This is a genomic window from Delftia sp. UME58, from assembly GCF_014170385.1.
Taxonomy (GTDB): Bacteria; Pseudomonadota; Gammaproteobacteria; order Burkholderiales; family Burkholderiaceae_C; genus Comamonas; species Comamonas acidovorans.
The window spans coordinates 1-56,421 of sequence record NZ_LZZV01000032.1; the positions used below are offsets into that span (position 1 = coordinate 1).

A 56,421-nucleotide genomic window follows, 5' to 3' on the forward strand; every position below is an offset into this window, starting at 1 on the left:
ATTCGCGGATTTTCAGCGGCGGCAACTGGAGCGTGGTGGCCGATTCCGCCGTCAATGCCCTGGTGCTGAACCAGCAAGATGGCGCCTGTGTGGCGATGGCCCAAGGCCGGGCGGGAGGCGATGGCGCTGCGGGGTCCGACGGAAGCGGCGGTGGTGGTGGCGGCGGCGGCTACCCGGGCCATGCGGGCGCGGGCGGCGTCAACGGGCTTGACGGACGCACGGGTCGCAATAGCGGGGCTGGTGGCAGCGGCGATTCATGCACCCTGGATGCGGGCCCGTACAAAGTCACCAGGGCCAGCATCTCAGCGGGCAATGCCACCTTGGCCGATCGTGTGGAAAAGATGGTCGCCCAGGCCTCGGGAGAAAACGGCAGCATCACCATCACAGCGGTCGCCGCAGCAGCCCCGAGTCCCGCTCCGTCCGGCGCACAGGCCGTTCCCGTATTCGATGGCATGGGGTGGCTGCTGATGGCCTGCTCCCTGGGCGGATTGGGGGCTGCGCTTGCACGGCACCGCAAGCGGCAAACGCCCTGAGAGGATCAGGAAACCGGCTTCATGCGGCACGCCCAGCCCTTCGGCCAGCTTGCGGGTGCTGAGCGCGTCGATGCAGGCTTCGTTGAGCCGCTCCAGCGCGGCGCGCAGTGCCGTGTCGCGGCTCAGGCGCGGAGTGGTGGTGTCGTTCAATGGTCTATCCCTGAAAGAGAAGCCTGATGCGCAAACCTCTGTACGTTCTGTTCGCCATTTTGCTGATCGATGCGATCGGCCCGGGCCTGATCACGCCGACCCTGCCGGGACTGCTGCGAGGCACGGCCGGCGGCGGCGACGGCAACAGCTTTCACTATGGTGCGCTGCTGGCAGCGTATGCATTGGCGCAGTTCCTTTGTGCACCGCCGCCGCGTGCTGCCGGTTTCGCTGGTTGGCGCCGCTCTCGACTATCTGCTGATGGCCCTGGCTCCCGGCCTGGGGGGGCTCCACCTGGGCCGTGTGCTGGCCGGCATCACGGGCGCCGACATGGCCATGGCTTCGGCCAGATGGGCTCGGCCATCGGTGTCGGATTCATCGCCGGGCCCGTGCTGGGCGGCCTGCCGGGCGAACGGATGCTGAGTGCGCCTTCGCGCCAGCCGGGCCGGTCCCTGCCGTCCAGCCCGTGGCCAGGCTGGACTTGGGCTCAGGGGGCTGTCCGTGCTGCCCCATCGGCAAGGCAAGTTGTTGCAACCGATGGAAATTGCACAACGATTTTTCATCTCGATGCATAATCGCCATCAAATTGAGCTATGAATTATTCATTTTCGATTGATTTTTTGTTGTGCCAAAACACTTGCGCGACATGAAAAAAACGGTACCCACGGATGACAGGCGCCGTGCAGGCTGGGCTCTACCCAGCACCTGCGCCGTCAATGCGCCTGCGGCGGCGCAAAGACATCAGGGCTTCACCATGATCGAGTTGATGGTGGTGGTGGCCCTGGTCGCCGTTTTGGCGGCGCTGGCGGCGCCGTCCTTCACCACGCAGATAGCCAACCAGCGAGTCAATACGGCCGCGCAGGAGTTGCAATCCCTGCTGCAATTCGCGCGCTCGCAGGCCGTCCATCAGCGCACGGAAAGCAATTTCACGGGAGCCGGGCAGACATGGTCCGTCAAGACGGGCGCGCAATTGCTGCGGCAGGCGCGGGTGCCCGAGGCGATCGTCGTCTCGCCCGCCGCGAATTCAACCCAGGGGGTGCGCTTCGAGTCCACGGGTGTCGCCCGGCTGGTCTCCGGCGCCAATGCCTCCTACACGCTGGCCGTGACGGCGCCCCATGCCACACGCATGCAGTGCCTGAGCGTGACGCGGGCGGGCCTGGTGCGCCAGCAGCGGCTGGCCGCCGGTGGCGCCTGCTAGCCCCGGCAAGGAATCCTGTCCCATGAAAAGCCATCCTCATTCTTGCAGTCAGCGCGGCGCAGGCCTCATCGAGGTGCTCGTCGCCGTGTTGCTGGTGACGCTGGGCCTGCTGGGTGCCATCCGTATCCAGATGCGCTCCATCGAATACACGGTCGATACCGAACGGCGGCAGATGGCCTCCATGCTGGCCACCGAACTGCTGGAGACCATGCGCGGCGATACCGCCCGGATCCTGGATCCCAAGGGCCTGCCCCAGGCTGGACTGGCGGGCTACCAGAAGGCGGCGGGAGCGGCCCTGCCCGAAGCCACAGCAGCCGTATGCCAGCCCCTGCCAGCCGAACCCGCCACGCGCATGGGCTGCTGGGGACAGCGCGCCATGCGGCTGGTGCCGGAGTTGACCCCCGGGCTCGTCACCAGCGCCTTCGCCGTGAGCGCGGACGGCGCGGGCCTGGTATCGGTAACGGTTGCATGGCCGGTCAAGAAGGGCCAGTGCCTCGATGGAAACGACGATGAAATCTGCTCCTTCACGCTGCGTTCGCGCCTGTGAGCACGGCCTCTCCCTGGTGGAACTCATGGTGGCCCTGGCCATCGGGCTGTTCATCGTGCTCATTGCCACCACCATCTACGTGCAGGGGCTGTCAAACTTCAGCTTCCGCATGGGGCAGAGCGAAAACCTGGGCAACAGCCGCTATACGCTGGACACGCTGAACAGCGAGCTGTCCAAGGCGGGGTACCGGCGTGACCCCCTGCAGGAATACACGGACGCGTTCCCCGCCGATGCGCAACCGCACGCCAATGGCTGCCGGTTCGCGAACGGGCAGGCCCTTTACGCACCGGACGAGCGCACGCTGTGCATGCGCTTTCAGGCCCGCGATGCGGCAGAGACCGACTGCGCGGGTACGTCGGCCAACCTGGGCACATTGAAGCCCTACGAGGCTCCCGTCCCGGGTGCCGGCCTGCTGGTCGAGCGGTATGCGGTCCAGGACGGCGCGCTGGTCTGCCAGGCGGCAGGCCAGGGCATTGCGGTCGCGGACGGCGTGCGTGGCGTGCGTTTCGAGTTTGGCGTCGATCAGCAAGGCGACTCTTCCGCCATGCGGCGCGTCGATCAGTTCAAGACCGCCGTGCCGGAGGCCGGCGAGTCCATCCGCTCCCTGCGCTATGCCGTGTTGCTGGCCAGTTCGGGCCAGGGCCTGGCCCAGGGCATGGACAGCACCGTCTGCGGCCGCTGGGCCGAGCTCGGTGGCGCTGCCGCCGACTGCGATACCAGCCGAGGCCAGCTCTACCAATTGGTGACGGGCAGTCTGACCTTGAGGAACCTGATGCCATGACCTGTGATTGCAAAAGCTGTTCCCGTTCCTCTCGCGCGGACCAGCGGGGCAATGCCTTGCTGGTGTCCATGGTCATGCTGCTGCTGGTGCTGCTACTGGCCGTGGTCGGCATGCGTGCCGTCACGATGGAGGCACGCATCGCCGCCAACATGCTGGAAAGCCAGCGCCTGTATGAAACCGCGGATGGCACGCTGCGTGAAGGCGAGCGAAGGCTGCTGGTGCATGCCGTCGCGCTGCAGCCCTGCGGCGATGCGCAAACTCCCGTGTCCTCCACCGGCATCCCCTGCTTTGTCTCGGATGCCCGCTCGGACTCTATTGCATTGGGCACGGATTTCGCCAGGACCAAGGCCAAGGCCGAGGGCTTCGACAAGCCGGCTGGCTACTGGTACCCGCGCTACATCGCGGCCACCTGCCCCAAATCACAGAGCGCCACATCGGCCCTGGACCTGCCCGACACGGGTTGCACGGCGTTCTATGAGGTCAATGCCCAGGCCACGGAAAAGGCGCAGGCCCAGCCCTGCGGCGCGGATGCGCTGTGCCTGCGTTCCAGCATCAACATGTTCATCAAGTAGGGAGAGGGGTTCAACATGCAGGCTTGCCGCACAGGTACAAAAGCACGGCCCGGCATCCGCGCCGCGCGAACGCTGGCGTCGTGGGCTGCGCTTGCAGGGGGGCTCGTCCTGATCAGCCCGCCGGCAAACGGCCAGCCAGCGGCGACGGCGCTATCGCAGACACCCCTGTTCGTGAGCGAGTCGCTGCCCCCGCTCAACATGCTGGTGATGGGGCGCGACCACAAGCTGTACTACGAGGCCTACAACGACGCTTCCGACCTGGACGGGGACGGCGTGATCGATGTGAGGTACAAGCCGGACCAGATCGACTACTACGGCTATTTCAACAACAACGTCTGCTACAACTATGCAGGCGGCGTCTTCACGCCGGCTCGGGCGGGCACCGGCGACAGGAAGAAAAAGTGCTCAGGCAACTGGAGCGGGGACTTCCTGAACTACCTGGCTACCTCGCGCATGGACGCCATCCGACGCGTGCTCTATGGAGGTACGCGCGTGGTGGACTCTGCCGATAAAACCGTGCTGCAGGCTGCCTACATCCCGCGCGATGCCCATACCTGGGGAAAGGCCTATGACTTCGCGCGCGATGGCGCAGTCTATGACATCGCCGACTATGCTCCGCTCAGTCGGCCCGCGAGCAAGACACGCCACCTGTTTGCCGTGACCACGCTGGGCGAGGACAGTGCTGCCATTACGCAGTTGCGGGTGCTCAATGACTCGTCATTCGAGATCTGGGATTGGGTCTCCCAGGAGGCGGGAAAACGCGGCCTGGGCCAGAGCAACTGCAGTAACGAGATTGTCAACTCATGTATCCGGGGCAGCAGCAAGATAGTCGGCTACAACCTGCGCGTCGAAGTCTGTCCCGCCAGCAATGCCGCACTGCGTGAAGCCAGTTGCAAGGCGTACGGCACCGGAACGAAGACCGTCTACAAGCCCACGGGCCTGCTGCACGATTTTGGCGAGAATGAAAAGATGTACTTCGGCCTGCTCACGGGCTCGTACCAGAAGAATATCGCCGGCGGTGTCCTGCGCCGCAATATCGGAAAATTCGCCGATGAAATAGATCCCCAGACCGGCCAGTTCAAGAGGGATGTCAACGGGATCGTGTCCAACATCGACCGCCTGAGACTGATCGATTACAAGGACTTCAAATATGCCGCCTGCGGTTGGATTGCAGACGGACCGATCAGCCAGCGTCCCGATCCCTCGATTTGTTCGATGTGGGGAAACCCCATTGGAGAAATGATGTTCGAGACGTTGCGTTACTTCAGTGGCGCGGGCAGCGGACACCCCCTCTTCGATCAGGGCGACCGGGGCAAGGATGCCAGCGTCCTTGGCTTTTCCAAGGTGGATTGGAAGGCTCCCTACAATACATCGGCCGAGGGTGGGGCGGGTTATCAGCATTGCGCCCGCCCTGTGATGACGGTAATCAGTGACATCAATCCCTCATACGACAGCAAGCTGCCCGGCAGCCGCTATGCAAATGTCACCGCCGGCGCCAGTGCGCTCAACGGCTTCAATGTCTCCAGCGAGGTGGCGGCCATCGGTTCGGCGGAAGGCATTCATGACGGGAATTTCTTCATCGGCCAGTCGACAAAGGACAATGCCGATGGTACGCCTTCCGTGAAGACCATCGGCGATCTTTCGTGGGCGCGGGGCCTGTCACCCGAGGAGCCGAGCAAGGAGGGCACCTACTATTCAGCGGGCGTGGCCCGTTTCGGAGCCAGGAATGCAATTTTCGGCAATGGCCAGGGCAAGAGCGCACTGAGCACTTATACGGTGGCCATCGCCTCGCCGTTGCCCGAGATTCGATTTCCGGTGGGTGGTGGCCGGTATGTGACCATTGTTCCATTTGCCAAATCTGTCACGGGTGGTGGAGTGAAGAATGAAGTCTTCGCTCCCACCAACCAGATTGTTGACTACTATGTTTATAGCATCGTGAACACGGGCAACTCGGACACGGACAGCACGGTCAATGGCGGGCGGCCGTATGCGCAGTTCGGCATCAACTATGAGGATGTGGAGCAAGGCGCGGACCATGATATGGATGCCTTTGCCATCTATACCGTTGCGATGCAGGCGGACGGCAAGATCCGAGTCAATATGGACTCGGGGTATGCGAAGAGCAATTTCGGCCAGCACATGGGCTATGTGATTTCCGGCACCACAAAGGATGGCATGTATCTGGAGATAAGAGATCTGGACACCAGCTCCGTTTTTTACCGATACAACACGCCGAAGGACAGGGATCCAGGATATTGCAAGCGCAATAATCTATCCAATGAGCAGAAAAAGGAGTGCTCGACACTCCCATCGAATGCCTCCCGGGTTTTCACCCCCAGCAATGTGGCCGATTCCGGCAGTTTCCTCAAGGGCCCCTTGTGGTATGCGGCCAAGTACGGTATTCCGGGCCGGGATCCTGCCCTGGCCACCAGGAATCCCGACGGGTCCCCCAAAGACCCCGATAACTATTTTCTGGTGACCAATGCCGGCACACTGAAGGAGCAGTTGACCAAGGCCTTCAACGACATTCTGCAAAGCACCAATTCGGTGACTGCCGCCAGCGTCGATATGCCCACCGCCAGCCTCGACAATGGCGCCAGCGTGTTTCGCACCTCGTTCGAAGCCGACGGCTGGAGCGGCGATGTGATCCGCGAAACCATCGCGGCGGTCCTCCCAGGCGCGGGCAGCTCCGCTGGGGCTCGGACCACCGTCTGGAGCGCTGCCGACCTGCTGTCACAGCGCTCGCCAGGCGACCGCAAGATCTACTTTGCCGACCAGGCCACGAGCGGCATGACCTTGCGTCCTTTCGATTTCGCCTCCATCGGCAGGGCGATGGACACCACCTGGCTGGCGGCGCTCAATACGGACCCCGTCACGGGCACCGTGGATGGCAAGGCGCAAAAGCGCATCGGCTTCCTGCGCGGGGAAGCACACGACGACTTGCGCAAGCGCAAGTTGCTGGAGACGGGCCGGCCCAATGTGCTGGGCGATATCGTCAACTCGTCCCTGGTGCGCACCAAGGCAGGCCTGTACAACGCCGCCATGGCGGACCAGTTGGAGGGCCGCGCCGGATATGCGGACTTTGCGGCAAGCCAGGCCGAGAAAGACATGCTTTATGTGGGGGCCAACGACGGCATGCTGCATGCATTCAACGCCGTCACGGGACAGGAGGCATTTGCCTTCATCCCTTCGGCGGTGAAGAATTCGCTGGGCATCCTGACCTCGCCCACCTACGGTAAAAGCGGTGGCGAGGAGCACCGTTATTTTGTCGATGGAACACCCGTCGTCTCTGATGTCTATTTTGGAAATGCATGGCACCGGATCCTGATCGGCAGCCTGGGTGCGGGCGGTCGGCAGATCTTCGCCCTGGATGTGACGGACCCTGCCTCGCCCCGGATTCTCTGGGAGTTCGGCTTCGCGCAGAGGCAAGACATGGGGTATTCGGTACCCACGCCCACGGTGGCCCGGCTCAACGACTCCGGGGAGAACAAGGGGAAGTGGGTGGTCTTTGTGCCCAATGGCTACCAGGGGGCGAGCAGCGCATCGGGTGTAGCCAGTCTGTTCGTGCTGGATGCGGCCAATGGCAGCGTCATCCGCAGCATCGATCTGGCTGGAGGAATGACCGAGGTGGAGTTGAGAACTTCCCTGCCCCTGGGCAACGGGCTGTCGCGCATGGCCGTGGTGGACAACAACAGGGATGGAAAGGTGGACATGGCCTATGCGGGAGACCTTGCAGGCAATGTATGGCGTGTGGACCTGTCAGACGGCAGCGCCAGCGCCTGGGAGGCGCAGCGATTTTTCACGGCACGCGATGACCAGGGCCGGCGCCAGGCCATCACGGCCGCGCCCTATGTGGTCCGGCATCCGTCCGGCAAGGGGGATGTGGTGATCGTCGCAACCGGGCGCTTCCTGACCAAGGCCGACAAGGAGAGTGCGCAGCGCCAGACTGTGTTCGGTATCTGGGACCGCTACAGCACGCCGACGGTCACTGCACCGCAGATGCTGCCCACGGCCAGCAAGGGCAGGGCGGATTTTCAGGCCCAGGCCTTCACCGAAACCTCGGCAGGCTCAGGCCTGTTCTCGCTGTCCGCCAATGCATTTGACTGGTATGCAAATGCCCGGGGCACGGAGGACGCAGACGTCGCGAAATGGGGATGGTATGTCGACTTGCCTCGCAGCCGGGAAAGAGTCATCTACGACATGATGCTTTATGGGGAGGGCTTGGTGCTCACGTCTGTCCGTACGACGGAAGACGCCTGTTCCTCGGATATTTCCAATACCCTCTATGCCATTGACGCAAGAAGTGGCGGCAAAACCAAGTACGTGGTGTTCGACGTGGATGGGGATGGGCGCTTCACGAGTACGGACAATGTGGGCGGAAAACAGGTCAACGGCATCGACAAGGCCGTGGGCCGGCCGAGCATTGGCGCAGGGTCGATCTATGGCTCGGACGGAAAAAAGGCCCTGGGAATCAACAGCGGCGTCGATACAGGGCGCCAAAGCTGGCGCCGCCAGCCGCCCAACGCGTCCCCTGCGCCATGACAGCGAGCCGATACCAACACAGGGGCCTCACCCGTTCCCCACGGACCAAGGAGCATTGCGTGCTTAAAAAGGCAGCCGGATTCACGCTGATCGAGTTGATGATCACGGTGGCGATCGTGGCGATTCTTTCGGCGATCGCCTATCCGTCCTACCAGGAGTACGTGCTTCGCACGCGGCGCGTGGAGGCCATGGATCTGCTGGGAGAGGCCGCTGCCCGACAGGAGCGCTGGCGCGCGCAAAATGGCGGCTACACCACCACCATCGCCAATCTCAAGCTTGCGCATGGGGACAAGTCGGAGCATGGCTACTACACCTTGAGCATTGCCGCTGCCGCCGGTGATGGCGGCTACACGCTCAAGGCCACGCGCACGGGAAGCCAGGTAGCGGACGGAAAATGCGGCGATTTCACCTTGAATGCCCTCGGGGTGAAAGGCGTTTCCGTGGGCACGGTGGCGGTCTGCTGGCTCTGACCGCCTGCGTTCTTCGCCCCGGCTGCCTTGCCGTCAGGTGCCCACCCGCCGGCGCAGCCAGTCCTGCAACTGCTCCGTGTCCATGGGCCTGGCGATGTGGTAGCCCATGACCCTCATGGCAGCCCATGTCTGTATTGACCCAGCAGAACCTGCACAGGTCAGGCCGCCAATGCGAATGCTTCAGCGGGAGTCTTCATAGCCAGCGCCTGGCGGGGCCGGCGGTTGTTGTAGAAGCCAATCCAGTCACCGATGACACGGCTGGCGTGCTGCAGCGTCTCGATGCGGTGGTGGTGAGCGCATTGCTCCTTGAGCGTGCGGATGACACGCTCGACCATGCCGTTTTGTTGTGGGCAGTGCGGCGGGATGAACTCCTGGCGCAGCCCGTAGCTCCTCACCAAGGCTGTGTAGTCCCGGCTGGTAAACACCAGGTCGTTGTCTGATCTCAGCAGGAACGGCTGTGGCACCCGTCCCAGCGCACTCGACGCGGTGCTCGGCTTGCCGCTGCGCGAGAGGTGCCAGCCCAGCAGTTCACGGGTATGGCAATCGATGACCAGTGCCAGCCCAGCCGTCGCGGCCCGCCCAGATCCGGCACAGATCGGTCGACCAGCGCTTGATCTCTTCGTCGTTCTTCATGCTCAGGTCTCTTTTTTCTCAGTTTAAGACCTGTGCAGGTTTTTACTGGGTCAATACCGTAGTGCTGGCTGGCTGGCTGGCTGGCTAGGCGGGACTTGTCTACCGAACCACGGGCAGTCCATTCGGCATCAAAACCTGCTCAGACCGCAATCGCTGAACGGACGCCTTACGACCGAGCCAGTGTCGCGAGCGATCCCCATGTCCATCTGCCTGCTTTTGTTCATCGGGCTATGTGTTGCACTGGGCATCGCCATACTTTGGGTCTTACTGAAAATCTTGGCTTAGTGCATCACACTCGATTGAGTATGCGTCTCCCGGCCTTCCGAAGGCCCTGGCCTTGGACGCGTCCTCCCGCCATAGAAAAAGCCGATGTTTGATGTCCATCAAATCGTACTCCTTGGCGCGTCTGATACTGGACTTCTCTCAATGGAACGCGCAGGAGACAACCATGTACCAACATATTCTTGTTCCTGTTGATGGAAGCGCTACGTCCACAAAAGGCCTGGACGAAGCCATCCGCCTTGCCAAGCTCAGTGGGGGGCGTTTGCGGCTGATCCACGTCATCGACGACCTGTCGCTCGCGCTGCTCATGGACGCCTATTCGGGCTCTGCAGGCAACTGGCGCAATGAACTGCGTACCAACGCCTTGGCTGTACTGGATGCGGCGCGAGCCCGAGCCACCGCCCATGGCGTATCGGCCGAGGTGGTGCTGCGCGACACCAAAAAAAGTACCGTGCATGAGCAGGTACTGGAGGAGGCAGCCGATTGCCATGCGGATTTGATCATCATCGGCACCCACGGTCGCCGGGGCGTGGGCCGTTGGGTGCTGGGCAGCAGCGCAGAACAGATTCTGCGGATGGCACCAGTGCCGGTGCTGCTCGTAAGAGCCCCCGAGATATGAGACACCGATCAAGGCCGTGAGCCTGGGGTCGGCACAAGGGCAAGCCAGCCGTCAGTGCAAACCACTGCGAAGTCATGATGGCTTTGGGAGCGGAGATGACCACAGCGCGCCTGTCACGCAGCAGGTTGCTCTAGGCCTTGGAAGCCGGCAGCTCGTCAGCCTGCCAAGTGCTGTATGGGCTGCTGCCGATTCGGTTGACAAAAAACTAAGTTTCTCGAGCTTGCAACAGCTGTACGCGGCTGCAATGGCCCGACGTGCAGTGCGTTAGATAGTAGAACTGCTCGATGTAATCGCAAATGTTCGCGCGCTTGCTGACGGCTGCTGCACACGTTCCTGGCTTTGCGCTCACTCATGCACGCAGTCATGACCCTGCTGTAGGCGAATAGGCGGAAAAAGGGCAGTAACCAGTGCATGCCTTATCTGCATCCGCAAATGCAAAAAAGCCCGCCAAGCAGGAGTTTCGAGCTTCCCTGGGCAAGGGCAGGGGTGCTGAATAGCCCATGGCGAAGAGCTCCTGCTTGTACGGCGGGAAAACCATACCGACAAGCCGCGATGTGGTGCGGCCCGCCGTAACGGGGTCAGTGCTGGTGCGAGTGTTCTGATGGCATGCGCTTGGGTTGCTGTACCCAGGCCTTGACCTTGTATTCGCCAGCCTTTTCGAACTGCAGCGTCAGATCGAAGCGATCACCATCGCGCAAGGGCTGCGTGAGTCCGAGCAGCATGAGGTGGTGTGACTGTCCATGGCGCAACTGCACCTCCTGGCCCGCCGGCAGTTCGATAAATGGCACTTCGCGCATGCGCATGATGTCGCCATCCATCTTCATCTCATGCAGCTCGACTCTTGCGGCCATCGGCGTGCTGGCCCCGATGAGCCGATCGGCGTTCTTGCCTTTGTTACTGATCCCCCGCAAATAGGCTGCCCCATTGCTGGAGCCGGCGATGGAGGGGGTGGCGTAGGGATGGTCTATGACCAGGTCTCCTACCCGGAAGTCATGGGCCTGTGCCGTCGGCGGCAACGCCAAGGCACAGCCCATGCCCAGCAGCATTCCAAGCGCCTTGCGGCGAAACATTCTGGTCATTTCCAGTTCCTTTCAAACAGGGCATCGGGGGTCCAGATCAGCCGCAGGCCTGCCACCGTATTGCCTTTGCCAGCGATGTGCTCGCGCCCGGCTTCGAGCGCAATCAGAACGCTCTTGACGGGGCGCCAGCCGGCCATGGCGGTAAAGCGGCGCGATGGGTTGTTGGGCAGCAGGTTGGCGTCCGTGGCCACCAGCAGGGCGCCCGGCCCGCTGACGCGATTGGTGCTCCTGAGCCACTCCTGGCGGGCACCGAATTCCCAGCGCGCGTGCGGCTGCCAGAGCACTTCCAGCCAGCCGCCCAGCGTCCTGCCCTGGTAGCGGGTGTCGCCGTTCTGGGAATAGAGGTTTCCGCTTTCGCGCCGCCAGATGCCTGCTCCGCTGAGCTTGACTCCCTGCAGCGGCGTGGTCCAGGTGGCACTGGCTCCGGCCAGGTCCACGGTGCCGTCGAAGCAGGTGATGTCGCGCAGGCTGGCGTTGCACTGTGGCGCCGTGTGGATGTGGCCGCTGTTGGAGCGCTGTACATAGGCGCCGCGGCCCTTGGGCTGCATCCGGCTGTAGAAGACGTCTGCCTCCACCGAGGTCCAGGCGGCGCTGGCATGCACGACGGGCGCCCAGGCGGCGTTGTCGCTGCCGGGAAAGCGCCGGGCGCGCCAAAGCCCCAGGTCAATGCCCTGCAGCCAGGACATGGCGCCTTGCAGGTGGGGACGCCAGGCGGCGTTGATGCCATCCTCGATCCAGTCGCCGTTGAAGGCCGCCCGCTTGGCCAGCGGCATCTGGCCGTAGCGGTCGAAGTGCCCGGCGCGCGTGAGCACCTGCCCCATGGGCACGCGGTTGCGGCCTGCGCCCAGGGTCAGTTCGGCGTCTGAGCCGCTGCGCGCCTCCATCCAGGCGGCCTCCACGTGGGCTGGGTCGCTGTCGTGCCAGCCCATCGCGATGTTGGCCCCCAGTTGGGGAGATACGCGCAGGCCGGCGCCCAGGGTGCCATGCTCCAGCCGCCAGCCGCGCTGGTCGTCAGGCGTGTCGCCCAGGCCCAGCGTGCCGGCCAGCTTGGGCGCCGGCAAGGTGGAGTCGCCATGGAGATAGGCGGCCACCGCCGCCATGTCGATGCGCAGGCCGTTGGTCTGCGGGATGCCTTCATCCAGGGTGTGCGCGGCGGCGCTGCCTGCCGCCAAGGCGATGGCGATGGCTGCTGCCAGCGGTGTGCGTTGCGCGAGGAAGGTGCGTTGCATGCTATTGGCCTGCCTGCTGTGCAAAGGGATCGGCGAGCCTGGGGTTGGTGAGCAGCTCATGGTCCGTGAGGGTTTTGAGAAAGGCCAGCAGGTCGGCGCGGTCGTCGGCCGTCAGGGCGATCTGGTTGATGAAGTCGTTCTTGTTGGGGTTGGCGCGTCCGTCGCCGGCATGCGGGCCGGAGGTGATGTTGCGGCCCCCGGCCGCATAGAACTCCAGCACTTCCTCCAGCGTCGCGATGCTGCCGTCATGCATGTAGGGGCCGGTGACTTCCACATTGCGCAGGCTGGGCGCGCGGAACTTGCCCATGTCCTTGAAGAGCTGGGTCAGTTCGTAGACGCCCCGGTTGGGCTCGGGGAAGGCGCCGGTGCCGCCGATGTTGTAGAGCCCCGTGTTGTGGAACGGGGTCTCGACCATGCGGCTGCCCGCGTGCACGATCTGGTCGTTGAAGTTGAAGCTGCTGTGGCAGTGGAAGCATTCGGCCTTTTCGCCGAAGAACAGGTTCATGCCACGCTGCTCGGCCGGGCTCAGTGCCGTGCTGCTCTTGAGGTACTGGTCATATTTGCTGTTGCCCGAAAGAATGGTGCGCTGGAACGCCGAGATGGCGTGGATCACATTGCCCCAGGTGATGGGCGATGCCTGTCCCGGGTAGGCCTTGGCGAAGCGCGGGCCATAGCCCGTGTCGGCAGCCAGCCGCGCGAGGATTTCCTCCTTGTTGTTGTCGTTGACGCCCATCTCCACCGGGTCCGTGCCGAACAGCGGCGTCTCCATCTGCTTTTCAAGCGTGACCAGCGAGGGGTTGGCCCAGGTCAGCGTGGCGTTGTAGACCACGTTGGCCAGACTCTGGGCGTTGCGCGGATGTGCGTGCCCCGTGGAGCCCAGTGATGTCGTCAGGCCATCGGTGAAGGCCTTTGACTGTATGTGGCAGCTCGCGCAAGCCTGTGTGCCGTTACCCGACAGGCGCCTGTCGTAGAACAGAAAGCGGCCGAGCTCGACCTTCTCTGCGGTCATGGGGTTGGAGTCGGGCACCTTGGGGGTGGGGAAAAAGGAGGGCAGCGCCCAGGACCAGCCCGTGCTGCTGCCGGAGTCATCGTGGACGGCGGTGTCGCCGCCCCCGCAGCCCGCCAGGGCGATGGCCCCGGCAAGGCCGCACAGGGCGGCGGTCCATGCCGCCACCCGCCGAAGCGAATGGGGCTTGTGCATTACTTGGCCTCGGTACGGAACACGGTCTGGCCGCTGCCTTCATTGATGGAGCGGCCTGTGGTCAGATCGATCTTGAGCGCGCTGAAGATGGGCACGCATTCCGGATCGGTGGCCCCGGACATGCAGCCGGCGGCGCCGCCCAGGTCTTCCTTGACGTTCGAGCCCTGCAGCAGTTGCGCAATGTCCAGCACCACCTTCTGAGTGCCGGCATTGAAATCGCCGAGCCGGAAATCCATGCGGTCCGGACGCGCGCAGCTGACCGTCTCGCCTGTCACGGGGTTGCCCGTGCAGCCGGTGGAGCCCAGGTGCACGTAGAAGGTCTTGCCGGGGGCGGCCGGCGCGGGGCGGGCCACGCCGCCCACGGGGTTGACCTCGATCTGGGCGAACTTGCGGCCGGCCTGCCACGACCAGGCCAGGGCCTGCACATCGAGCGGCTTGGGCGCGACGGCATAGTCGGTGTGGTTGACCGAGGAGGGCACTCCCACGGTCATCCTGATGCCCTTGTACGTGCCTGCGGGCACCGTGCCCTTGATTTGGGTGTTCTGTGCCTGCGTGCCTGCGTCGGCGCATGCGCCGGTGCCGTCCTCCAGGTCGATCAGCGTCACCTCCTTGGTCTGCCAGTCGTTGACGTCCAGGGTGACGGCCACGGCCTCGCCCTTGTCATTGATCAGCGAGACGCCGCTCACGTAAAAGCGCAGGTCATGCAGGTCCACCGTGGCCTGGCTGGTTCCCATGCCGGCGATGGGCGTGCCGCATTTGGCGGGCAGGTTGCCGGCCTTGGCGGCGAACTCGATGGCCACGGCCTGGGGTCCTGTGGGGGTGGTGGGCTGGCTGTTGTCACCGCCTCCGCCGCCACCGCAGGCGGCCAGCAGCAGCGGCAGCGCGGTGGCGATCAGGGCGAGGGGAAAGCGGGAGTTGTCAAAGTAAGTGGTACGCATGGGGAAACGGTTTCTTGGTGCCTGCGCTGCCATGGCGGCGCGCAGGCGTGGGTAACCCTGCAGGCTGCGACACGGGTCGCGGCTTGGCATGGGAGAGGAATTCGGGAATGGGCGACGGCATGCCGCCCGTGCGGCCCTTTCGGGCTTCAGGGAAGGGGGGGCGCCCTGGGGGGAGTGCTCAGCACCACGCGCAGCACGGTGTCCCGCGGGCGCAGGGCCTGGGGCGGCAGCGGGGTGGGAGGCGGCGGCGCGGCAAAGCGCAGGTCCGCGCGGGACAAATCAGGAGGGGCATCGCCCACGACCCGGCACAGGGGGCAATGCGCCTGGCCGGCTGCCGTGGTCTGCTCCTTGGCTTCGGGCTCCCCCGCAGCAGATGCCGGTTGCGCCTGCTGCAGGCCCAGGGGCGTGCAGACTTCCATGGCCAGCCGCGCCAGCGGGTCGCCACCGCCCTGGCCCGATGCCAGCACCATCGCCAGGGCAGGGTGCACAAAGGCGAACAGCAGCACCGCAGCCATCCAGGCGGCAAAGCGCCGTCCCTGGTCGCGCCGCTGTCGTGCGCCCGGCAACGCCCACGGCCAGGCGGGTGGCCCGAAGGCCACCAGGCGCTTGATGCGGAGGCTGCTGCAGCGCATGGGCCCTGTGTCAGTGCTTGTGATCGTGGCCCGAGGGCGCCGCCTTGGTGGCCAGCGGGCGGACGGGCGCCTGCACCTGCACGGATTCACGCTTGCCGTCCTTGCCTTCGATGATGAGGGTCAGCGGCACGGTCTGGCCTTCCTGCACCTGCTGCTTGAGGTCCAGCAGCATCACGTGGTAGCCGCCGGGCTTGAGCTCCACGGTCTTGCCCGCCGGCAGGGCGATGGACGGCACCTGGCGCATCTTCATCACGTTGTCCTGCATGGCCATCTCATGGACCTCGACGACCGGCGTCAGGGGCGAAGTCGCTGCGACGAGCTTGCTGTCCTGTGCGGCCTGCAGTTTCAGGAACGCGCCGGTGGCCTTTTGCTGCGGCACGGTGGCGCGCACCCAGGCATCACTGACGCTGACCTGGGCATTGGCGAATCCGCTGATCATGGCGGCGGCGAGGGCAAGCAAACGGACGTGGCGTTTCAAGGGGTTCTCCTTCGTTGGCAAAAATGTCGTGTGTGTCGGGTGCGTGCCTGGTGCGGTGGACAGCTGGAGGATGTCCATCAGAAGCGCAGGTTCATGCTGGCATAGACGCCGCGCCCGTCGGCGGGCGAGTAGCCCGAGGAGCCGCTGTCATACCAGGCGTAGACGTACTTGCGATTGGTGACGTTCTTGACCTGCAGGCCCAGGTCCATGGTTTCCGAGAGGCGGTAGCTGGCGCCCAGGTTCAGCACGGCGAACTTGCCTGCTCGGCCCTGGGTATTGGTGCGCTCCAGGTAGTGGTCGCCCTGGGCATTGCCCCAGGCCGACAGCTTCAGCCGGTCCGTGGCCTGCCAGTCCACGCCGGCCGAGACCAGGTAGTGCGGCACGTTCTCGATTTCCTTGCCCAGGGTGGCGGGTGCGCTGGGGTCGGGCGCGGTGATGCGCGCCACCTGGTGGGAGTAGGCGATCCAGGCCGTGGTGCGGGCATGGGGCTTCATGTTGAGCTGGATGTCGTAGCCCTTGCGCAGCGTCTTGCCCACGTTGCCCAGGCCGCCCGGGTCGGGCAGGCCGTCCACGCCCAGCACCCGGGCCACCTCGCCCGAGGCGCGCTGCTCCCAGTAGGCCACGCGGCCGTTGAGCCAGGGCAGGGGAGAGAACTTGACGCCCGTTTCCCAGCCATCATTGATGGAGGGCCTGAGGTTGCGATCCTGCGTGCGGTAGGCGTCGATGCCCGAGCCGATCTGGAAGGTCCGGCCCCAGTTCGCGTAGACGCTGGCCTGCTGGCTCAGGGTGTAGGCGATGCTGATCTTGGGCTGCTTGATCAGGCCATAGTCATGCACGGGGGCGCGCGTGCCGGCCAGGCGGTCGATGAAGTGGCCATCGACATTGTCGACGCGCAGCGCCGGGATGATCCGCAGGGCTTCGATGGGGCGGATCACGGCCTGCACATAGGCGCCCTGCGTATTGAGGTCGAAGTCCCAGTCGCGGAACTGCGAGGTCCGCACGCGCTCCGTGGTCCGGTAGCGCTGGCCCAGGTTGCTCTGCCGCTGGGCGTCCAGTCCGCCTTCGAGCGTGAATTCATGCGCCCAGGCCACCTTGGGGCGCCAGGTCAGGGTGGTGATGGCGCCTTGCTGCTGCTCGTCGTTGTAGCGCTCCTGCTGCGATCCCGCTGCCGAGAAGCGCACCCAGCGCTGGTTCTCGTACTGGTTGGCGTAGACCTTGGCAGACATCGACAGCTCGGGCGTCAGTTCGCCATCCAGGTGGGCGCTGAGCTGGCCGGTTTCCCGCTCGCCACGGTCGGCCGCCGCATAGGCCGGGGAACTGCGCGGCGCCTTGATGGCTTCTTCGTAGCTGAGGTAGCCCGACTCCAGCGCCTTGTTGCGGTAGTAGCGCGCGATCACGCCGGTGCGCCAGCGGCCATCGTCCGAGGTGTAGAACCATTTGCCGGACAGGGACAGCTTGCGGGCATCGGCATGGTCCCGGTAGCCGTCCGAATCGCGCCAGGCCAGGAAATAGTTCTGGCTCCAGTTGCCGCTCTCTATGCCCTTGGACACCTGAAACTCCTGGGTCCCGAAGCTGCCTACGGTCACGCTGGCACGGCCCTCGTTGCCGCCCGTGCGGGTGATCACGTTGGCATTGCCGGCGATGTTGTTGAGGCCGTAGCGCGCGTCATTGGTGCCGCGCACGATCTCGATGGCCTCGATGTCCAGCGGAAAGACCGCGTCCAGAAAGGGCATGCCCCCGGCGTTGTCATTGCTGGGGATGCCATCGATCAGCAGCTTGACCGCATTGATCCGGCCTTCGCCGTTGAAGCCCCGGAAGGAGAAGCGCCCGGCATCCGTGCCCTGCTTGAACTGCGTGACCTGCACGCCGGGCGCCTTGGACAGCAGCTCCCAGCTGTAGTCCACATGCTCGTTCTCTAGGATGTCCGCGCCCACGATGTCCACGGAGCTGAACACGCTGCGCGTGGACAGCGGGCCGGAGGCCTTGGAGGTGATGCTGATGGTGCCCAGCGTCAGGGCGGAGTCGTCCTGGCTCAACGGTTGGGGGGCGACCAGGCCCTGGGCATGGGCCGCCGAGGCCAGTGCCAGGGCGATGGACAGGGCCAGGGGGCTGCGCGAGAAGGAGAGGGAGACAGACATCACGTGGGGCGGACGGTGGATGGTGTGGAGGATGCGATCAGCTCAATGGGCCGTATGTGCGGATGGGGGATGCTGACCCTGCGCGTCCATATGGACCATGCCGTCGAACAGGGACAGCAGGGCGCGGCGCGGGGCGGGCATGGCGGACTCGGCCTGCACGACCTCGCTGGCCAGGCTGCGCGCGGCCGATGCAGACAGGCCAGCCATTGCCAGCATCTTGGGGTCCGCCCATCGCCGCCACAGACGGCCTGGTCACAGGCGGGCGCAATGGGGGCTTGGGGCAGGCCAGGAAATGACCTCGCAACTGGCGTGGCGCAAGGCCTTGCCATGGTGTCGCTGCCAAGGCAGCCGCGCTATCGATGCGAGGGAATCAGGCCTGTGCGGGAGGCCCGCGGGGCGGAAGCGGCGCGCCGACCAGGGCTGCGATATGGGCCGCTGCAAACGGATGCAGGGCTGCTGCCAGAGGATGGGGTTGTGCCACCGCCAGGCTGGCGGGAGGCAGAGGCAATGCAGGGGCCAGGCACATCGAGCAATCGAGCGTGTGCTGACCTGGCGCCTGGGCCTGGCCATCGTCGTCAAGAACCACCATGGTGATGGCTCCGCCGCTGGAGCAGATGAGCTCCATGGTCTTGGGGTTCACGAAGGGCGAAGCCCCTGCAACACCCAGCGTCAGCAGGAACCACGCCAGGGCGAGGCGCTTCCAGAATGACGATGTGCGAAGGGTGTGCATAGCCCGTGATTATGGCGGCGATATCGGACCGACAGCAACCTTCTTGCGCAATGGCGGATGCAGATCCGGCCATCGGCGCGGGCGACGCGTGATGGATCCATCGCTACGGCCTGCAGATCGAGCAGCTGCAGCACCAACAGACCAGCGCTGCGCTGGCCAGCACGCAACAGGCCGTCACGGACATGGCCGGATTCCAGAAAGGACTGACCGATGCACTCGCAACCTTCCAGGCCACGGGCCAGCGCAACGCGGCCGCGCAGCAGGATCTGGACCGCAGCCTGCGCGAGCTGCGCACTGCTACTGCAGGCATGCGGGGCGACTTTGCAGGCCTCCCCGAGCGCATCGTTGGAGCTGCCCAGCCCGCTCTCGCTCAGTACGCTTCAGCCTGCACAGCCGTACTCCAAGAGCTGGCAGATCGAGGTGGACGCATGGCAGAGCGCGGTGCAGACAGCGCGCGAGCGGCTGATGGCCACGCCGCTGACGCCGCGCTGATGCGGGATTCCTGGCCGACCGTCTCGCGCTGACCGGCGTTTGTTCCGGCTGCGCGTGCGGTAATGGACTGCGGACGGCCATGAGCCGCCGCTGGTGGGATCGAGAAGCAGACATTCAACAAATAAGGTAAGACGACCGCCGTAGGCGGATCGGCTTGACCGCCCAGTTAGGCTGGGGAGAGAAGGCACGATGCTGCTTAACCACAAAGGCCCTTACTTTGAGTTCGACTCTCGATCAGCGCAACTTCTTTGCTTGCAAGATCGGTCAAGAGTTGCTCATGAAATGGCGCCTGAATCAGGACGCTGTTGTTGTTGTCCGATGATGCACACAACTGTATTCGACTGGGGGCGCCATTGGACTCAAAGAGAACCCGAAATACACGCGTGCTTTGTTGAGGATGCCATTCGATACGCTGGTGAAAGTAAGTGCGAGACACAGCGTTCTCGTTCATCTCAGGAACAAGGCCGAGAGACCCCGTGAGAATCTCATGCAACTCTTGTCTATTCATCTATGCACCTTTTCGATGGCCTAACGTAATGTGGACCGCACCAAGCCGCAGGCCATATCTGGCGCATGCGGTCTAAATTGGCACGAAAGAAATGTGGAGAGGGGCTTGTAGCCTAGCTTGACGGCGGATGTACTCCCCGAAAAAAAACAGTGCTAAATTCAGTCATGAAACCCGCCGCCCCTCCTGTGTTGCGCACCACACGGTTGCTGGATGGCCGCGCTGATGGCGTGCACGCGGCCAGTGGACCCGTCTCTACGCCCGGAATCTCGAGGATCGCACGAACCGGAATAGAACATCGCCCTGTGGTGATATGGCCCTGTCTCCCTCAATGTCCGCCACGTATGCGGCCGGCACTTCTGTCGAATAGATCGCCAAATCTTTGATGCTGTAGAGAATTCTTGTCGGCCCAACGATGAATTCATCACCATCCACCCTACCAAGGCACCTTCCTCGCTTGTCGTGGATCGTCCACCACTCACCTTCGACGAAATTGGTTTTCGGGAATCTCAGTTCTTTTAGCGCTCTCGCCACGATAGGAGACTTTGTTGTGCAAGCAACAATCAGTGTACCTTCGATGAAGTTGTGTCTTGTATGAGACACTCGGTCAGTCGGCTCAATGAGGCGTTGTCCTACACATAGCCAAATGCCAATTGTGTGCCCTGCGCACTCCAATGCACCACTGCTATCGATGCAATGAAAGGCATAGAGGTTAATTCTGGCCTGCACTGGATTTCATTCCTCTGGGCATCTCTATAGCCCAATCCATCGCCGTGCAGTTGGGAAGGGGAGGTGGCCGTAGTCCACCACGACCGCATACAAGCCGGGCTCCGTGGGCGCTCCACCCAGGTGAGGCTGTCAGGCATGGCGCGCTGGCCGACGCGCTGATGAAGCTGCCACCGCTGGGCGTGCTGAGGAGCGGAGCGGAGAAACCAGACGAGGAGGCACTGCTACCAGCCCAGCAACTGGCCGAGCTGAAGGCCGAGGGGTAGGGTGCAGGCCTGCCCTGAGCGATGTTGATTTTTCCCAGGGCGGATGTAGGCACCCCAGAACGCAAAAAAGCCCCTCGGCGCCAATGACGGTGCCGAGGGGCTTGGTGTTTGGTGGCTCGATGTGCCGGGAAAGAAGGATAGGTGAGAAATCTTGGGATGTTGGCCGGCGGCGCCTCATGACGAGGGCATCGTGTCAGCGGATCGTGACACGGCGGCAAAGACGAAAAACGAGAAATGTTCCCTGGATGTTCCCCAGGATTTGGCTGGTGCACTGCTTTCAGAGGGGAAAGACTGGCCTGCCCGGAGGGACTCGAACCCCCGACCTATTGCTTAGAAGGCAATTGCTCTATCCGGTTGAGCTACGGGCAGGTAAGGCCGCCGACGGGCCAGCGCGGATCATACCCGCAATGGGCGGGCGCGCAGGGCTTGGCGGCGTGCCCTGGCGCCCTTGCCGTCATTCGGCGTCGTCTTCTTCCTCGAACACCACGGAAGGAGGCGCCATGACGCGCGCCATGTCGCTCATCGTGGGCACCAGGCCGCGGGCGAGGTAGCTGTAGGGCGTGTCGGGCTCCAGCGCCGCAGCGGCAAGATTGGCCATGGGCTGGTTCATCGTCAGGTAGTAGCTGCCCACGGGCGCTTCGACGGCGCCGCGCGTGAGCGCATAGGCGCCGCTGGCGGGCGTGGCCGAGCGGGCTTCGTTGTACGAGTCGGCCAGCAGCTGGCCGGGCTCGGCCACCTTGAGCACCTGCAGGCCCAACAGGCGCAGCCTGTCCACGGCGGGCTGGGCGCTGGCGGACAGCCAGTAGCCGCAGGAGCGCGGGCGCGACAGCGTGGTGCGCGGCTGTAGCGACGCGTTCCAGTCCACGCGCACCTGCTGGTCGGCGCCCGTGTCGGGCTGGATCATGGTGAGGGTGCGCTGCTCGGGTGTCTGCTCGGCCAGCACGGCAAGTTGCTGGTGGCAGGCGAGGGAGGCGGTCTCGCGGGCCACGAAGGCCTGCACCTGGGTGAGGTCCTTGGCGCGCTCGGCGCTGGAATGCAGCATGCGTGTGGCCGCGGTGACCAGGGTGTGCACGCGCCGCTGGATGTGGGCGCGGCCCAGGTCCGAGCCACGGCTGCTGACCAGGTAGCCCACCGAGTTCTTGAGCCCGCTGATGTTGCGCAGCGAATCGGGCGCGAGGCTGCCCATGGAGATGGACTTGTCCTGCAGATCCTGGCTGGTGGTGTAGTACCAGTCGCTGCTCAGTCCGGCCTGCGACAGCGCGGTACGCAGCGGCGCCGTGTACCACTCGCGCGCAGCCTTGGTCACGAATTCATTCTGGTTGGCCGTGGCCGAGTACTGCAGCAGGGCGTCGTAGCGCTGTATGGCCTGGTACTTCTGCAGGAAGATGCTGGCGGCGGGGAACTCCTGCAGGTCCACCACGGCGACGGGGCGGTAGTCGCGCGCCAGCGTGGCCAGGGCCTTGGCCTCGGGCGTGTTCAGGAGCAGATGGTCATGGGCGATGTCGGTGCCGTCGGCCGCATTGCGCGTGCCGGCTTCCACGGCGTCGGGGTTGGCGCGCGGCACGAGGATCACGTTGATCTGCTGCAGCAGCGGCTCCAGCAGGCCGCCGGGAGCGAGCTCGCGGGCGATGATGAGCAAGGCCTCCGTGCCCGCAGGTTCGTCGCCGTGCTGGCCGGCCACGAGCATGACCGTGGGGCGGCGGCTGTCATAGAGCGCCGACGGCTGAATGCCGGGTGCGCGCGTGGCCACCAGGGCCTGGATGGGGCTGCCGCGCTGCGAGCTTGCGGGCTGCACGATACCCAGGCGCGTGTCGCGGCCCAGGGATTTGTTGGCCTGGCTGTTCAGCCAGGAAGACAGTTCGCTGGCCGTGGTGAACTGGTTGCGCTGCGGCGCCAGGCCCGGTGTGTCGTAGCGGGTGGCTGGATCGGGAAAGCGCGCAGCCACGGCCGCGTTGTAGGGCAGCGGGACCAGGTTGTTGGCCGGCGCGATGGGCTGCGTGGTCGCCTGGGGCACCACCGTGGTGGGCCATGGCGGCAGCGGGGTGCTGGCGCAGGCGGAAAGCAGGGCTGCGCACGCCAGGGCCGACCACCGCAACCTGTCCTGTGGCAGCTCCGAATCGGGGCGCTGGCTGGAGGGGGTGGCGTGTGGGGTCTGCAGTGTCATGGCGTGGCCTTGAGGAACCAGTCGGGGGAGTCTTTGAAATCCGGGAAAAGGGCGCGGCCTTCAATCGCCGCAGGCCGCAATGCTATCGGGATGATAGCCATGCAGGCTTGCGGCGCGCTGTCGGCTGAATGCGCAATCTGCGCCATGTGAAAAGGGCTGCAGCCCCGGGGAGATGCAGCCCTTTTTTGCTGGCGGATTCCTCGGCTTGCCGCAGGGCGGGCCGAGTAGCCGTGGTGCAGATCAGCGACCGTAGCCGCCGCGCGAGGGGCCGCCACGGCCACCGCCGCCGAAGCCGCCGCCACCGCCGCCATTGCCGCCGCGGTTGAAGCCGCCACGGCGGCCGCGTTCGGCCATGGTGTCCACGCTGGTGCGCATCGGATCGGGCTGGCCGCCACCTGCTGCGCTGCCACGGGGGCCGCTGCTGCGTGCATGGCCCAGCTGCGTGCCCAGGTGGGCATCAGCGCGCGGGGGTTGGTCATCGAAGCGACGGGCACCGCCGCCGCCTTCGCCGTCAGGGCGCGGGCCGCGCCTGGGGGCGTTCTGGGGTGCTGCCTTGGGGCGGTGGGCGGCGCCGGAGCCATTGCCCGGACCATCGAAGCGATCGCGGCGCGGCTTGTTGCTGGCGCTGGCACCGGCGTGGTTGCGGCCACGGCCCTGGCCGCCGGCATTGCCTTCGGAGCGGCCTTCGTCCGAGCCGGCCTTGGGAGCCTGGCCACGGCCGCCTGCGCGGCCGCCACGGTCGGGCTGGGTGGCCTTGGTGGTGCGGATGCGGTCCATCATTTCCTGGCGCGCAGCCTTGGCGGCGGCCTGCATGACGTCGCGGCTGGGCGGCTTGCCTGCACCGCCCCAGATGGTCTGGCGGCCCATGGCGATGGGTTCGGCCACTTCGTCCTCTTCAGGGCCGAAGCCTTCGAGCACCTGCACAGGGATTTCCTGCTTGGTGAAGCGCTCGATGTCCATCATGAAGCCTTCTTCGTCCATGCAGACCAGGCTGACGGCGTGGCCTTCGCGACCGGCACGGCCCGTGCGGCCGATGCGGTGCACGTAGTCCTCGGACACGTTGGGGATCTCGTAGTTCACGACGTGAGGCAACTCGTCGATATCGATGCCGCGTGCAGCGATGTCGGTGGCGACCAGGGCGCGCAGCTCGCCGGTCTTGAAGCCGGCCAGGGCCTGGGTGCGGGCGCTCTGGCTCTTGTTGCCGTGCAGCGCCATGGCGCTGATGTTGTTCTTGGTCAGGAATTCGGCAACGTTGTTGGCGCCGAACTTGGTGCGCGTGAACACCAGAACCTGGCTCCAGTTGTTCTCGTTGATGATGTGCAGCAGCACCTGTTTTTTCTTGCCGCGGCCCACGGGGTGGATCACCTGGGTGATGCGCTGGACCGTGGTGTTGCTGGGCGTGACCTGGATGGACTGCGGGTTGCGCAGCAGGCCGTTGGCCAGGTCGCGGATCTCGTCGCTGAAGGTGGCCGAGAACAGCAGGCTTTGCTTGTCCTTGGGCACCAGGGCCAGCACCTTCTTGACGTCATGGATGAAGCCCATGTCCAGCATGCGGTCGGCTTCGTCGAGCACCAGGACTTCGACGGTGGACAGGTCCATGAAACCTTGCTGCTGCAGATCCAGCAGGCGGCCCGGCGTGGCGACCAGGATGTCCACGCCCTTTTTGATGCGGTCGATCTGGGGCTTCATGCCCACGCCGCCGAAGATGACGGTGGAGTTGATGTCCAGGTACTTGGCGTAGCTGCGCACCGATTCCTCGACCTGTGCGGCGAGTTCACGCGTGGGCGTCAGCACCAGGGCGCGAATTCCCTTGCCGCCGAACTTGTTGCGCGGCACCTGGCCTTGCGAGAGGCGGTGCAGCATGGGCAGGGTGAAGGCAGCGGTCTTGCCAGTGCCGGTCTGTGCGCCTGCCAGCAGGTCGTGGCCGGCGAGCACCGCGGGGATGGCCTGTGCCTGGATGGGAGTCGGGTTCTCGTAACCCTCCTCAAGCACGGCCTTCAGAATGGCGGGAGCCAGATTCAGTTCTTCAAATGTCATGTGATCAAAGATGCGCCCGTCCGGGGCGCTGGGTATCAGCCTGTCGAGGCAACCAGGGCGGTTGCCGGACCAGTCGTAGGCGGATGAGGTTCAATGTCGGGAGCCTGGAAAACAGCGTCCATCGTCCCCAGCTGGAATGCTGATGTCACGGGCAACTGGAACCCGTGACGCAGGGTATTGTCGCATGCGCGGATAATCACGGCTGGCGTGCAACCGATTTGTTGCCCGGTTTTTGCAGAAATCAACGATTCAAGTACTCGGACCAGAATGGCTCAATACGTTTTTTCGATGAACCACCTCACCAAGACCGTGCCGCCCAAGCGGCAGATCTTGAAGGACATCTCTCTCAGCTTTTTCCCGGGCGCCAAGATCGGCGTGCTGGGACTGAACGGCTCTGGCAAGTCCTCGCTGCTCAAGATCATGGCCGGGGTGGACAAGGAATTCGAAGGCGAGGCGCTGCCCATGCAGGGCCTGTCCATCGGCTACCTGCCGCAGGAGCCTCAGCTCAATGCGGAGCACACGGTGCGTCAGGCAGTGGAAGAGGCCATGGCCGAAGTCAACGCGGCCCGTGCGCGCCTCGATGAAATCTACGCCGCCTATGCCGAGCCCGACGCCGACTTCGACGCGCTGGCTGCCGAGCAAGGCGAGCTGGAAGCCAAGATCGCCGCTGCCGGCACCGACTCCGAGCACCAGCTGGAGATTGCTGCCGACGCCCTGCGCCTGCCGGCCTGGGACGCCGTGATCGGCAAGCTGTCCGGTGGCGAAAAGCGCCGCGTGGCCTTGTGCAAGCTGCTGCTGTCCAAGCCCGACATGCTGCTGCTTGACGAACCCACCAACCACTTGGACGCCGAGTCCGTGGAATGGCTGGAGCAGTTCCTGCACCGCTTCACCGGCACCGTGGTGGCCATCACCCACGATCGCTACTTCCTGGACAACGCTGCCGAGTGGATCCTGGAACTGGACCGTGGCCACGGCATTCCCTACAAGGGCAACTACTCCGAATGGCTGTTCCAGAAGCAAAGCCGCCTGGAGTCCGAACAAAAGGGCGAGGAAGCCCGCGCCAAGGCCCTGAAGAAGGAACTGGAGTGGGTTCGCCAGAACGCCAAGGGCCGCCAGACCAAGTCCAAGGCCCGTATCGCGCGCTTTGAGGAACTGAGCGATTTCGAATACCAAAAGCGCAACGAAACCCAGGAAATCTTCATTCCTGTGGCCGAGCGACTGGGCACCCAGGTCATCGAGTTCAACAACGTCACCAAGAGCTTCGGTGACCGCGTGCTCATCGACAACCTGACCATGAACATCCCCGCTGGCGCCATCGTCGGCATCATCGGCCCCAACGGCGCCGGCAAGTCCACGCTGTTCAAGCTGATCGCGGGACGCGAGCAGGCCGATTCCGGCGAAGTCATCGTGGGCCAGACCGTGAAGATGGCCTACGTGGAGCAGACGCGTGACGCGCTGGCCAACGACAAGACGGTGTGGGAAGACATCTCGGGCGGGCTGGACATCATCAACGTCGGCAAGTTCCAGATGGCTTCGCGCGCCTATGCGGGCCGCTTCAACTTCAACGGCCAGGACCAGCAAAAGAAGGTCGGCAACCTCTCCGGTGGTGAGCGCGGCCGCCTGCACCTGGCCAAGACGCTGATCCAGGGCGGCAACGTGCTGCTGCTGGACGAGCCCTCCAACGACCTGGACGTGGAAACCCTGCGCGCGCTGGAAGATGCGCTGCTGGAGTACGCGGGCACGGTGCTGGTGATCTCCCACGATCGCTGGTTCCTCGACCGTATCGCCACGCACATCCTGGCGGCCGAAGGCGATTCGCAATGGGTGTACTTCGACGGCAACTACCAGGAGTACGAAGCCGACAAGAAGAAGCGCCTGGGCGAAGAGGGCGCCAAGCCCAAGCGCATGCGCTACAAGGCACTGAAGTAAGCATCAAAGGCAAGCCTCAAAGCGCCTCCGGCACGGGCTGGAGCCTGTATTCTTCGGGCCATGAATCCTCCACCCGTTTCTGTTGCCGCGTTGCAAGCCTGCCTGGTGCAGGCCGTGCGTGGCTCGGAGGCGCTGATCCTGCGGCTGCTGCAGCGAACGGCCCATGCCATGGAGCAGGCCGACCAGCCCGGCTCCGGCCTGCCGCGCCGCGCTGAAATCCCCGAGGCGCTGGAACTGCTTGCCCGCCACCGGGCACCCATGCTCAAGGGCTATGGGCGGGCGCTGCTGGAATGCTTTGGTCAATCCGGTGGCGCTGCTGCATGGCCGCCCGTGCCTGGCATGTCCGGTGTGCCCGGTGTGCCCGGCGCCACCGATTTCGCCTCCCTCTCCCTCCTGGACGACTCCGTGCTGCAGTCGCAGCTGGCCCACCAGCGCCTGCTGCAGCATGTGGCGCCGCAGGTGGAGATCGCGCTGGCCGAGCTCGATGCCCTGGTCAGCGCCGTCCAGGGCCTGGACCGTGTCCAGCCCGAACGCAATCCGCTGCGGCCCCACAGCTATGTGCAGGCGCTGCAGCGCGTGATCGACGACACCGGGGTGGACCCCGGCTGCGCCGCCTGCTGGCTGGGCTTCATGCGCGAGCACCTGGGTGCGCTGCTGGTGTCCGAGTACGGTCATATCGCCCAATCCCTGCGTGACCAGGGGGTTCAGCCTGCGGCCTATGGCCTGGCGCCGGTACAGGCCCCATCGCCCGACGCGGGCCGTCGCCATTCCGACCTGCCGGGGCAAAGCCGCTGGCGGGCACCTTCCCACTATGGCGATGCCGTGGCCCAGAGCCGCGCCTATGGCTCCTTTGGCCAGCAGGCCCAGGAAGATGAGCTGACGCGGCGCCTGGTGGCCGCCCTGCTGTCCGATCCACGCTGGATGGATTCGCACCGCGAGGCGCCCGCTTCGGCGCCTTCTTCCATGTTGGCGCTGGCCCACCCATCCGCCTATTCCGTGCCCGGGCAGTTCGCGTCGGCCATGGACGGCACAAGCCGCCTGCAGACCACCGCCTGGCAGGGCAGCGAGACGGCACCCACCGTGCTGGCGGCGCTGCCCGAAGGCTGGACTTCGCTGAGCTGCATGGCGCTGGAGTCCGTGCAGCACCACTCGGCCCAGCTGGAGCAACTGATGCAGGCGCTGCAGCCGCCCGAGCAGCAGGAGCCCGCACCCGGCGTGCGTGCCGACGACGGCGCCGCGCTGCACACCCTGCAGCGCATGATGCGTTTCATGGCGGCCGACACGCGCCTGCTGCCTTCCGTGCAGCGCACCGTGGGCCGTCTGGAGCCGCTGCTGCAGCAACTGGTGGTCCAGGACCCGCGATTTTTCGAGGACCGCAGCCACCCTGCGCGCCAACTGCTCGATGAGCTGACGGCACGCAGCCTGTGGTTCGACAGTGAATCCGCGCCGGGCTACGGTCAATTCCTGCAGGTGGCCGATTCCGCCGCCATGCGGCTGGCGGCCCTGCAGCGTGCCGATGCGTCGGCCTTTGCCACGGTGCTGCAGCAGCTGCGCGACGGTTGGGGCGGCAGCGGCATGCAGCCCGTGGGCCCTGGCGAAGTGCCGGAAGGCGGTACGGTGACCGGGCCTGTCTCGGCTGCGCTCAGGCATGTGGAAAGGCGTGGCGTGGACCCGCGCTGGCCCGAAACCGCCATGCCCAGGGCCGAGCAGATCGCAGCCGCCATCCGGCGCCTGCCCAGCGCCCAGGGCGTGCCCGATGACATTCTGGAATTCGCCACGGGGCCCTGGGCCGAAGTGATCGCCAGCGTGCAGGAACCCGTGGACGGCAGCGAGGCCCGGGACCCTGGCGGCTATCTGGCCCTGGTGCCCAGCCTGCTGTGGAGCGTGTCGGCCCACGCGGGCCGCGATACCGACCGCCTGGTGGCGCTGGCGCCGCGCCTGCAGGCCCGGCTGCGCGCCGGCCTGCGCAGCGTGGGGCGTACGGAAGAGGAAATCCAGGCCTTTGCCGCGCGCCTGGCCGGCCTGCACCAGGATGCGCTGGATGCCGGTGTGGTCCGCCAGCCCATTGAGAGCGTGGATATTTATCTGGACTCCGTACCGCCCACCATCTACGGGTCGGACTCGGTGCTCGCGTCCTTGTCTTCCTCGACTGGCGCGGCAACGCTTGGCCAGACAACGCCCGGCTCCCTGGCGGCCCGCCTGCCGCAGTCGTTGTTTGGTGTGGCGGCCTCCATGCCGGTGCCGCTCGATGCGCAGCAGCCGATGGCGGACGATATCGGCGCGCTGACCGCGCAGGACCTGGAATTGCCCGAGGCGCTGCAGGATGAGCTGCCTGCCACCCGGGCTGCAGAGGCACCGCAGGCCTTTGCGGGGCTTGCCGCGCAGGCTGCGTTGGCTGGTGGCGACACGGCCCCGACGCCCACCGAGCCCGCACGGCCCCTGGAGCCACCGCAGCCGGTGGCTCCAGGGGTGTCCGAAGACTGGGCGCTGGGCACCTGGGTGGAACTGTCCAACGCCCGGCAGTGCATCCGCACCCAGCTGACCTGGGTCAGCCCGCAGCAGACGCTGTTCCTGTTCACCGCAACCGATGGCAGCACCCAGTCCATGACGCGCCGCATGCGCGACAAGCTGCTGGCGCAAGGGCAGCTGCGGCGCGTGGACTGAGGCGCTGCTGCCTGCTGACTGGTGCCGGATTGCGGCGCTTGCGGGTCTGCAATGAATCCCAAGCCTGAACTTGCCGTCGACGCGCAAGCGTCGATGGGGACGAATCGTGCCCAATTCGGGCCTTGTGGAGGTTGAGGCCTGGGGCCTGTCAAAAAGACAATGTCCTGCATCGGTGCGCTCCGGATCACGGGGCGCATCACCGAATAGACCCCACCAGCAGGAGACAGGAACCATGGCGCGTTTGAGGATAGGCATCGTCGGAGCAGGCATTGGCGGACTGGCGGCAGCCAATGCGCTGCACCAGGCAGGGCATGAAGTATGGGTGTTCGAGCAAAGCCGGCAGTTCCTGCGCGTGGGCGCGGACATCAACCTCACGCCCAATGCCGTGCGCGCCCTCGATGGCCTGGGCTCCGACATTGCCGCCGCCGTGCGCGCCAGCGCCGCCCGGCCCACGCACCGCATCAGCCGCAACTGGGACACGGGCGAGGAAACCTCGCGCCTGACCATGGGTGACGAGGCCGAGCGCAAGTACGGCGCCCCGCAGTTGACCATCCACCGCGCCGATCTGCTGGCCGCGCTGGCCGATGCCTTTCCGCTGGACCAGGTGCAGCTGGGCAAGCGTGCCAGCCAGATCACGCAGACGGGGCAAGGCGTGGACATCGCCTTCACCGATGGCAGCGAAGTGGCCGGGCTGGACGCACTCATTGGGGCGGACGGCATCCACTCCGTGGTGCGCGCGGCCCTGTTCGGGGCCGAGAGCCCGCGCTTCACGGGTGTGGTGGCCTTCCGCGCGGTGGTGCCCACCGAGCGCGTGCGCCATGTGCCCGACATCCAGGCCTTCACCAAATGGTGGGGCGCCACGCCGCAAAGCCAGATCGTGACCTTTCCGCTGAACCAGGGCCGCGACACCTTCATCTTCGCCACCACGGCCCAGGATTCCTGGCACGAGGAATCGTGGACCACGCCCGGCAGCGTCGAGGAGTTGCGCGGCTTCTACGCCGATTTCCATCCCGACGCCCGGGCGCTGCTCGACGCCTGCGATGGCGTGCTCAAGACCGCGCTGTACGAGCGCGATCCCCTGCCTGCCTGGTCGCAGGACCGCATCACGCTGCTGGGCGATGCCTGCCACCCGATGATGCCCTTCATGGCCCAGGGCGCAGGCATGGCCATCGAAGACGCCGTGGTGCTGGCCCGCAACCTGGATGCCGCCCCGGGTCCGCAGCAGGTGCCCGAGGTCCTGGCGCGCTACCAGGCCATGCGCATGCAGCGCACCAGCGAGATCCAGATCGGCTCGCGCGGCAACAACTGGCTGCGCGCCGGTGGCAATGCCGATGGCGTCTACGGCTACGACGCCTGGGCGGTTGCGCTGCAGGCCTGAGCCCGGTCAGGGCCGGCAGGCGGCCAGCTCCCTGGCACAGGGCAGCTCCAGCCCTTCGGCCGTGGTCAGCGACTGCGCGGCCAGCACGGCGCGCACCGTGGCCAGGGCCACGGCCTCGGCGGCCATGGCGGACAGGGTCAGCATGCCCAGCGAGTGCTCGGCCAGGCCGGTGCCCAGGGCGAACAGCGTGTCGCCATCGCTCATGGTGTGCACGGGGCGTATGGCGCGTGCCAGGCCGTCATGGGACACCACGGCCAGGCGCTGGGCCTGGACCTTGGTGATGCGTGCATCGGTGGCAATCACGCCGATGGTGGTGTTGGTGCCTGCCAGCAGCGGCCGCGGCTCTTCGCCGCGCAGCAGGGCGCGGCAGGTGTCGTGCAGCTGGCGGCCATCGGGGCTGCGCGCGCCGGCCAGCAGCGCGCCGCTGTGGGGGTCGACCACATCGCCCACGGCGTTGCAGGCGATCAGCGCGCCCACGGTGACGCCGTGCACGGTGAGCGAGGCCGTGCCAATGCCGCCCTTCATGGCACGCTCCATGCCGAAGACCTTGCCCACGCAGGCGCCCATGCCGGCGCCCACATTGCCCTCGGCTGGCCGCGCGGCGCTGGCGGCCTGGCAGGCCGCATGGCCGGCATCGGCACCCGGGCGGATGCGGCTGTCGCCCACCGCCAGGTCGAACAGCACGGCGGCCGGCACGATGGGCACGCGGCCGACGCCCACATCCAGCCCTATGCCCTGCTCATCGAGCCAGCGCATGGCGCCGCTGGCCGCGTCCAGCCCCCAGGCACTGCCTCCCGACAGCATGACCGCATGCACCTGCTGCACCAGGTTGGAGGGATGCAGCAGGTCGGTCTCGCGCGTGCCGGGGGCGGCGCCACGCACATCGCAGCCGCCCACGGCGCCGCCGCGCGCCAGCACGACGGTGCAGCCCGTGGGGCGGCGGGCATCGGTATGGTGGCCCACCTCGATGCCCCGTACGCGGGTGATGGAGCCGGTGTCTGAGCCGGTGTCGGAGTCGGTGCTTGGCATGCCTTGCTCTGCTCGGTGATGGAAAGGCCTTCACCTTAGCCGAAACGGCCGCCGCAGCACCCTGCCTTCAGCGCAGCACTTCCAGCTGCGTGACCACGAAGGCGCCCTGGTCCTGCTCGGCGCGAAAGCGCACCTTGTCGCCGGCCTTGAGGGCGGGCTCGGGCGCGGCCACGCGCAGCTGGAAGACCATGGTCATGGGCGGCATGCCCAGGTTCTTGAGTTCGCCGTGGCGCAGCGTGACCTTGTTGGTGCGTGCATCCCAGCGCGTGACCTCGCCTTCGCTGAGATCCTGGCTGGAGGCGGCGGACGCGGTTTCGGTAGATTGCGCGCCATGGCCTGCATGGTCATGGGCCGTGGCCTGTGCGGCTGTCCAGGCGGGGATCAGCGCGGCGGCCAGGGCCATGCGCACGGCAAGGGCGGTACGGGAGGCAAGGGGGACTGTGTTGTGCATGGTGTGCTCCAGGGTTCAGCGGTAGCTGGTGAAGGTTCGGGTGGAAACGTCGTTGTTCATGACGTTCTTGGTGATGAGCAGCACCTCGTAGGGGTCCTTGCGGCCGCCGTACTCGGGGCCGTCCATGCCAGGGCTGCCCACGGGCATGCCGGGCACGGCAATGCCCAGCGCCTTGGGCTTTTGCTTGATCAGCTTGTGCACGTCGGCCGCAGGCACGTGGCCTTCGAGCGCATAGCCTTCGACCAGGGCCGTGTGGCAGGAGCCCAGGCGCGCCGGAATGCCCAGCCTGGCGCGCACGGCGCTGTTGCCTGTGTCGTGCACGGTGACGACAAAGCCGTTGTGCTCCATGTGCACCACCCAGTCCTGGCAGCAGCCGCAGTTGGGGTCCTTCCAGACCTCGACGGGGATGCGGGTACTGGGTGCTTCTTTGGGCGCCGTGGGTGCAGCCGCCCACAGCGAAGGGGCGGCGAATGCCGTGCAGGCCAGGGCCATGCGGTGCAGCGCACTGCGGCGCGGGTGGGCGGATGCCATGCGTTCATGTTTCATGGTGTGCTCCTGAAGGGGGGGGGGAAGCGGGCGCGCTCATCGCGTCACCGTGATGGTTCCGCGCATGCCGGCCTGGTAGTGGCCGGGGATGAGGCAGGCGAAGTCGAAGCTGCCTTCGCGGTTGAAATTCCAGACCAGGTCGCCGGACTTGCCGGGCGAGACATGGGCCATGTAGGGCTCGCCGTGCTCCATGGTGGGGAACTTGAGCATCATCTGCGCGTGCTCGTCCAGCGAGGCCGGCGTGCCCAGCACGATCTCGTGCATGATCTGGCCCTTGTTGGCCACGCGCAGGCGCACCGTCTCGCCGCGCTTGACGCTGATGCGCTCTGGCGTGAAGCGCATGTTGTCGCTCATGTCCAGCGTGATGGTGCGCCGGGCGGCCGAGGCATCGCCGGCAATGCCCCAGGGCTTTTGCTCCTTGACCGCGGCGGCCTTCGGAGGGCCATCGTGGGTTTCGCTGCCATGGGCGAAGACGGCAGCGGGGCTGGCGAGCAGTGCGGTGGCGAGGAGCAAGGCAAAGGTGTTCATGAGGTACTCCTTGGATGGCATCAGTGGTGCTCATGGCCCGCACCGGGCTTGCGCACACTGGGTGCGCCGGGGGACTGGCCGGGCGTGGTCTGGCGCGGTGCGGAGGCCTCGGCCGCCGGCCCCTTCCATTCATGGGCCACGCTGCCCTTGGGGTGGGTGAACCAGCCCGGGTCGCCATAGTCGTTGGCGCCCAGCTGCTCGCGCACCTTGAGGGTGGTGAACATGCCTCCCATCTCGATGGGGCCGAAGGGGCCCGTGCCGGTCATCATCGGGAAGGTGTTGTCGGGCAAAGGCATCTCCATGGAGGCCATGTCGCCCATGCCGCGCTCGCCCATGACCATGTAGTCGGGCACGATCTTCTGGATCTTGCCGACCAGGCCCCGGTGGTCCACGCCGATCATGGTCGGCGTGTCATGACCCATGGCGCCCATGGTGTGGTGGCTCTTGTGGCAGTGCAGGGCCCAGTCGCCCAGCTCGTCGGCGATGAACTCCACCTGGCGCATCTGGCCTACGGCCACATCGGTGGTCACTTCGGGCCAGCGCGCGGACCGGGGCACGGGGCCGCCGTCCGTGCCCGTGACCTCGAACTCATGGCCGTGCACGTGAATGGGGTGGTTGGTCATGGTCAGGTTGCCCACGCGCAGGCGCACCCGGTCGCCGCGCCTGGCGACGACGGGGCTGATGGCGGGGAACACCCGGCTGTTGAAGGTCCAGATGTTGAAGTCCGTCATCTCGGCCACGCGCGGCGTCATGGAGCCGGGCTCCACGTCGTAGGCCGACAGCAGGAAGGCGTAGTCGCGCTGGACCTCGGCGATCTGCGGGTGGGCCGCCTTCGGATGCGTGATCCACAGCCCCATCATGCCCATGGCCATCTGCACCATCTCGTCGGCATGCGGGTGGTACATGAAGGTGCCGGGGCGGCGCGCCGTGAACTCGTAGACGAAGGTCTTGCCTGGCGGGATGTGCGGCTGGGTCAAGCCGCCCACGCCATCCATGCCGTTGGGCAGGCGCTGGCCGTGCCAGTGCACGGTGGTGTGCTCGGGCAGGCGGTTGGTCACGAAGATGCGGACCTTGTCGCCTTCCACGACCTCGATGGTGGGGCCGGGGCTCTGGCCGTTGTAGCCCCACATGTTGACGAAGAAGCCCGGTGCCACCTCGCGCACCACGGGCTCGGCCACCAGGTGGAATTCCTTGACGCCTGCGTTCATGCGCCAGGGCGTGGTCCAGCCATTGAGCGTGACCACGGGGCGGTAGGGGCGGCCGTTGGGCGGTGCCAGCGGGGCGGCGGTTTCGGCCGAGGACTGGGTCGCTGCCTCGGGCAGGGCGGCCAGGGCCACGCGGCTGACGGCGGCGCTGGAGACGGCGGCCACGGCCGCGCCGGTGAAGAAGTTGCGGCGGTTCATTTCAGTGGCTCGCTGTGTTCGTGGGAGTGGGGGCGGCGGCGCCGGATGCGGCCTCGACCGTGCCTGGCGAGGTTCCCGTCAGAGCCAGCTGCAGGTCGGTGTCGGCCAGCCAGAAGTCGCGCTGGGCGTCGGTGGCGGTGGCCACGGCCTGGGCGCTGTTGCGGGCCTCGGCCAGCAACTCCCAGACGCTGACGAACATTCCGTTGTAGCGGAGCATGGTTTCGTCCTGGATGAAGCGGCGCAGCGGAAGCACCTCGGCCTGCTGCTGGTGCGCAAGATCCCAGGCCGTGCGGTAGCGCATCCAGCTGCTGCGCGCCTCGGCCCGCGCCTGGATGGCGCCTTGCTGCAACTGGGCCGCGCTGCGCTGGACCTCGGCACGTGCGCGGCCGCTGGCGGCGCCACCCCAGTCGAACAGCGGCAGGGGCAAATCGATCTCCCAGCCGCGCGTCACATCGCTGTGGCCGGTGGCTTTGTCGGTGGCGGTGTTGCGGCTGTACCCCAGGCCGATGTCGCCGAACATGGCACCCAGGCGCGCCCAGCCACGGCGTTCGGCCAGTTGGTCCAGGTCGCGGCGCAGGGCGCGCAGGTCCAGGCGCTCGCGCAGCGCGGTGGCTTCGGCGTCGTCGCCGCTGCGCAGCGCCGTGGCGGCCTGCGGCAGGGGCGGCAACTGCTCGGGCAGGCGGAAATCGATGCGCCTGCCCCACAGGCCCATCAGGCGTGCCAGCTGTTCATGCTCGGCCGTGGCGGCCAGGCGCGCACGCGCCAGCTGGGCTGCGGTGTCCTGCTGGATGCTGAGCTCGCGTGCCTGCTGCAGCCGGCTGAAGTTGCCCACGCGGGCCATGCGCCGCGCCAGCTCGGCCCCGGCCTCGGCCGCCTCGTGCATGCGCTCGCTGGACGCCAGCTGCTGGCGCGCGGCCACGGCGCGCAGCCAGGCGCGGCGCGTGTCGGCGGCCAGCCGCAGCACATCTTGCGCGGCGGTCAGCGTGGCCTGTTCCATCTGCATGCCCTGCCAGCGGCTGCGCCAGGGCAGGGTGATCAGGCTGACCAGGCCAAAGCTCAGCTGGCGCTCGATCTCGCGCTCGTCGCTGTTGACCATGCGGCCCAGGGCCAGCGTGGGGTTGGGCAGGGTCAGGGCCTGGACGCGTTCGGCATCCTGCACGCCCAGTTGGGCCAGGCGCGCTTGCAGGCCGGGGTTGTTGAGCAGTGCGATGCGCACGGACTGGTCCATGTCCAGCGGCTGGCGCAGCCACTCGTCGATACGCTGCTGCGCCGTGTCGCGGGCCTGCGGTTCGGGTTGCGGCAGCTGGGCGCCGTCCGGCAGCCGGCTGGCGGTATGGGATTGGACCGCGCCGCGCAGGCCGTCGGGCGAGATGCTGGCGCAGCCGGCCAGGGCCAGCACGGCAGCCATGGCACCGACCAGCCGGGTGGGGGCGAAGAGGGTGCGCTTCATGGCCGGCCTCCGTGCTGCATGTGAGAGCCGTGCGGGGACGGCGCAGGCGTGGATCGGCCGCCCTGGGCGGCCTCCCAGCGCAGGATGTCCATATGGCCGTTGGGAAACTCGCCCACGGCGGCATTGGCCTGGCGCCAGTCGGTCAGTTCGGTTTCCACGGCGCCACTGGCCGGCAGCGCGGCATGGCGCAGCGGCAGGCTGGCCGCAGCCGGATCGATGGCGCCGGTCAGGCCTGCGGAGGAAGAGGCCGGGGGGTGGCTGCCGTCATGGGCTTGGGCCCAGGCAGCGGGGCTGGATGCGGCAAGGGCCGCCAGCCCGAATTGGATAAGGGGGGCGAGAAAATGCGCACGGCGCATGGTGTTCTCCTGAATGCGAAACGGACAACGCATCCGCGGCCAGACGCCCCGCCATGCCCGCAAGCGGGCTGCCCATGGAGGGGCGGCAGGGATGGCGCGGACGCACTTCGGGCGTCAGGCTTCAGGAAATGGGTGGCTTGATGGCCTGCAGCTTGGCCGCGCTGGCAAAGCGCGCGCTGCCTTGGGGGCGCAGTGCGGCGGACGGCGCTGCGCCGTCCGAACCGATCTGGCCAGGAGTGAACAGGGCTGAATGGCAGATGCCGCACAGGGTGCAGCTGGGCCCATGTTCATGTTCGCCGCAGCTGCCGCCCGGATGGCCGCCGGCCTGGGGGGCGCAGCCTGCACTGTGCTCGGCGTGTGATGCGTGATCCGGGCCGTGATCTGCGACGTGCGCCGCGTGAAGCTGCTCGGGGCTGTCCGGCGATTGCGTGATTTCCAGCGCGACTTCCCGCGCGATTGCCGACGCAATTTCCGGCGCGTGGTGGTGGAGTGCAGACGCCGGATCCAGCGCTGGCGCAGATGCGGCAGCCGGTGCCAGGGCCGACATGACGGGCGCAGCCCCCATGGCCATGGCGTCGCCCAGCAGGCCACGAAGGACCAGCAGCAAGACCAGGACAATGGACAAGGGGCGACGCATAGGCATGGATGATACCGGACGGTGCTGCGAAGTTCCTCAGGTGCGGGCCCTTCGCCCGGGCGGGCGGCGCGTGGCGCGCAGGGCCTCGGCGATCAGGGCCGATACGGCGGGCGGCATGTCCATGGGCAGGGTGGCCGGCACCGTGGCGCGGCCTGTGTTGCCGCGCGGCAGCCGGTCCAGCAGGTGGCCTGCAGGCACCAGGGCCAGGCGCAGCAACTGGCCTGCCACCTCCCCGCCATCGCGCAGCTGCAGCGCATGGCGCAGCATCCAGCAGTGGGATCGCCAGTGCAGGCCCAGCAGCTGTTGGCCCAGCACATGGCTGGCCTCCAGCAGCAGCCAGCGCTGTGCAGGCGCCTGGTCCTGGCTCGAACGGAAGCTGTGCAGCAGGTGGGCGAAGGCGGCGCGGCGCTGGGCGTCGGTCATGCCGCCTCCCTGTCGCTGCCCCAGCGGCGCAACCTCAGGCCGTTGCCGACCACCAGCAGGCTCACGCCCATGTCCGCCAGCACGGCCAGCCACATGCTGGCGTTGCCGGCCAGGGCCAGTGCGAAGAACACCAGCTTGACGCCCAGCGACAGGGCGATGTTCTGCCAGAGCACGGCGTGGGCGCTGCGCGACAGTTCCACCACCTCGGGCAGGCGGCGCAGGTCGTCGTTCATCAGCACCACGTCGGCGGTTTCCATGGCCATGCCCGTGCTGTGCATGCCGCCCATGGCAAAGCCGATGTCGGCCTGGGCCAGTGCGGGTGCGTCGTTGATGCCGTCGCCGGTCATGGCCGTGGGGCCGCGTGTGCGTTGCAGCTCGGCCAGGGCGTCGAGCTTGTCCTGGGGCAGCAGGCCGCCGCGCGCATCCTGGATGCCGGCTTCGGCAGCGATGGAGCGCACGGTGGCCGTGTTGTCGCCGCTGAGCACCACGGGCTGCACGCCCAGGGCCTGCAGGCGTGCCACGGCCTCGCGGGCCTGGGGCCGCAGCGGGTCGGCCACGGCGAACAGGGCCCGCACGCCGCTGCTGTCGGCCAGCAGGGTCACGGTGCGGCCCTGGGCTTCGTGCATGGCCAGGCCGGCGCGCAGCGCGGCGCTGTCCCAGCCTTGCTCCTGCACCCAGCGCAGGTTGGCCAGGGTCCAGAGCTGGCCGTCGATCTCGGCCTGCACGCCACGGCCGGGCAGGGCCAGCAGCTTGCTGACCGAGGCCCGTGCGGCATCGGCGGCCACGGCGGCATCGGCCTGGAGGCCGGAGGCAATGGCGCGCGAGACCGGGTGGTCCGAGCGGCCGGCCAGGGCCAGGGCATATGCGGCGGGCGGGCTGGAGTCATGGGCCGCATCCTCTTCGCTCCAGGATTTCCACTCGACCAGCTTGGGGCTGCCCGTGGTCAGCGTGCCGGTCTTGTCCAGTGCGATGGCGCGCAGCTTGCGGGCCGATTCCAGCGCCTGGCCGCCCTTGATCAGCAGGCCACGCCGTGCAGCCGCCGTGAGTGCGCTGACCACGGTGACGGGAGTGGACAGCACCAGGGCGCAGGGGCAGGAGATGACCAGCAGGGCCAGCGCCTGGTAGGCCGCGTCATGCCAGCTCCAGTCCATGACCAGCGGCGCCAGCACCGCCAGCGCAATGGCCAGCACCAGCACGATGGGCGTGTAGACGGCGGCAAAGCGATCGACGAAGCGCTGGGTGGGCGCCTTGGAGGCCTGGGCCTGCTCCACGGCATGGACGATGCGCGCAATCAGGCTGTCATTGGCCGCCGAGGTGACGCGCATCTGCAGCTCGCCATCCTGGTTGATGCTGCCGGCGTAGAGCTCGTCGCCCGGGGCCTTGTCTGCCAGTGCGCTTTCTCCGGTGATGGGCGCCTGGTTGACCGAGCTTTGGCCACGGATGACCACGCCGTCCAGCGGCACGCGCGCGCCGGGGGCCACGCGCACGGTGGCCTCCAGCGCCACGTCGGCGGCGGCCACGCGCTGCACGCTGCCGTCGGGCTGGAGGATGTCTGCCGTCTCGGGCGCCATCTGCAGCAGGCTGCGGATGGCATTGCGCGCCCGGTCCATGGCCTGGTCCTCGATGCGCTCTGCCGCGGCGTACAGGGCCATGACCATGGCGGCCTCGGGCCACTGGCCGATGGCGAAGGCACCCGTGACGGCGATGGCCATCAGCGCATGGATGCCCAGCTTCAGGCGCAGCACGTCGCGTATGCCGGCCTTGTAGACGCCCAGGCCCGACAGGGCAATGGCCAGCACGGCCACGGCCATGCCGCCGTATTGCAGGGCCGGCACGCCGCCCTGGGCGCCGCTGACCCAGTGGGCGGCTTCGGCCAGCACGGCCGCAATCAGCGCGGCCGTGATGCGCGGCCAGCCGGGCAGCACGCTGTGGTCGTGGCCGGCATGGGGGTCGCTCTCGTCGTGACCGTGTTCATGGTCATGGTCGTGGTCATTGGCGTGGGCGTGATCGTGGCCATGGCCTTCGCCGTGCGCATGCGAGTGGCCTTGGGCCTTCTTGCGGGCCGGCGTGTGCTGGGTGATGGTGAAGGGCGCGCAGCAATCGGTGCCGCAGGCGGAAGACGGCGAAGTCGAGGCGGGCTTGGAAAGGGCTGGGGAGGCTTTCAGGGCCTCGTTGCCCTGAGGGCTTGGCAGGCGATTGGAGTTCATGCGAGCATTGGAAACGGTGAAGTCACTTCAAGGTCAAGCATGTCACAGCATGAATCTGCGCGCTGGCGCATCGGCGAGGCTGCCAAACGCTCCGGCGTGGCCGCCGCCAACATCCGCTACTACGAAAAGGAAAGTCTGCTCAGTGCAGGCGTGCGCGAGGACAACCAGTACCGGCTGTACAGCGACAGCGATGTGCACCGGCTGCGCTTCATCCGCCTGTGCCGCGCCATGGACATGTCGCTGGACGAGGTCCGCACCCTGCTGGCGCTGGACGGGGCCAGCAAGGCCGACTGCGTGGCCGCCAACGAAACCCTGGATGCGCATCTGGGCCATGTGCGCGAGCGCCTGGCCGAGCTGCGCGCGCTGGAGCACGAGCTGATGCAGTTGCGCAGCCAGTGCGACGGATCGGACGGCTATTGCCACCTGATCGAAGCCCTGCACGCCCAGGCTGATGAGCCGCTGGCGGCTGCCCTGGGCAGTACGGGCACCAAGCGCCATGTGTAGGCCCCCGTGTTGCGCCGGCGTCCGACGGACCGTCCCGGTACGGCTCGCTATCATCGGCCGATGAGCCTGAGCCACGCCGCCCTGTCCCTGCCCGACCGCATCTGGGCTGCGCTGCGCGACCATGCGCTGGCGTGGTGGCGCAGCGTCTACCTGGGCGCCGTGCTGCTGGTGCTGGCCATGTCGCCTTCCAGCTACCGGCGCGGCGCGCGGCGCGCCATGGCGCACCAGATCTATGTGCAGACCGGGCCCATCCTGCTGGGTTTCACGGCGCTGGCGGCGCTGTTGTGCGCGGTGATCACGCGCATCGTCATCGTCACGGCGCTCAGCTACGGGCTGTCGCGCTATGCGCTGGAGATGGTGGTGCGGGTGCTGGTGATCGAGCTGATCCCGCTGACTGCCGCGCTGTTCGTGGCCATGCGCTGCACCATTCCCAATGGCACGCTGATTGCGCAGCTGCGCGCGCGCGGCCAGTTGAGGGCTTGGCAGGAGCGCGGGGCCGATCCGCTGCGCATGGCCCTGGTGCCGCGTGCCGCTGGCGGCGTGTTTGCCTCGGTCACGCTGGCCGTGCTCAGTTGCGTGGTGGCCCTGGTCACCGTCTACCTGAGCGTCTATGGCTTCACGCTGGCCGGGCTGCCCGGCTATACGCGCATCTTCGGCCAGATCTTCACGCCCGCCGTGACCCTGGTCTTCGTGCTCAAGACCTGGTTCTTCAGCCTCACGGTGGCCATCATGCCCATGGCCTCGGGCCTGTATGCGCCGCTGCGGCGCCACCGGCTGGGCGGCGCGGCGCTGGGCGGCTTTGCGCGCATGTTCGCCGTGCTGCTGGTGATCGAGGTGATCTCGCTCATGGGCAACTATTACTGAGCACGCCCGCTGAACTCCACGAACCCCACATGCACGGCAAGGCCGTGCCAGAACAAGGAATGCCATGACCGATACGCGGCGCACGCCGCCAGACCCCTGGGACGGCGAGGAAATCGAGGCCTTGCGGCCCGTTGCCCATCTGCGCGCCAAGGCAGCGGGGCTGCTGCTGTTCACGCTGGTGCTGATCCTCGGATCGGCCCTGTATCTGCTGTATTCGCGCGGCGTGTTCGATGCCACGCAGCGCCTGGTCCTCACGGCCGACGACTCCGAGGGCGTGAGCGTTGGCATGGACATGACCTTCTCGGGCTTTCCGATCGGGCGCGTGCGCCGCATCGAGCTGGCCCAGGACGGCAATGTGCGCATCCTGATCGACGTGCCGCGCAAGGATGCGCACTGGCTGCGCGAGTCCAGCGTCTTCACCCTGGTCAAGGGGCTGGTGGGCGGCACCACCATCAAGGCCTACAGCGGCATCCTCAGTGATCCGCCCCTGGCCGACGAGGCCGTGCGCCCCGTGCTGCGCGGCGATGCCACGGCCGAGCTGCCGCAGATCATGTCCACGGCCAAGGAAGTGCTGGGCAACATCGCCCAGCTCACGGCGCCGGACTCGGCCCTGGGCGGTTCGCTGACCGAGCTGCGCGGCCTGGCCGGCCGGGTCCAGGGGCCGGGCGGCGTGCTGGGCGTGGTCATGGGCAGCGAGCAGGAGGCGCGCAAGGTGACGGCCCTGCTGGACCGCGCCAACGCCACGCTGGCCCGCATGGAGCGCATGGTGGCGCGGGCCGACAGCCAGGTGTTCGACGCCGGCGGCGTCATGCCCGAGGTGCGTTCCACCGTGGTGCAGCTCAACGGCCTGCTGGCCGACACGCGCCGCACGCTGGGCAAGGTGGACGCCGTGCTGGCCGAGGCCCAGGCCGTGGGCTCCAATGCGCGCGAGGCCACGGCCGACCTGGGCGCCCTGCGCGCCGAGGTCGAGGGCAATCTGCGCCGCCTGGAAGGCGTACTGGCCGACCTGCAGCGCAAGTGGCCGTTTGCCCATCAACCGGAGTTGAAGCTGCCATGAGTGCTGCCGCCAAGAAACTTTCTGCCGCAACCCTCCTGGCGCGCCATGCCGTCGCCGGCGCCGTGCTGACCCTGGTGCTGGCCGGCTGCAGCAGCCGCCCGCCCGCGCCGGACTGGGCGCTGAATGCCGAATCGGCATCCCAGCGCGCATCCACCGCCTACCTGGAAGGCCGCCAGCGCGTGCAGGCCATGGAATGGGACAAGGCCCGCGCCGAGGTGGCCGCCACGGGCCGCACCGACCTGGCTGCGCGTCTGGAACTGATGCGCTGCGCGGCCCAGGTGGCCAGTCTCGAATGGGACGACTGTCCCGGCTACCAGGCGCTGGCGCTTGACGCTGCGCCGGCCGAGGCCGCTTATGCACGCTATTTGCAAGGCATGCCCCGGCCCGAAGACATGGCGCTCTTGCCAGAGGTCCAGCGCCCCGCGGCGCAGGCTTTGCCTGGGGCGCCCGCTGCGGCGCTGGCTGCCGTGCGCGCCATCCAGGAGCCGCTGCCCCGGCTGGTGGCGGCCGGCGCGGCCTTGAGGGCGGGAGTTGCAGAGCCTGGCCTGCTGGAGCTGGGGGCGCAAACCGCCTCGGCCCAAGGCTGGCGCCGCGCGGTGATGGCCTGGCTGCTGCTGCAGGCCAGGGCCCATGAGCAGGCGGGCGAGGTGGACAAGGCCCAGGCCGTCAGGCGCAGGCTGTCACTGCTGGAGAAGACAGCCAGCGGTGGGGGCACATCGGCCGGCAAATGAAAACAGCGCCAGTCCGAAAGGGATGGCGCTGGGCAGGCATTTGCAGGCGTTTGCAGGGCTTACATCGACGACAGCAGAGCGCCCGGGTCTTTTTGCAGCAAAGTGTCTGCGGCCGGGGCGGCGCTGTCCAGCCACAAGGTGGCAACGCTGGCAGCGACGGCAAGCACCACCGTGGCCGTGAAGGCGATGAAGGGATGACGTCCGAAGGGGCTGGGTCTGCGCATGGTGGACCTCCTGTCTGGCAGCGCAGGCAGAGCATGGGGCTGGGCCTGGACTCCATTGGACACCGGATTGCGCAGCGTGGCTGTCGGACAATCGCTTTCTCTCTTGACGTTTGTAGAAAAGTGCCGAGAGAAAATTTCTATCGCTCTTCAAGCGGCCAAAAAAAAGCGAGGCAGGGCCTCGCTGAAAGTTCGGGACGTGAATCCCTGGCCCGTGCTGGCAGGCCAGGCGTCGCCTTAGAAACGGTGGCGGATACCCGCGATCAGGCTGGTGCCCGACTTCAGGTCCGTGATGCGGTCATGCATCAGCACGGTGTACACATCGGTGCGCTTGGACAGGTAGTGGTCGTAGCCCAGGCTGGCCGTGGTGCGCGTGGAGTCCACGGCGCCGATCTCGGCCTTGGTGCGGGCCAGGGCCGCCTTGATGGTGCCGGCGCTGCTCACGGGCACGTCCAGGCCCAGCGAGTAGGTGCTGTTCTTGCGGTCCAGGTCCTTGACCTTGGCCTGGCCATAGGTCGCGTACAGCTTGGCCACTTCGAAGTTGTACGTGCCGCCCAGCATCCAGTCGGTCTTGGTGGGCATCACGGCCAGGCTCACGGGGTTGCTGATCTGGGCGCGCTCGTAGAAGGCCACCAGGCTCAGGGGGCCGCCGAAGTACATGGCGTTCACGCCGATGTTCTTCTTGCCGGAATCGCCGCCCTTTTCACCGAACTGGTAGTGGACGTTGGCCTGCAGGCCGCCGAACTTGGGCGTGGTGTAGACGACCTGGTTGCTCCAGCCGGTGTCGGACGGCGTGGTCAGGTTGGCCGAGCCCCAGGCTGTCGTGCCCACGTTGGCGTGCAGCACCAGCGGGGAGATGGTGAAGGAGTCGCCGAAGGGGTTGGTCAGGATGGTGGGCAGGAAGTTGGGCGCCATGCCGCGGCCCAGGCGCACCGTGCCGAAGCTGCCGGACAGGCCGACGTTGGCATCGCGCGAGAAGTATGGGTCACCATCGAAACGGCCGGGGCTGCCGGTGTCCACACGCATGAAGGCCGTCAGCTGGAAATCGACCTTCAGGCCGCCGCCCAGGTCTTCCTGGCCCTTCATGCCCCACCAGGAGGTGGTCATGCCGCCCGAACCCACGACACCCTTGCCGCTGGCGTCGCCAGCCATGCGCATGGAGCCGGCATAGGCGTCCACCAGGCCCGTCAGCTGGACCGAGCTTTGGGCCTGTGCGGCGCCGGCGCAGGCCAGTGCAGCGGCCAGTGCGATGAAGGAACGTTTCATGTTGAGGAGTCTTTCATTGTTGGAGAGTGGAAACGGGTGGCCAGTGCTGTGACCGGGGCAGACGATGAACCAATCGCCCAGGCTGGGCTACGTGGCAAACCTGGAACAGTGGCGTTTTCGCATCAGGGGCGGGCTGGCGTCGGCATGTCTTTTCGGCCTGTGTGCAAGGCGGTGTTGACTGGCTAAGCCGCGTATTACAACGCATCCGAGCCATTGCGCCGGCCAGAAAGTGGTGTGTTTGACACAGTTATGACGAAACTTAATTTGTGTTTTGCACTCTCGCGGCTTGAACACCGCCGTGCACTGGGATGGGGCCGTGGCACCAGGGCTGTGCGGCAGGTCGTTGCAAGAGGGCACATAGGTCAATTCAGGGCTCCTTGTTCGTCGGATGGAGGGCGATTTCTGCCTGTTGCCAGGCCGGTGACTGCAACTGATTGCAAACGGCGTGCCAGCCTGCAACCCGGCCATCGGCCTCCATGGGTCCATGAGCCGGGTAGGTGTCTGCAGACGTGTCAGACTCGCGCCCATGTCCGAATCCACCCTGCTCGTTGCCGATGACCACCCGCTGTTCCGCGCCGCGGTGATCCATGTGCTGCGCGAGGCCCTGCCGCAGTTCGCCGTGCTGGAGGCCGCAAGCGCTGCGACCCTGGGCGCGGCGCTGCAGCAGCATCCCGAGATCGAGCTGGTACTGCTGGACCTGGCCATGCCGGGCGCGCGCGGTTTCTCGGCGCTGCTGCATGTGCGCGGCGAGTACCCCGATGTTCCGGTGGTGGTGATCTCGTCCAACGACCACCCGCGCGTGATCCGCCGTGCCCAGCAGTTCGGTGCCGCGGGCTTCATTCCGAAATCGGCGCCGGCCGAGGCCATAGGCACGGCGCTGCAGGAGGTGCTGGACGGCGGCAGCTGGTTCCCGCCCATGGCCGCCGAGCGCTCCGAGGCCGACGCCGCGCTGGCCGCGCGGCTGGCCCAGCTCACGCCCCAGCAGTTCCGCGTGCTGCTGTGCCTGGCCGACGGCCTGCTCAACAAGCAGATCGCCCACGAGCTGGGGCTGGCCGAGAACACCGTCAAGGTGCATGTGACGGCCATTCTCAAGAAGCTGGAGTGCTACAGCCGCACGCAGGCGGCCGTGCTGGTCAAGAGCCTGGAGAACGACGGCACGGTCTGAACTCCCTGCCGCTGCATGCCGCGCCTACCGGTGGCGCAGCAGCATCTGGCTCATGAGCGCGCGCAGCGCGGGCGGGCGCACGGGCTTGGCCAGAAAGCCCCAGCCGCGCTCGGCCGCCTGGCGGCGCAGCATGCCGTCGCGCTCGGCCGTGACCAGGATCACGGGCGGCGACTGGCCCCAGCGCTGGCACAGCTGGGCGTAGACATCGGGGCCGTGCAACTGGCCCAGGCGCACATCGAGCAGCACCAGCTGCGGCGCTTCGCCGGGCGCGGCCAGCGCCAGCGCCTCGGCCGGGCCGCCGGCCAGCGGCACGCTGCAGCCCCAGCGCTGCAGCAGGGCGCGCATGGCGGTGCAGGACTGGGCATCGTCTTCCACGTACCAGGCGCTCATGCCCTGCAGTGGTGCGTCCTGGCCTGCTTCGCCGGAATGCGTGGCCGCGGCGATCTGCGGCACGGCTGCGGGATCGCCCAGCGGCACGCAGACCCAGAACACGCTGCCCCGGCCCAGGTGCGAGCGCAGGCCGATCTCGTGGCCCAGCAGGCGGCCCAGGCGCTCGACGATGGCCAGGCCCAGCCCGGCGCCACGGTCGTCGCCATGGCCTTCGTCCAGGCGGCGGAATTCCTCGAAGATCTCGTGCTGCAGGCTCTCGGGAATGCCCGGTCCCTGGTCGTGCACCTCGATGCGCAGCTGATCTGCCTGGCGCCGGCAGCCGATGACGATGCGACCCTGGCGCGTATAGCGTATGGCGTTGGACAGGAAGTTCTGCAGGATGCGGCGCAGCAGCGCCTCGTCGCTGCGCACCACGCAGCGCGTGTCCACCGCGCTCAGGCGCAGGCCCCGGCTTTCGGCCAGGATGCCGAAGTTGTGGCGCATGACCTGCAGCAGCGGGCCCAGCGCGAAGTCGCGCACGCGCACCTCCAGCTGGCCCGATTCCATGCGCGAGATGTCCAGCAGGCTGCCCAGGATGGCGTCCTGCGCGGCCAGGGCGCCGTCGATGCTGTCGGCCACATGGCGGCCCGCCTCGTCATGCAGATGGCTGCGCAGCAGGGAGCTGAACATGCGCGCGGCGTTCAGCGGCTGCAGCAGGTCGTGCACGGCAGCGGCCACGAAACGGGTCTTGTAGCGGTTGGCCTGCTCGGCCTCGCGCTTGGCTTCGGCCAGGTCGCGCGTGCGCTCGGCAATGCGCTGCTCCAGCGCATCGGCCAGCGAGCGCAGCTCGCGCGCGGCATTCTTGTAGCTGGTGATGTCGGCATAGCTGGTGACGAAGCCGCCGTCGGGCAGGGGGTTGCCGCGGATCTCCAGCACCGTGCCGTCGTCCTTGGTGCTTTCGCGCAGGTGGGGGCTGCCGCTGCGCAGATGCTGCAGCCGCCGGTGGATGGCCTCCTCGATGGGGCCGGGCCCCAGCAGGCCGCGCCGGGCGTTGTAGCGGAACAGGTTCTCTATGGGCTGGCCGGTGCGCAGCAGCTCGGAGGGAAACCGGAACAGCTCCACGTAGCGCGAGTTCCAGGCCACCAGGTTGAGGTCGGCATCGATCACCACCACGCCCTGGGGCAGGTGCTCCAGGCTGCGGCTCAGGCCCGTGTCGGCCTGGCGCGCGGCCTGGACGATGCCGTCCTGGGCCGTGCGCAGCTCCTGGGCATGCTGGCGCAGCACGGTCTCCAGCTCCAGGCGGCTGCGCAGGCGCAGCGCGGCCAGCCGCCTGCGCTGGCGCACGAACAGCACCAGCAGGCCCAGGGCCAGCCAGCCGCCCGCGGCGGCGGCCGCCGCCCAGCGGCTGGCCACGGTGCTGGCCTGCGTGTCGTGCAGCAGGTGCAACTGCCAGTCGCTGCCGGGCAGGGGCAGGGTCTGCCACAGCGTGGTGCCGGGCAGGGCGGGCTCCTGCATCTGCACCAGGCGGCTGCCTTGCTCCAGGCCCTGGCGCACGCGGTAGCGCATGGGGTGCAGTTCCTGGTCGATGTACTGGCGCGTTGCGGCCAGGTCCGCCTCGTCGGCGGGGCTCAGGGGGGACAGCAGGCGGTAGCGCCAGTCGGGCTGGCTGGCCAGGAAGACCACGCCGTGCTCGTCCGAGGCCATGACCACGTCGGGCGTCTGCAGCCATTCGCGCTCCAGCTCCAGCAGCGCGATCTTGATCACCACCAGGCCCGCGACGGCGTTCTGTTCGTCCAGGATGGCCTGCGACAGGAAGTAGCCCGGCAGGCCGGTGGTCAGGCCGATGCCGTAGAAGCGTCCGCTGCCGCGCGACAGCGCCTGCTGCACATAGGGCCTGAAGCTGTAGTCCACGCCCACGTTGCTGCGCGTCTCGCGCCAGTTGCTGGCAGCCAGGGCCGTGCCGTGGCGGTCGATCAGGGTCAGCGTGGACGATTGGCTGGCGCCGTTGGCCTGCTCCAGCTTGCGGTTCAGGGCATCGACCTCGGCGGGAGACAGCGGGTGGGTGAGGGCGGCGCGCAGCTGCGCGTCCAGCGCCAGCACCTCGGGCAGGGTGCGGTAGCGGTCTATGCGCTGGCCCAGGGCCTGGGCGTAGAGGCTGAGCTGGCGCTGCACGCTTTCGGCCTCGCCGCGCAGGGCGCGGTGGTAGACCAGCTCACCGGCCAGCAGCATGCAGGCGAGCATGCCGCCGAACAGCAGCAGCAGGGTCCAGAAGGAACGGCGTGAAGGGCGTCGAACGGGTTGGGGCATGGTGGTCTGGACCCGATTGGGCGCCAGCTTGGTGCCTTCCAGGGGCGGGAAGGGGTTGGGGATTACCCTGATTCTGCGTGCATTCTCCCTGGGAGCGTACCTGCGCCTAATACCAATAGGTTATCGGCGCCGGAGCACGCCAGCGGTACAAACTGGACCTCGCCGCACCTTGGTGGTGCGCCCACCCCCACACAGTCCCGCCGGAGCCGCACCATGCATGCCGTCCCCACCCACGCCGCCAGCCCCGAGCGGCTGCCTTTCTACCGCCAGCTGTATTTCCAGGTGGTGGTCGCCATCGTGGCAGGCGTGCTGCTCGGCCACTTCGAGCCCCAGTACGCCGAGCAGTTCAAGCCGCTGGGCGATGCCTTCATCAAGCTGGTGAAGATGATCATCGCGCCGGTGATCTTCCTGACCATCGTCACCGGCATTGCGGGCATGACGCACCTGCGCACCGTGGGCCGCGTGTTCCTCAAGGCCATGGCCTACTTCCTGTTCTTCTCCACGCTGGCCCTGGTGGTCGGCATGGTGGTGGCGCACGTGGTGCAGCCCGGCGCAGGCATGAACATCAACCCGGCCGACCTGGACCAGGCCGCCGTCAAGGGCTATGTGGCCAAGTCGCACGAGCTGACGCTCACCGGCTTTGCCATGGACATCATCCCCAAGACGCTGGTCAGCCCCTTCGTGGGCGACAACATCCTGCAGGTTCTGTTCGTGGCCGTGCTGTTCGGCATCTCGCTGGCCATGGTCGGTGATGCGGGCAAGCCCGTGCTCAACTTCCTGGAGGCGCTGACGGCCCCCGTGTTCAAGCTGGTCGGCATCCTGATGAAGGCAGCGCCGCTGGGAGCCTTTGGCGCCATTGCCTTCACCATCGGCAAGTTCGGCCTTGGGTCGCTGGTGAACCTGGCCTGGCTGGTGGGCTCGTTCTACATCACCTCGCTGCTCTTCGTGGTCGTGGTGCTGGGCTTCGTGGCGCGGCTGTGCGGCTTCTCGGTGCTCAAGCTGGCGCGCTACCTGAAGGCGGAACTGCTGCTGGTGCTGGGCACCTCGTCCTCGGAATCGGCCCTGCCTTCGCTGATGCAGAAGATGGAGCGCGCCGGCTGCGGCAAGTCCGTCGTGGGCCTGGTCGTGCCCACGGGCTACTCCTTCAACCTGGACGGCACCAACATCTACATGACGCTGGCCGCGCTGTTCATCGCCCAGGCCACCAACACCCACCTGACCCTGGGCCACGAGATCGCGCTGCTGCTGGTGGCCATGCTCAGTTCCAAGGGCGCTGCCGGCGTGACCGGCGCGGGCTTCATCACGCTGGCAGCCACGCTGGCCGTGGTGCCCGAAGTGCCCGTGGCCGGCATGGCCCTGATCCTGGGCGTGGACCGCTTCATGAGCGAGTGCCGCTCGCTGACCAACTTCATGGGCAACGCCGTGGCCACCGTGGTGGTATCGCGCTGGGAAAACGAGCTGGACTACACCAAGCTCAACGCCGCCCTGGATGGCGCGTCCGCCATGGAGGTGAGCCCGGCAGGAACTGCTGTGCCTGCCGCTGTCGGCAAGGTTTCCTGACCCATGCCGGGGCGGCGCATGGCGCGCCCCCTGCAGGCGACAACCCTCAGCCCAGCCAGGTCAAGCCTGGCTGGGCTGCTGTCTTTTGAGGCGGCTGCCGCGCCGCTTGGCTGTATTCTTGGTGCTTCGCTTCACGCAGCCTTGCGGCCGACCCAACCATGCATTTGTCCAGACGCGAATTCCTCGGCGCCGGCGCGGCCGCCGCCTGTGCCTCGCTGGTCGGTTGCGCGGCCTCGGCGCCCGTGTCGGGCAGTTTCCTGCAGCCGTGGCGCAGCCATCTGGAGATGCCGCGCGATCAATGGCGCCAGCGCCTGGCCGCCACCCAGGCGCTGGGCTGCCGGGAGCTGTTCGTGCAATGGAGCGGCCTGCAAGGCGATTCAGAGGCGGACAGCTGGATGCTGGCCGACGCGCAGATCGCCGACCTGCTGGACATCTGTACCGAACTGGGCATGGGCGTGCACCTGGGCCTGCCCTATGACGAGCGCTGGTGGAAGCAGATCAGCCTTTCCAACGCCGCAGGCCCCGCGCCCTACCTGGCGCATATTGCCGAGCAGGGCGCCAGCCACATGTACGCCAGCACCTGGCCGCGCCATGCGGCGTTTCGCGGCTGGTACATCCCCTACGAGCTGGAGCAATACCACTGGGCCGCGCCCGAGCGCATCGAGCTGCTGGTGAGCGCACTGCAGCCCCTGGCCCAGGCGGCAGCGGCCACCTCCGGCCAGGTGCCCGGCATCTCCACCTATTTCAGCCAGCTGCAGACCCTGGGCAGCCTGCCCACGCTGTGGAGCATCCTGCTGGACCGCGTGTCCCTGCGCCCCATGGTGCAGGACGGCGTGGGCGTGGCGGGACTGCGCAACTACGAGGCGCTGGCACCGCTGCAGCAGATGCTGCTGGAGCGCAGGGCGCCGTTCGACCTCATCGTGGAACTGTTCGAGCAACTGCCGCCCACGCGGCCCGATGGCTCGGACTTCCAGGCGCGCACGGCCAGCTTCGAGCGCGTGCGCCGCCAGTGGGACGTGGCCCGCGACTACGGCGCCCAGCGCGTCGTCGCCTTCGCCATCGACCCCTGGGTGCTGAACGACACGCCAGAGGCCCGGCAACTGCTGCGCGAGTGGAAGGCCGCCGCCCGCTGAGCGCGGTGGCTGCGGGGTCAGAAGCGCTTGCCGATGATCTCTCTGAGGATCTCGCTGCTGCCCCCGAAGATCCGCAGTGCCCGTGCATCGGCCCAGGCGCGGCCAATGCCGTATTCGGCCATGTAGCCGTAGCCGCCGTGCAGTTGCAGCAGCTCGTCCAGCACCTGGCCCTGCAGCTCGGTGGCGTTGAGCTTGGCCATGGCGGCGGTGACCGAGTCCAGCGAGCCTTCCATGTGCCGGGCCAGGCAGTCGTCCAGGAAGACGCGCAGCATGGTGGTCTTGGCCAGGGCGTCGGCGAACTTGAAGCGGGTGTTCTGGTAGTCGAGCACGCGGCGCCCGAAGACCTTGCGGTTGCGCACGAACTCGGCAGCCTCGTCCAGCATGCCTTCGGTGGAGGCTGCCGCACGCAGCGCGATGGCCAGCCGTTCCTGCGCCAGCTCCTGGGTCACATGCTCGAAGGCGGCGTTCTCGCGGCCCAGCAGGTGGTCGGCCGGCAGGTGCAGCTCGTCGAAGAACAGCTCGCAGGTGTCCTGGCTGTGCTGGCCTATCTTGCGCAGGGCCGGGCCCTTGCCCAGGCCCGGCATGCCTTCTTCCACCACGAACAGCGACAGGCCGCGCGCACCCAGCTCGGGCTCGGTGCTGGCCAGCACCACCATCAGTCCGGCGTTGACGCCGTTGGTGATGAAGGTTTTCTGGCCATTGAGCACGTAGCCGTCGCCCTCGCCCCCGTTCTTGCGCCGGGCGCGCGTGCGCACGGCCTTGAGGTCGCTGCCCGCGCCGGGCTCGGTCAGGGCGATGGCGCCGATCAGCTCGCCCGTGGCCATGCGCGGCAGCCAGCGGTCCTTCTGCACCTGCGTGCCGAAGTTCCAGAGATAGGGCGCCACCATGTCGGAATGGATGGAAAAGCCGATGCCCAGGCAGTTGGCGCGCGCCAGCGCCTCGATGACCACGGCCGCGTGGCCGAAGTCGCCGCCCTGGCCGTAGGGCGGGGGCAGGTCGCAGTTGAGCAGGCCGCTGTCCCCGGCCTTGCGCCACAGGGCGCGCGGCGTGATGCCCTCGGCCTCCCAGTCATTGATGTGGGGCAGGATCTCGGTGGCCACGAATCGGTCCACCTGTTCCTTGAACAGCAGGTGGTCTTCACGCAATACGGAGCGGGTGCGCATGTCGGTATCGGTCTCCTTGGGCTGGGTCAGGGGCGATAGGTGTCGGTGGCGCTGGCCTGGCCGCGCAGCACGGGTGCGGCGGCCGTACCCGTCATGAACAGGCTGTAGTGGTCGCCCGGCTGCAACTGGGGCAGCGCCAGCGGCGCGCTGGCCGCAGTGGCGCAGGTGGCGGCGAGCTGGGCGCTGACCGGGTTGATGGAGCGGCTGGCCGATGCGGCCGGCGCCACGCCCGTGAACAGGGGCGTGCCCGCGGGCGCGACCTGCAGGCCGCCCTGGGGGCAGTCGGTGCTGAGGTTGTAGAAGCGCAGCTCGGCCTTGAGCGCGTCCTGGCTGCCGCCGGAGTCGTCGATGGACGTGAAGCGCGCGGCCCCATTCTTGCCCTGGCGCTGTGGCACCAGGGTGGTGAAGCTGCCCGGTGCCACCTTCATGCTGCCGGCGCTCTTGCCGTCGAGCTGAATGGCAAAGGGCGTATCGCCCTTGACGATGGCGTAGCTGCTGGCCGGCTTGCTGCCTGACAGCGTCTGCTCGGGGCCGTCGGCGATCTTCACGCGCAGTTTGCCCGCTTCGGGGTGGACCACGCGCACGAAGGACGAGCCTGCGGGCGGGCGCGCCGCATAGAGCTGGGCCAGCGTGCCTTCGGCATGCGCGGCGGGCAGGCAGGAGAGCCCGGCCAGGCCGGCCAGGCCGGCCAGGGCGAGCGCGACGGTGCGCATCACGGGGGAGAAAGCGGAGGTCATGCCTGCGGGTCCTTGGTTTCCTTGGCGGGGCGCATGCGTGCATCGAGGTACATGCGCTCCAGTTGCTTGCGGTCGGCCTTGTCAGTCTGCGTCAGCGGGAAGCCGTGGCAGGCCAGCAGTTCCGACGGGATCATGTAGGGTGGCACCCGCTGCGACAGCAGTTCGCGCCATCCGGCCAGTGCTTCGGGCAGGGGTTGCATGCCGGGCGGGCCGCTGCGGTCCAGGTCCACGAAGCCGATCATGCGCACGATGAAGCCATCGGGCCGCTTGAGTGCCACCGCCGCGCCTGCGCGCACGCCAGGCAGGGTGGCCAGCACGGCATCGACCTCGGCCAGCTCGATGCGGTAGCCGTGCATCTTGATCTGGTCGTCGCGCCGGCCGTGGAAGGTGACCAGGCCGTCGCCGTCGATCTCGCCCAGGTCGCCCGTGCGGTAGCCGCGCTTGCCGTTGCGCATGAACATGCGTGTGGCATGCAGGTCGGGGCGGTTGAGGTAGCCGCGCATCACGTGGTCGCCGGCCACGCAGATCTCGCCTTCGTCCAGGAACACATCGGCATAGGGCTTGGCCCGGCCGATGGGAAAGGGCAGCGGCGCGCGCTGGCGCAGCGCGGGGTCGATCTCCACCCAGGTGGTGGAGCAGGTGGCCTCGGTGGGGCCGTAGGAGTTGATGATGCGCGCCTGGGGAAAGCGGCTCCACAGCGCCTCGGCCACGGTGGGCGTGAGCGATTCGGCGCCGAAGACGAAGACGCGCAGGTCGGGCAGGTGCTGCTGGTCGAAGTCGGCATCCAGCAGTTGCTGGCGCACGAAGGAGGGCGTGGATGCCCAGACGTTCACATGGGTGCCCGCCAGGTAGGCGGCAAAGGCCTGGCGGTCGGCAATGGTCTCGCGCGCGCACAGCACGCAGGCGCCGCCCGTGACCAGGGCGCCCATCCAGTTGAACAGCGAGAAATCGAAGCTGAACAGCATCTGGTCCATGAAGACCGGCGCCTCGCCCAGCGCCAGGCAGTCGCGTATCCAGCCGGCGAACAGGCCCAGGCTCTCCCGCCCGATCTGCACGCCCTTGGGATCGCCCGTGCTGCCCGAGGTGAACATGATGTAGGCCAGCGATTTTTCCTGCAGCGCCTGCGCGGCGATGCCGGTGTCCAGGAAGCTGCGGGCCTGCGCGTCGTAGTGCAGGCCGGCCTGCACCAGCGTGGCGATGCGCGCCATGCGCTCGGGCGGGTTGATCACGTCCACGGGAACAAAGGGCACGCCCAGGCGCAGGCAGCCGAGGATGGCCACGAGGAACGCGGCCTCCTTGTGCCCCGTGATCAGCAGCGGCTCGTCGCGCCGCGCGCCGCGCGCCAGCGCCCGCTGCTCCCATTGCGCCACGGCCTGGGCCAGTTGCTGCCAGTCCAGCGTGCCGGCGGCATCGATCACGGCGGGCCGCGCGGTGTCGGCGCCGGGCTCGGTGAAGTCGAAGCGGTCAAAACTGAATCGCATGCGGGCTCCTTGTTGCGCAGGGACAAAGGGACGGGGCGGCGGCGTGCAGGTGCTGCATCAGGCCTTGCGCTGCTCGGCCACGTACTGCGCCAGCGTGTGCACGGATTCCAGGTGCAGGTCGATCTCCGATGGCGGTATCTTGACGCCGAATTCCTTTTCGATGGCCAATGCCACGTCCACGGCGGACAGCGAGTCCACCAGGCCCGATTCGAGCAGCAGCGTATCGGGCTCGACCGAGGTCAGGATGATGGCGCCGATGATCTGGGCAATCTTGGTTTCGATGTCATTCAGGGACATGGTTTCTCTCCAACAGGCGTTTCAGAACTGGAAATACAGGAAGCGGGTTTCCTTGTGCAGGTTGACCAGGCACAGGAAGAGCAGGAACAGGGTCACGGCCGTCCAGCCCGCGCTGGGGCGCCAGCGCATCCAGGCGCGGGGCGCTTCCTGCACCTTGAACATGGCGGGCGAGAAGCGGCCCAGGATCTGGTGGGCATTGGGCGTGAACCAGGCGATGGCCAGCAGCAGCAGGACCAGGGCCAGCTGCATATGGTGGCCTATGGCCAGGCGGATGGCATCGCCCAGTGCCAGGCCCTGGACGTGGGACAGCGACTCCAGCGCCTCCACGCCGCGCAGGCCGGCCATGCCCTTGAGCAGCAGCATGGCGTCGCCCACGCCGTGGGCGCGGAAGAAAGTCTGGGCGATGAGCACGGCGATGAAGGTGATGACAACGTACAGCGCATGCACGCCCCGGCCCGACTTGCGGGCGGCGGCCGGCTTGCGGCTGACCACGAAGATGCGCCAGGCATGGTTGACCGACAGGTAGAAGGCATGCAGCAGGCCGAAGATCACGTACTGCAGGCCCGCCCCGTGCCAGATGCCGGCCAGCCCCATGGTGAACAGCGTGGGCACGACGATGGTGGCCGCAAAGCCGCCGGGCGTGCGCGCGGCGCTGGAGCCCACGGACAGGCCGCGCTTTTCCCGTGCGCGCGAGATGGCCATGGCCACGGGGTAGTACAGGTAGGCGGTGAGGTAGCGCGTCAGCGTCATGTGCCAGCGTGCCCAGAAGTCGATGATGCTGCCGGCCTTGTAGGGCGAGTTGAAGTTCAGCGGGAAGCGGATGCCGAACATGCGCGCCAAGCCCAGCGCCATGTCCGAATAGCCCGAGAAGTCGAAGTACAGCTGCAGCGCGTAGCTGAGGCTGGCGCCCCAGGCGGCCCAGAACTGCAGCTCGCCGGGCGCCGCGAAGCCGGCGTCTGCATAGGGCGCGATCTCGTCGGCCAGCAGCACCTTCTTGGCCAGGCCGATCACGAACAGCGTGCCGCCGATGGACAGGTTGTCCGCACGGAACCGGTAGTTATCCGGCTGCGCGAACTGCGGCATCATTTCCTTGTGGTGCAGGATGGGCCCCGCGATCAGGTGCGGGAAGAAGGTCACGAACAGCACGTAGCTGAGCAGGCTGCGTTCCTTGACGATGCCCGAGCGGCAGTCCAGCAGATAGCCGATCTGGGTGAAGGTGAAGAACGAGATGCCCAGCGGCAGGATGAGCTCGTGCATGCCGCCCTGCGTCAGCCCCCATTCGCCCAGGAAGTTGAAAAGCGTGGCGAAGTACTTGTAGTGAAAAAGTGCCGTCAGGTCGGCGCCCACGCCCAGGGCGGTGACCAGCCCCTGCAGCCGCGCACGGCCGGCAAAGCGCAGGATCAGCAGGCTCACCACGTAGTTGAAGGCGATGGACAGCGCCAGCAGGGCGACGAACTGCGGGTTCCACCAGCCGTAGAAGACAAAGGACGTCAGGCACAGCCAGAACGCGGCCAGCCGCAGGCTGATGGCGCCGGCCAGGTAGTGGCCCGCCAGCGCGATGGGCAGGAACAGCAGCAGGAAAAGATAGGAATTGAACAGCATGTAGCGGGCGGGGTCACGCAGGCG

At 67.1% G+C, this 56,421-nt stretch carries 50 protein-coding genes, 1 tRNA gene and 1 pseudogene (1 of these 52 only partly in view); 18 read left to right on the plus strand and 34 right to left on the minus strand.

What is annotated here, in order from left to right:
* Positions 1–560: 560 nt before the first annotated feature.
* Positions 561–683: pseudogene (locus A9976_RS10670) on the minus strand (TetR family transcriptional regulator); the annotation flags it as partial.
* Positions 684–1,326: 643 nt separating this feature from the next.
* Here A9976_RS10670 and A9976_RS10675 point away from each other — a divergent pair.
* The 6 genes from A9976_RS10675 to A9976_RS10700 all read left to right on the plus strand — a co-directional run bounded on the left by A9976_RS10675 (position 1,327) and on the right by A9976_RS10700 (position 8,790).
* Positions 1,327–1,878, plus strand: a complete 552-nt coding sequence (locus tag A9976_RS10675) for a GspH/FimT family pseudopilin (protein WP_183018983.1) — start codon at positions 1,327–1,329, stop codon at positions 1,876–1,878.
* Between the two features lie 22 nt (positions 1,879–1,900).
* The gene (gene pilV / locus A9976_RS10680; protein ID WP_183018984.1) at positions 1,901–2,425 is read left to right on the plus strand and encodes a type IV pilus modification protein PilV; all 525 of its coding nucleotides are present in this window, start codon (positions 1,901–1,903) and stop codon (positions 2,423–2,425) included.
* The gene (locus tag A9976_RS10685) at positions 2,388–3,206 is read left to right on the plus strand and encodes a prepilin-type N-terminal cleavage/methylation domain-containing protein (RefSeq protein ID WP_183018985.1); all 819 of its coding nucleotides are present in this window, start codon (positions 2,388–2,390) and stop codon (positions 3,204–3,206) included. Before pilV ends, A9976_RS10685 begins: the two co-directional genes overlap by 38 nt.
* Complete coding sequence (locus tag A9976_RS10690; RefSeq protein WP_183018986.1) at positions 3,203–3,778, plus strand: PilX N-terminal domain-containing pilus assembly protein; 576 nt, start codon at positions 3,203–3,205, stop codon at positions 3,776–3,778. The genes A9976_RS10685 and A9976_RS10690 overlap by 4 nt, the downstream gene beginning before the upstream one ends.
* A 171-nt stretch (positions 3,779–3,949) precedes the next feature.
* Positions 3,950–8,320 (plus strand): PilC/PilY family type IV pilus protein, encoded by a 4,371-nt coding sequence (locus A9976_RS10695; protein ID WP_310889382.1) that lies wholly within the window; start codon positions 3,950–3,952, stop codon positions 8,318–8,320.
* A gap of 59 nt (positions 8,321–8,379) precedes the next feature.
* The gene (locus A9976_RS10700) at positions 8,380–8,790 is read left to right on the plus strand and encodes a type IV pilin protein (RefSeq protein WP_310889383.1); all 411 of its coding nucleotides are present in this window, start codon (positions 8,380–8,382) and stop codon (positions 8,788–8,790) included.
* A gap of 158 nt (positions 8,791–8,948) precedes the next feature.
* Here the strand turns inward: A9976_RS10700 and A9976_RS31365 are convergent, their stop codons facing one another.
* Positions 8,949–9,185 carry an integrase core domain-containing protein gene (locus A9976_RS31365; protein ID WP_310889385.1) on the minus strand — a complete coding sequence of 79 codons (237 nt, stop codon included), beginning with the start codon at positions 9,183–9,185 and terminating at the stop codon, positions 8,949–8,951.
* Positions 9,186–9,871: 686 nt separating this feature from the next.
* Here A9976_RS31365 and A9976_RS10710 point away from each other — a divergent pair.
* Positions 9,872–10,324, plus strand: coding sequence for a universal stress protein (locus A9976_RS10710; protein WP_183018989.1), 453 nt, complete (start codon positions 9,872–9,874; stop codon positions 10,322–10,324).
* Between the two features lie 578 nt (positions 10,325–10,902).
* Here the strand turns inward: A9976_RS10710 and A9976_RS10715 are convergent.
* The 9 genes from A9976_RS10715 to A9976_RS10755 form a co-directional block, all read right to left on the minus strand.
* Positions 10,903–11,394, minus strand: coding sequence for a copper chaperone PCu(A)C (locus A9976_RS10715; protein ID WP_259649174.1), 492 nt, complete (start codon positions 11,392–11,394; stop codon positions 10,903–10,905).
* Between the two features lie 5 nt (positions 11,395–11,399).
* A complete protein-coding gene (locus tag A9976_RS10720) occupies positions 11,400–12,632 on the minus strand; it encodes a hypothetical protein (protein WP_183018991.1) in 1,233 nt (410 codons plus the stop codon).
* Between the two features lies 1 nt (position 12,633).
* Positions 12,634–13,833, minus strand: coding sequence for a methanobactin export MATE transporter MbnM (locus A9976_RS10725; RefSeq protein ID WP_183018992.1), 1,200 nt, complete (start codon positions 13,831–13,833; stop codon positions 12,634–12,636).
* Complete coding sequence (locus A9976_RS10730; protein ID WP_183018993.1) at positions 13,833–14,771, minus strand: MbnP family copper-binding protein; 939 nt, start codon at positions 14,769–14,771, stop codon at positions 13,833–13,835. Before A9976_RS10730 ends, A9976_RS10725 begins: the two co-directional genes overlap by 1 nt.
* A 146-nt stretch (positions 14,772–14,917) precedes the next feature.
* Entirely contained in the window at positions 14,918–15,403 is a 486-nt protein-coding gene (locus tag A9976_RS10735) for a DUF2946 family protein (RefSeq protein WP_183018994.1), read from the minus strand.
* A 10-nt stretch (positions 15,404–15,413) separates the two neighbouring features.
* Positions 15,414–15,881, minus strand: a complete 468-nt coding sequence (locus tag A9976_RS10740; RefSeq protein ID WP_013803107.1) for a copper chaperone PCu(A)C — start codon at positions 15,879–15,881, stop codon at positions 15,414–15,416.
* A 77-nt stretch (positions 15,882–15,958) separates the two neighbouring features.
* A complete protein-coding gene (locus A9976_RS10745; RefSeq protein WP_183018995.1) occupies positions 15,959–18,019 on the minus strand; it encodes a TonB-dependent receptor in 2,061 nt (686 codons plus the stop codon).
* 42 nt (positions 18,020–18,061) lie between these two features.
* The gene (locus A9976_RS10750; RefSeq protein WP_259649175.1) at positions 18,062–18,235 is read right to left on the minus strand and encodes a hypothetical protein; all 174 of its coding nucleotides are present in this window, start codon (positions 18,233–18,235) and stop codon (positions 18,062–18,064) included.
* Positions 18,236–18,389: 154 nt separating this feature from the next.
* Positions 18,390–18,749: a DUF2946 domain-containing protein gene (locus tag A9976_RS10755; RefSeq protein WP_183018996.1), complete on the minus strand. Its 360-nt coding sequence runs from the start codon at positions 18,747–18,749 to the stop codon at positions 18,390–18,392.
* A gap of 345 nt (positions 18,750–19,094) precedes the next feature.
* On the opposite strand from A9976_RS10755, the gene A9976_RS10760 reads away from it, so the two are divergent.
* Positions 19,095–19,241: a hypothetical protein gene (locus A9976_RS10760; RefSeq protein ID WP_183018997.1), complete on the plus strand. Its 147-nt coding sequence runs from the start codon at positions 19,095–19,097 to the stop codon at positions 19,239–19,241.
* 1,789 nt (positions 19,242–21,030) lie between these two features.
* Here A9976_RS10760 and A9976_RS10765 read toward each other — a convergent pair.
* From A9976_RS10765 to A9976_RS10780, 4 genes are all read right to left on the minus strand, one after another.
* Positions 21,031–21,107: transfer RNA gene (locus A9976_RS10765), tRNA-Arg, on the minus strand.
* A gap of 85 nt (positions 21,108–21,192) precedes the next feature.
* Positions 21,193–22,902, minus strand: a complete 1,710-nt coding sequence (locus A9976_RS10770) for a M14 family metallocarboxypeptidase (protein ID WP_183018998.1) — start codon at positions 22,900–22,902, stop codon at positions 21,193–21,195.
* Positions 22,899–23,048 carry a hypothetical protein gene (locus A9976_RS10775; protein WP_156517002.1) on the minus strand — a complete coding sequence of 50 codons (150 nt, stop codon included), beginning with the start codon at positions 23,046–23,048 and terminating at the stop codon, positions 22,899–22,901. The genes A9976_RS10770 and A9976_RS10775 overlap by 4 nt, the downstream gene beginning before the upstream one ends.
* Before the next feature lie 94 nt (positions 23,049–23,142).
* Positions 23,143–24,939, minus strand: coding sequence for a DEAD/DEAH box helicase (locus tag A9976_RS10780; RefSeq protein WP_183018999.1), 1,797 nt, complete (start codon positions 24,937–24,939; stop codon positions 23,143–23,145).
* A gap of 267 nt (positions 24,940–25,206) precedes the next feature.
* On the opposite strand from A9976_RS10780, the gene ettA reads away from it, so the two are divergent.
* The 3 genes from ettA (at position 25,207) to A9976_RS10795 (ending at position 30,910) form a co-directional block, all read left to right on the plus strand.
* Positions 25,207–26,868 carry an energy-dependent translational throttle protein EttA gene (gene ettA / locus A9976_RS10785; protein WP_183019000.1) on the plus strand — a complete coding sequence of 554 codons (1,662 nt, stop codon included), beginning with the start codon at positions 25,207–25,209 and terminating at the stop codon, positions 26,866–26,868.
* Positions 26,869–26,928: 60 nt separating this feature from the next.
* Positions 26,929–29,532: a DUF1631 family protein gene (locus A9976_RS10790; RefSeq protein WP_183019001.1), complete on the plus strand. Its 2,604-nt coding sequence runs from the start codon at positions 26,929–26,931 to the stop codon at positions 29,530–29,532.
* A 232-nt stretch (positions 29,533–29,764) separates the two neighbouring features.
* The gene (locus tag A9976_RS10795; RefSeq protein ID WP_183019002.1) at positions 29,765–30,910 is read left to right on the plus strand and encodes an FAD-dependent monooxygenase; all 1,146 of its coding nucleotides are present in this window, start codon (positions 29,765–29,767) and stop codon (positions 30,908–30,910) included.
* Between the two features lie 6 nt (positions 30,911–30,916).
* Here A9976_RS10795 and A9976_RS10800 read toward each other — a convergent pair whose 3' ends face one another.
* From A9976_RS10800 to A9976_RS10845, 10 genes are all read right to left on the minus strand, one after another.
* The gene (locus tag A9976_RS10800; protein ID WP_183019003.1) at positions 30,917–31,939 is read right to left on the minus strand and encodes a P1 family peptidase; all 1,023 of its coding nucleotides are present in this window, start codon (positions 31,937–31,939) and stop codon (positions 30,917–30,919) included.
* A gap of 67 nt (positions 31,940–32,006) precedes the next feature.
* Positions 32,007–32,390, minus strand: a complete 384-nt coding sequence (locus tag A9976_RS10805; RefSeq protein WP_183019004.1) for a copper-binding protein — start codon at positions 32,388–32,390, stop codon at positions 32,007–32,009.
* A gap of 15 nt (positions 32,391–32,405) precedes the next feature.
* Positions 32,406–32,936 (minus strand): DUF411 domain-containing protein, encoded by a 531-nt coding sequence (locus A9976_RS10810; protein WP_183019005.1) that lies wholly within the window; start codon positions 32,934–32,936, stop codon positions 32,406–32,408.
* Between the two features lie 36 nt (positions 32,937–32,972).
* Positions 32,973–33,464 (minus strand): plastocyanin/azurin family copper-binding protein, encoded by a 492-nt coding sequence (locus A9976_RS10815; RefSeq protein WP_183019006.1) that lies wholly within the window; start codon positions 33,462–33,464, stop codon positions 32,973–32,975.
* A gap of 20 nt (positions 33,465–33,484) precedes the next feature.
* Entirely contained in the window at positions 33,485–34,867 is a 1,383-nt protein-coding gene (locus tag A9976_RS10820; protein WP_183019007.1) for a multicopper oxidase family protein, read from the minus strand.
* A gap of 1 nt (position 34,868) precedes the next feature.
* Positions 34,869–36,317, minus strand: a complete 1,449-nt coding sequence (locus A9976_RS10825) for a TolC family protein (protein WP_183019008.1) — start codon at positions 36,315–36,317, stop codon at positions 34,869–34,871.
* The gene (locus A9976_RS10830) at positions 36,314–36,673 is read right to left on the minus strand and encodes a hypothetical protein (RefSeq protein ID WP_183019009.1); all 360 of its coding nucleotides are present in this window, start codon (positions 36,671–36,673) and stop codon (positions 36,314–36,316) included. The genes A9976_RS10825 and A9976_RS10830 overlap by 4 nt, the downstream gene beginning before the upstream one ends.
* A 121-nt stretch (positions 36,674–36,794) precedes the next feature.
* Complete coding sequence (locus A9976_RS10835; protein ID WP_259649176.1) at positions 36,795–37,298, minus strand: hypothetical protein; 504 nt, start codon at positions 37,296–37,298, stop codon at positions 36,795–36,797.
* 48 nt (positions 37,299–37,346) lie between these two features.
* Positions 37,347–37,733, minus strand: coding sequence for a DUF3703 domain-containing protein (locus A9976_RS10840; RefSeq protein ID WP_183019011.1), 387 nt, complete (start codon positions 37,731–37,733; stop codon positions 37,347–37,349).
* Positions 37,730–39,940 (minus strand): cation-translocating P-type ATPase, encoded by a 2,211-nt coding sequence (locus tag A9976_RS10845; protein ID WP_183019012.1) that lies wholly within the window; start codon positions 39,938–39,940, stop codon positions 37,730–37,732. Before A9976_RS10845 ends, A9976_RS10840 begins: the two co-directional genes overlap by 4 nt.
* A gap of 39 nt (positions 39,941–39,979) precedes the next feature.
* Here A9976_RS10845 and A9976_RS10850 point away from each other — a divergent pair, with 39 nt between their 5' ends.
* The 4 genes from A9976_RS10850 (at position 39,980) to A9976_RS10865 (ending at position 43,096) form a co-directional block, all read left to right on the plus strand.
* Positions 39,980–40,444: a Cd(II)/Pb(II)-responsive transcriptional regulator gene (locus A9976_RS10850; protein WP_183019013.1), complete on the plus strand. Its 465-nt coding sequence runs from the start codon at positions 39,980–39,982 to the stop codon at positions 40,442–40,444.
* A gap of 60 nt (positions 40,445–40,504) precedes the next feature.
* Entirely contained in the window at positions 40,505–41,308 is an 804-nt protein-coding gene (locus tag A9976_RS10855) for an ABC transporter permease (RefSeq protein ID WP_183019014.1), read from the plus strand.
* Between the two features lie 64 nt (positions 41,309–41,372).
* Positions 41,373–42,365: an MlaD family protein gene (locus A9976_RS10860; protein ID WP_183019015.1), complete on the plus strand. Its 993-nt coding sequence runs from the start codon at positions 41,373–41,375 to the stop codon at positions 42,363–42,365.
* Positions 42,362–43,096: a hypothetical protein gene (locus tag A9976_RS10865; RefSeq protein ID WP_183019016.1), complete on the plus strand. Its 735-nt coding sequence runs from the start codon at positions 42,362–42,364 to the stop codon at positions 43,094–43,096. The genes A9976_RS10860 and A9976_RS10865 overlap by 4 nt, the downstream gene beginning before the upstream one ends.
* 59 nt (positions 43,097–43,155) lie before the next feature.
* Here A9976_RS10865 and A9976_RS10870 read toward each other — a convergent pair whose 3' ends face one another.
* Positions 43,156–43,320 (minus strand): hypothetical protein, encoded by a 165-nt coding sequence (locus A9976_RS10870; RefSeq protein WP_183019017.1) that lies wholly within the window; start codon positions 43,318–43,320, stop codon positions 43,156–43,158.
* A 234-nt stretch (positions 43,321–43,554) separates the two neighbouring features.
* Positions 43,555–44,583: a porin gene (locus A9976_RS10875; RefSeq protein WP_183019018.1), complete on the minus strand. Its 1,029-nt coding sequence runs from the start codon at positions 44,581–44,583 to the stop codon at positions 43,555–43,557.
* Between the two features lie 526 nt (positions 44,584–45,109).
* Here A9976_RS10875 and A9976_RS10880 point away from each other — a divergent pair.
* Positions 45,110–45,748 (plus strand): response regulator transcription factor, encoded by a 639-nt coding sequence (locus A9976_RS10880; protein ID WP_034392075.1) that lies wholly within the window; start codon positions 45,110–45,112, stop codon positions 45,746–45,748.
* Positions 45,749–45,772: 24 nt separating this feature from the next.
* Here A9976_RS10880 and A9976_RS10885 read toward each other — a convergent pair whose 3' ends face one another.
* Positions 45,773–48,424 (minus strand): PAS-domain containing protein, encoded by a 2,652-nt coding sequence (locus tag A9976_RS10885; RefSeq protein ID WP_183019019.1) that lies wholly within the window; start codon positions 48,422–48,424, stop codon positions 45,773–45,775.
* Between the two features lie 213 nt (positions 48,425–48,637).
* Between A9976_RS10885 and A9976_RS10890 the strand changes: the two genes are divergently transcribed.
* The gene (locus A9976_RS10890; protein ID WP_183019020.1) at positions 48,638–49,984 is read left to right on the plus strand and encodes a dicarboxylate/amino acid:cation symporter; all 1,347 of its coding nucleotides are present in this window, start codon (positions 48,638–48,640) and stop codon (positions 49,982–49,984) included.
* Between the two features lie 158 nt (positions 49,985–50,142).
* Positions 50,143–51,117 carry a DUF4434 domain-containing protein gene (locus A9976_RS10895; protein ID WP_183019021.1) on the plus strand — a complete coding sequence of 325 codons (975 nt, stop codon included), beginning with the start codon at positions 50,143–50,145 and terminating at the stop codon, positions 51,115–51,117.
* Positions 51,118–51,134: 17 nt separating this feature from the next.
* On the opposite strand, the gene A9976_RS10900 is transcribed toward A9976_RS10895, so the two are convergent.
* The 6 genes in view from A9976_RS10900 to A9976_RS10925 are tightly spaced (at most 57 nt apart) and all read right to left on the minus strand, a layout consistent with a single transcriptional unit that may run on beyond the window.
* On the minus strand, positions 51,135–52,280 hold the full coding sequence (locus A9976_RS10900; protein WP_183019022.1) for an acyl-CoA dehydrogenase family protein: 1,146 nt from the start codon (positions 52,278–52,280) through the stop codon (positions 51,135–51,137).
* A 26-nt stretch (positions 52,281–52,306) separates the two neighbouring features.
* Complete coding sequence (locus tag A9976_RS10905) at positions 52,307–53,017, minus strand: alginate O-acetyltransferase AlgF (protein ID WP_183019023.1); 711 nt, start codon at positions 53,015–53,017, stop codon at positions 52,307–52,309.
* The gene (locus A9976_RS10910) at positions 53,014–54,498 is read right to left on the minus strand and encodes an AMP-binding protein (RefSeq protein WP_183019024.1); all 1,485 of its coding nucleotides are present in this window, start codon (positions 54,496–54,498) and stop codon (positions 53,014–53,016) included. Before A9976_RS10910 ends, A9976_RS10905 begins: the two co-directional genes overlap by 4 nt.
* Before the next feature lie 57 nt (positions 54,499–54,555).
* On the minus strand, positions 54,556–54,795 hold the full coding sequence (locus tag A9976_RS10915; RefSeq protein WP_012204786.1) for an acyl carrier protein: 240 nt from the start codon (positions 54,793–54,795) through the stop codon (positions 54,556–54,558).
* A gap of 21 nt (positions 54,796–54,816) precedes the next feature.
* Positions 54,817–56,397 (minus strand): MBOAT family protein, encoded by a 1,581-nt coding sequence (locus tag A9976_RS10920; protein WP_183019025.1) that lies wholly within the window; start codon positions 56,395–56,397, stop codon positions 54,817–54,819.
* Between the two features lie 13 nt (positions 56,398–56,410).
* Positions 56,411–56,421, minus strand: the 3' end of a protein-coding gene (locus tag A9976_RS10925; RefSeq protein ID WP_183019026.1) for an alginate O-acetyltransferase AlgX-related protein. The gene runs 1,123 nt beyond the window's last position; only the last 11 of its 1,134 coding nucleotides appear in the window; the start codon falls outside the window, past its right edge — the gene reads right to left on this strand; the stop codon is at positions 56,411–56,413.

Bases quoted from the DNA above. Each gene is read 5' to 3' on its own strand.
- A9976_RS10675 (WP_183018983.1), top strand. From the start codon at position 1,327: ATGAAAAAAACGGTACCCACGGATGACAGGCGCCGTGCAGGCTGGGCT.
- pilV (WP_183018984.1), top strand. From the start codon at position 1,901: ATGAAAAGCCATCCTCATTCTTGCAGTCAGCGCGGCGCAGGCCTCATC.
- A9976_RS10685 (WP_183018985.1), top strand. From the start codon at position 2,388: ATGAAATCTGCTCCTTCACGCTGCGTTCGCGCCTGTGAGCACGGCCTC.
- A9976_RS10690 (WP_183018986.1), top strand. From the start codon at position 3,203: ATGACCTGTGATTGCAAAAGCTGTTCCCGTTCCTCTCGCGCGGACCAG.
- A9976_RS10710 (WP_183018989.1), top strand. From the start codon at position 9,872: ATGTACCAACATATTCTTGTTCCTGTTGATGGAAGCGCTACGTCCACA.
- A9976_RS10715 (WP_259649174.1), bottom strand. From the start codon at position 11,394: ATGTTTCGCCGCAAGGCGCTTGGAATGCTGCTGGGCATGGGCTGTGCC.
- A9976_RS10720 (WP_183018991.1), bottom strand. From the start codon at position 12,632: ATGCAACGCACCTTCCTCGCGCAACGCACACCGCTGGCAGCAGCCATC.
- A9976_RS10725 (WP_183018992.1), bottom strand. From the start codon at position 13,833: ATGCACAAGCCCCATTCGCTTCGGCGGGTGGCGGCATGGACCGCCGCC.
- A9976_RS10730 (WP_183018993.1), bottom strand. From the start codon at position 14,771: ATGCGTACCACTTACTTTGACAACTCCCGCTTTCCCCTCGCCCTGATC.
- A9976_RS10735 (WP_183018994.1), bottom strand. From the start codon at position 15,403: ATGCGCTGCAGCAGCCTCCGCATCAAGCGCCTGGTGGCCTTCGGGCCA.
- A9976_RS10745 (WP_183018995.1), bottom strand. From the start codon at position 18,019: ATGTCTGTCTCCCTCTCCTTCTCGCGCAGCCCCCTGGCCCTGTCCATC.
- A9976_RS10750 (WP_259649175.1), bottom strand. From the start codon at position 18,235: ATGCTGGCAATGGCTGGCCTGTCTGCATCGGCCGCGCGCAGCCTGGCC.
- A9976_RS10755 (WP_183018996.1), bottom strand. From the start codon at position 18,749: ATGCACACCCTTCGCACATCGTCATTCTGGAAGCGCCTCGCCCTGGCG.
- A9976_RS10770 (WP_183018998.1), bottom strand. From the start codon at position 22,902: ATGACACTGCAGACCCCACACGCCACCCCCTCCAGCCAGCGCCCCGAT.
- A9976_RS10775 (WP_156517002.1), bottom strand. From the start codon at position 23,048: ATGGCGCAGATTGCGCATTCAGCCGACAGCGCGCCGCAAGCCTGCATG.
- A9976_RS10780 (WP_183018999.1), bottom strand. From the start codon at position 24,939: ATGACATTTGAAGAACTGAATCTGGCTCCCGCCATTCTGAAGGCCGTG.
- ettA (WP_183019000.1), top strand. From the start codon at position 25,207: ATGGCTCAATACGTTTTTTCGATGAACCACCTCACCAAGACCGTGCCG.
- A9976_RS10790 (WP_183019001.1), top strand. From the start codon at position 26,929: ATGAATCCTCCACCCGTTTCTGTTGCCGCGTTGCAAGCCTGCCTGGTG.
- A9976_RS10795 (WP_183019002.1), top strand. From the start codon at position 29,765: ATGGCGCGTTTGAGGATAGGCATCGTCGGAGCAGGCATTGGCGGACTG.
- A9976_RS10800 (WP_183019003.1), bottom strand. From the start codon at position 31,939: ATGCCAAGCACCGACTCCGACACCGGCTCAGACACCGGCTCCATCACC.
- A9976_RS10805 (WP_183019004.1), bottom strand. From the start codon at position 32,390: ATGCACAACACAGTCCCCCTTGCCTCCCGTACCGCCCTTGCCGTGCGC.
- A9976_RS10810 (WP_183019005.1), bottom strand. From the start codon at position 32,936: ATGAAACATGAACGCATGGCATCCGCCCACCCGCGCCGCAGTGCGCTG.
- A9976_RS10815 (WP_183019006.1), bottom strand. From the start codon at position 33,464: ATGAACACCTTTGCCTTGCTCCTCGCCACCGCACTGCTCGCCAGCCCC.
- A9976_RS10820 (WP_183019007.1), bottom strand. From the start codon at position 34,867: ATGAACCGCCGCAACTTCTTCACCGGCGCGGCCGTGGCCGCCGTCTCC.
- A9976_RS10825 (WP_183019008.1), bottom strand. From the start codon at position 36,317: ATGAAGCGCACCCTCTTCGCCCCCACCCGGCTGGTCGGTGCCATGGCT.
- A9976_RS10830 (WP_183019009.1), bottom strand. From the start codon at position 36,673: ATGCGCCGTGCGCATTTTCTCGCCCCCCTTATCCAATTCGGGCTGGCG.
- A9976_RS10840 (WP_183019011.1), bottom strand. From the start codon at position 37,733: ATGACCGACGCCCAGCGCCGCGCCGCCTTCGCCCACCTGCTGCACAGC.
- A9976_RS10845 (WP_183019012.1), bottom strand. From the start codon at position 39,940: ATGAACTCCAATCGCCTGCCAAGCCCTCAGGGCAACGAGGCCCTGAAA.
- A9976_RS10850 (WP_183019013.1), top strand. From the start codon at position 39,980: ATGTCACAGCATGAATCTGCGCGCTGGCGCATCGGCGAGGCTGCCAAA.
- A9976_RS10855 (WP_183019014.1), top strand. From the start codon at position 40,505: ATGAGCCTGAGCCACGCCGCCCTGTCCCTGCCCGACCGCATCTGGGCT.
- A9976_RS10860 (WP_183019015.1), top strand. From the start codon at position 41,373: ATGACCGATACGCGGCGCACGCCGCCAGACCCCTGGGACGGCGAGGAA.
- A9976_RS10865 (WP_183019016.1), top strand. From the start codon at position 42,362: ATGAGTGCTGCCGCCAAGAAACTTTCTGCCGCAACCCTCCTGGCGCGC.
- A9976_RS10870 (WP_183019017.1), bottom strand. From the start codon at position 43,320: ATGCGCAGACCCAGCCCCTTCGGACGTCATCCCTTCATCGCCTTCACG.
- A9976_RS10875 (WP_183019018.1), bottom strand. From the start codon at position 44,583: ATGAAACGTTCCTTCATCGCACTGGCCGCTGCACTGGCCTGCGCCGGC.
- A9976_RS10880 (WP_034392075.1), top strand. From the start codon at position 45,110: ATGTCCGAATCCACCCTGCTCGTTGCCGATGACCACCCGCTGTTCCGC.
- A9976_RS10885 (WP_183019019.1), bottom strand. From the start codon at position 48,424: ATGCCCCAACCCGTTCGACGCCCTTCACGCCGTTCCTTCTGGACCCTG.
- A9976_RS10890 (WP_183019020.1), top strand. From the start codon at position 48,638: ATGCATGCCGTCCCCACCCACGCCGCCAGCCCCGAGCGGCTGCCTTTC.
- A9976_RS10895 (WP_183019021.1), top strand. From the start codon at position 50,143: ATGCATTTGTCCAGACGCGAATTCCTCGGCGCCGGCGCGGCCGCCGCC.
- A9976_RS10900 (WP_183019022.1), bottom strand. From the start codon at position 52,280: ATGCGCACCCGCTCCGTATTGCGTGAAGACCACCTGCTGTTCAAGGAA.
- A9976_RS10905 (WP_183019023.1), bottom strand. From the start codon at position 53,017: ATGACCTCCGCTTTCTCCCCCGTGATGCGCACCGTCGCGCTCGCCCTG.
- A9976_RS10910 (WP_183019024.1), bottom strand. From the start codon at position 54,498: ATGCGATTCAGTTTTGACCGCTTCGACTTCACCGAGCCCGGCGCCGAC.
- A9976_RS10915 (WP_012204786.1), bottom strand. From the start codon at position 54,795: ATGTCCCTGAATGACATCGAAACCAAGATTGCCCAGATCATCGGCGCC.
- A9976_RS10920 (WP_183019025.1), bottom strand. From the start codon at position 56,397: ATGCTGTTCAATTCCTATCTTTTCCTGCTGCTGTTCCTGCCCATCGCG.